Annotated in this window: 61 protein-coding genes and 1 tRNA gene (2 of these 62 running past the window's edge); 32 read left to right on the top strand and 30 right to left on the bottom strand. The window is 58.6% G+C overall.

Features of this window, described 5'->3' with window-relative positions; translation table 11 throughout:
- Both cmk and aroA read right to left on the bottom strand, forming a co-directional pair.
- On the bottom strand, positions 1-77 hold the 5' end (the start) of the coding sequence (cmk, locus tag HFP51_RS06870; RefSeq protein WP_176875030.1) for a (d)CMP kinase. It extends 550 nt beyond the left edge of the window; 77 of the gene's 627 nt are visible here — the first part of the coding sequence; the start codon lies at positions 75-77; the stop codon falls past the left edge of the window.
- Complete coding sequence (gene aroA / locus HFP51_RS06865; RefSeq protein ID WP_176875028.1) at positions 74-1411, bottom strand: 3-phosphoshikimate 1-carboxyvinyltransferase; 1338 nt, start codon at positions 1409-1411, stop codon at positions 74-76. Before aroA ends, cmk begins: the two co-directional genes overlap by 4 nt.
- 157 nt (positions 1412-1568) lie before the next feature.
- Between aroA and HFP51_RS06860 the strand changes: the two genes are divergently transcribed.
- The 4 genes from HFP51_RS06860 (at position 1569) to HFP51_RS06845 (ending at position 3993) form a co-directional block, all read left to right on the top strand.
- Complete coding sequence (locus HFP51_RS06860; protein ID WP_176875027.1) at positions 1569-1928, top strand: TIGR02300 family protein; 360 nt, start codon at positions 1569-1571, stop codon at positions 1926-1928.
- Positions 1929-1989: 61 nt separating this feature from the next.
- Positions 1990-2065 (top strand) — tRNA-Ala (locus HFP51_RS06855).
- Between the two features lie 182 nt (positions 2066-2247).
- Positions 2248-3030, top strand: a complete 783-nt coding sequence (locus HFP51_RS06850) for a glucose 1-dehydrogenase (RefSeq protein ID WP_218135330.1) — start codon at positions 2248-2250, stop codon at positions 3028-3030.
- Between the two features lie 189 nt (positions 3031-3219).
- On the top strand, positions 3220-3993 hold the full coding sequence (locus HFP51_RS06845) for a hypothetical protein (RefSeq protein WP_176875025.1): 774 nt from the start codon (positions 3220-3222) through the stop codon (positions 3991-3993).
- On the opposite strand, the gene HFP51_RS06840 is transcribed toward HFP51_RS06845, so the two are convergent.
- Both HFP51_RS06840 and HFP51_RS06835 read right to left on the bottom strand, forming a co-directional pair.
- Entirely contained in the window at positions 3990-4967 is a 978-nt protein-coding gene (locus HFP51_RS06840) for a nitronate monooxygenase family protein (RefSeq protein WP_176875024.1), read from the bottom strand. The two genes, HFP51_RS06845 and HFP51_RS06840, sit on opposite strands and share 4 nt — an antisense overlap.
- Before the next feature lie 45 nt (positions 4968-5012).
- The gene (locus HFP51_RS06835; protein WP_370462947.1) at positions 5013-5789 is read right to left on the bottom strand and encodes a crotonase/enoyl-CoA hydratase family protein; all 777 of its coding nucleotides are present in this window, start codon (positions 5787-5789) and stop codon (positions 5013-5015) included.
- Positions 5790-5872: 83 nt separating this feature from the next.
- Here HFP51_RS06835 and HFP51_RS06830 point away from each other — a divergent pair, with 83 nt between their 5' ends.
- Together HFP51_RS06830 and HFP51_RS06825 are read left to right on the top strand one after the other, a co-directional pair.
- On the top strand, positions 5873-6733 hold the full coding sequence (locus HFP51_RS06830; protein WP_176875022.1) for a CoA ester lyase: 861 nt from the start codon (positions 5873-5875) through the stop codon (positions 6731-6733).
- 117 nt (positions 6734-6850) lie between these two features.
- Positions 6851-7069 (top strand): hypothetical protein, encoded by a 219-nt coding sequence (locus HFP51_RS06825; protein WP_176875020.1) that lies wholly within the window; start codon positions 6851-6853, stop codon positions 7067-7069.
- Here the strand turns inward: HFP51_RS06825 and HFP51_RS06820 are convergent.
- Entirely contained in the window at positions 7066-8367 is a 1302-nt protein-coding gene (locus tag HFP51_RS06820; protein ID WP_176875018.1) for an MFS transporter, read from the bottom strand. The two genes, HFP51_RS06825 and HFP51_RS06820, sit on opposite strands and share 4 nt — an antisense overlap.
- A gap of 147 nt (positions 8368-8514) precedes the next feature.
- Between HFP51_RS06820 and pgsA the strand changes: the two genes are divergently transcribed.
- Genes pgsA through HFP51_RS06805 form a run of 3 tightly spaced genes read left to right on the top strand, consistent with a single transcriptional unit; the run spans position 8515 to position 9787 of the window.
- Positions 8515-9078, top strand: a complete 564-nt coding sequence (gene pgsA / locus HFP51_RS06815) for a CDP-diacylglycerol--glycerol-3-phosphate 3-phosphatidyltransferase (protein WP_176875016.1) — start codon at positions 8515-8517, stop codon at positions 9076-9078.
- Between the two features lie 5 nt (positions 9079-9083).
- Entirely contained in the window at positions 9084-9341 is a 258-nt protein-coding gene (gene moaD / locus HFP51_RS06810; RefSeq protein WP_176875015.1) for a molybdopterin converting factor subunit 1, read from the top strand.
- Complete coding sequence (locus HFP51_RS06805) at positions 9338-9787, top strand: molybdenum cofactor biosynthesis protein MoaE (protein ID WP_176875013.1); 450 nt, start codon at positions 9338-9340, stop codon at positions 9785-9787. Before moaD ends, HFP51_RS06805 begins: the two co-directional genes overlap by 4 nt.
- Positions 9788-9835: 48 nt before the next feature.
- Here HFP51_RS06805 and HFP51_RS06800 read toward each other — a convergent pair whose 3' ends face one another.
- A complete protein-coding gene (locus HFP51_RS06800; protein ID WP_176875011.1) occupies positions 9836-10738 on the bottom strand; it encodes a LysR substrate-binding domain-containing protein in 903 nt (300 codons plus the stop codon).
- 169 nt (positions 10739-10907) lie between these two features.
- Here HFP51_RS06800 and epsC point away from each other — a divergent pair, with 169 nt between their 5' ends.
- On the top strand, positions 10908-11606 hold the full coding sequence (epsC, locus tag HFP51_RS06795; RefSeq protein ID WP_176875009.1) for a serine O-acetyltransferase EpsC: 699 nt from the start codon (positions 10908-10910) through the stop codon (positions 11604-11606).
- Positions 11606-11965, top strand: a complete 360-nt coding sequence (locus HFP51_RS06790; protein ID WP_176875007.1) for a DUF2794 domain-containing protein — start codon at positions 11606-11608, stop codon at positions 11963-11965. Before epsC ends, HFP51_RS06790 begins: the two co-directional genes overlap by 1 nt.
- A gap of 93 nt (positions 11966-12058) precedes the next feature.
- Here the strand turns inward: HFP51_RS06790 and HFP51_RS06785 are convergent, their stop codons facing one another.
- The 8 genes from HFP51_RS06785 to HFP51_RS06750 form a co-directional block, all read right to left on the bottom strand.
- The gene (locus HFP51_RS06785; RefSeq protein ID WP_176875005.1) at positions 12059-13108 is read right to left on the bottom strand and encodes a hypothetical protein; all 1050 of its coding nucleotides are present in this window, start codon (positions 13106-13108) and stop codon (positions 12059-12061) included.
- A 173-nt stretch (positions 13109-13281) separates the two neighbouring features.
- The gene (locus tag HFP51_RS06780; RefSeq protein WP_176875003.1) at positions 13282-14187 is read right to left on the bottom strand and encodes an SDR family oxidoreductase; all 906 of its coding nucleotides are present in this window, start codon (positions 14185-14187) and stop codon (positions 13282-13284) included.
- A gap of 135 nt (positions 14188-14322) precedes the next feature.
- Entirely contained in the window at positions 14323-15021 is a 699-nt protein-coding gene (gene phoB / locus HFP51_RS06775; RefSeq protein ID WP_176875001.1) for a phosphate regulon transcriptional regulator PhoB, read from the bottom strand.
- Positions 15018-15734 carry a phosphate signaling complex protein PhoU gene (phoU, locus tag HFP51_RS06770; protein ID WP_176874999.1) on the bottom strand — a complete coding sequence of 239 codons (717 nt, stop codon included), beginning with the start codon at positions 15732-15734 and terminating at the stop codon, positions 15018-15020. The genes phoB and phoU overlap by 4 nt, the downstream gene beginning before the upstream one ends.
- Positions 15735-15748: 14 nt before the next feature.
- Positions 15749-16495: a phosphate ABC transporter ATP-binding protein PstB gene (pstB, locus tag HFP51_RS06765; protein ID WP_255454968.1), complete on the bottom strand. Its 747-nt coding sequence runs from the start codon at positions 16493-16495 to the stop codon at positions 15749-15751.
- Between the two features lie 76 nt (positions 16496-16571).
- Positions 16572-17867, bottom strand: a complete 1296-nt coding sequence (pstA, locus tag HFP51_RS06760; RefSeq protein ID WP_176874995.1) for a phosphate ABC transporter permease PstA — start codon at positions 17865-17867, stop codon at positions 16572-16574.
- Positions 17868-19202, bottom strand: coding sequence for a phosphate ABC transporter permease subunit PstC (gene pstC / locus HFP51_RS06755; RefSeq protein ID WP_370462954.1), 1335 nt, complete (start codon positions 19200-19202; stop codon positions 17868-17870). It abuts the gene before it with no gap.
- Between the two features lie 189 nt (positions 19203-19391).
- Complete coding sequence (locus HFP51_RS06750) at positions 19392-20699, bottom strand: ATP-binding protein (RefSeq protein WP_176874991.1); 1308 nt, start codon at positions 20697-20699, stop codon at positions 19392-19394.
- 84 nt (positions 20700-20783) lie between these two features.
- On the opposite strand from HFP51_RS06750, the gene HFP51_RS06745 reads away from it, so the two are divergent.
- The 4 genes from HFP51_RS06745 to HFP51_RS06730 are packed head-to-tail and all read left to right on the top strand — an operon-like array spanning position 20784 to position 23377.
- Positions 20784-21206 carry a hypothetical protein gene (locus HFP51_RS06745; protein WP_255454924.1) on the top strand — a complete coding sequence of 141 codons (423 nt, stop codon included), beginning with the start codon at positions 20784-20786 and terminating at the stop codon, positions 21204-21206.
- A 19-nt stretch (positions 21207-21225) separates the two neighbouring features.
- Positions 21226-21507, top strand: coding sequence for an HPr-rel-A system PqqD family peptide chaperone (locus HFP51_RS06740; protein ID WP_176874989.1), 282 nt, complete (start codon positions 21226-21228; stop codon positions 21505-21507).
- The gene (locus tag HFP51_RS06735) at positions 21504-22364 is read left to right on the top strand and encodes an HprK-related kinase A (RefSeq protein WP_176874987.1); all 861 of its coding nucleotides are present in this window, start codon (positions 21504-21506) and stop codon (positions 22362-22364) included. Before HFP51_RS06740 ends, HFP51_RS06735 begins: the two co-directional genes overlap by 4 nt.
- Positions 22361-23377: a nucleotidyltransferase family protein gene (locus HFP51_RS06730; protein WP_176874985.1), complete on the top strand. Its 1017-nt coding sequence runs from the start codon at positions 22361-22363 to the stop codon at positions 23375-23377. Before HFP51_RS06735 ends, HFP51_RS06730 begins: the two co-directional genes overlap by 4 nt.
- A 25-nt stretch (positions 23378-23402) precedes the next feature.
- On the opposite strand, the gene HFP51_RS06725 is transcribed toward HFP51_RS06730, so the two are convergent.
- On the bottom strand, positions 23403-24074 hold the full coding sequence (locus HFP51_RS06725; RefSeq protein ID WP_176874983.1) for an HAD-IA family hydrolase: 672 nt from the start codon (positions 24072-24074) through the stop codon (positions 23403-23405).
- 81 nt (positions 24075-24155) lie between these two features.
- On the opposite strand from HFP51_RS06725, the gene glmU reads away from it, so the two are divergent.
- Positions 24156-25535 carry a bifunctional UDP-N-acetylglucosamine diphosphorylase/glucosamine-1-phosphate N-acetyltransferase GlmU gene (glmU, locus tag HFP51_RS06720; RefSeq protein ID WP_176874981.1) on the top strand — a complete coding sequence of 460 codons (1380 nt, stop codon included), beginning with the start codon at positions 24156-24158 and terminating at the stop codon, positions 25533-25535.
- A gap of 562 nt (positions 25536-26097) precedes the next feature.
- On the opposite strand, the gene HFP51_RS06715 is transcribed toward glmU, so the two are convergent.
- The 3 genes from HFP51_RS06715 to soxR all read right to left on the bottom strand — a co-directional run bounded on the left by HFP51_RS06715 (position 26098) and on the right by soxR (position 29233).
- Positions 26098-26571 carry a hypothetical protein gene (locus HFP51_RS06715; RefSeq protein WP_176874980.1) on the bottom strand — a complete coding sequence of 158 codons (474 nt, stop codon included), beginning with the start codon at positions 26569-26571 and terminating at the stop codon, positions 26098-26100.
- Positions 26572-26712: 141 nt separating this feature from the next.
- Positions 26713-28713, bottom strand: a complete 2001-nt coding sequence (locus HFP51_RS06710; RefSeq protein ID WP_176874979.1) for an alkyl/aryl-sulfatase — start codon at positions 28711-28713, stop codon at positions 26713-26715.
- Positions 28714-28789: 76 nt separating this feature from the next.
- Positions 28790-29233 carry a redox-sensitive transcriptional activator SoxR gene (soxR, locus tag HFP51_RS06705; protein WP_176874978.1) on the bottom strand — a complete coding sequence of 148 codons (444 nt, stop codon included), beginning with the start codon at positions 29231-29233 and terminating at the stop codon, positions 28790-28792.
- A 142-nt stretch (positions 29234-29375) separates the two neighbouring features.
- On the opposite strand from soxR, the gene HFP51_RS06700 reads away from it, so the two are divergent.
- On the top strand, positions 29376-29756 hold the full coding sequence (locus HFP51_RS06700) for a VOC family protein (RefSeq protein WP_176874977.1): 381 nt from the start codon (positions 29376-29378) through the stop codon (positions 29754-29756).
- Between the two features lie 182 nt (positions 29757-29938).
- Here HFP51_RS06700 and HFP51_RS06695 read toward each other — a convergent pair whose 3' ends face one another.
- Both HFP51_RS06695 and HFP51_RS06690 read right to left on the bottom strand, forming a co-directional pair.
- Positions 29939-30781: a TauD/TfdA family dioxygenase gene (locus HFP51_RS06695; RefSeq protein WP_176874976.1), complete on the bottom strand. Its 843-nt coding sequence runs from the start codon at positions 30779-30781 to the stop codon at positions 29939-29941.
- On the bottom strand, positions 30774-31160 hold the full coding sequence (locus tag HFP51_RS06690; protein WP_176874974.1) for a DUF4345 family protein: 387 nt from the start codon (positions 31158-31160) through the stop codon (positions 30774-30776). Before HFP51_RS06690 ends, HFP51_RS06695 begins: the two co-directional genes overlap by 8 nt.
- A 144-nt stretch (positions 31161-31304) precedes the next feature.
- Here HFP51_RS06690 and glmS point away from each other — a divergent pair, with 144 nt between their 5' ends.
- The 6 genes from glmS (at position 31305) to HFP51_RS06660 (ending at position 38061) form a co-directional block, all read left to right on the top strand.
- Positions 31305-33128: a glutamine--fructose-6-phosphate transaminase (isomerizing) gene (gene glmS, locus HFP51_RS06685; protein WP_176874973.1), complete on the top strand. Its 1824-nt coding sequence runs from the start codon at positions 31305-31307 to the stop codon at positions 33126-33128.
- Positions 33125-33457, top strand: a complete 333-nt coding sequence (locus tag HFP51_RS06680; protein ID WP_176874972.1) for a DUF423 domain-containing protein — start codon at positions 33125-33127, stop codon at positions 33455-33457. Before glmS ends, HFP51_RS06680 begins: the two co-directional genes overlap by 4 nt.
- A gap of 64 nt (positions 33458-33521) precedes the next feature.
- Complete coding sequence (locus HFP51_RS06675; RefSeq protein WP_176874970.1) at positions 33522-34739, top strand: bifunctional alpha/beta hydrolase/OsmC family protein; 1218 nt, start codon at positions 33522-33524, stop codon at positions 34737-34739.
- A gap of 87 nt (positions 34740-34826) precedes the next feature.
- Positions 34827-35762, top strand: a complete 936-nt coding sequence (gene cysD, locus HFP51_RS06670) for a sulfate adenylyltransferase subunit CysD (protein ID WP_176874968.1) — start codon at positions 34827-34829, stop codon at positions 35760-35762.
- Positions 35762-37675, top strand: coding sequence for a sulfate adenylyltransferase subunit CysN (cysN, locus tag HFP51_RS06665; RefSeq protein WP_176874966.1), 1914 nt, complete (start codon positions 35762-35764; stop codon positions 37673-37675). The genes cysD and cysN overlap by 1 nt, the downstream gene beginning before the upstream one ends.
- A gap of 5 nt (positions 37676-37680) precedes the next feature.
- Positions 37681-38061: a GFA family protein gene (locus HFP51_RS06660; RefSeq protein WP_255454923.1), complete on the top strand. Its 381-nt coding sequence runs from the start codon at positions 37681-37683 to the stop codon at positions 38059-38061.
- Positions 38062-38068: 7 nt separating this feature from the next.
- Here HFP51_RS06660 and HFP51_RS06655 read toward each other — a convergent pair whose 3' ends face one another.
- The gene (locus tag HFP51_RS06655) at positions 38069-38539 is read right to left on the bottom strand and encodes a hypothetical protein (protein ID WP_176874964.1); all 471 of its coding nucleotides are present in this window, start codon (positions 38537-38539) and stop codon (positions 38069-38071) included.
- A gap of 150 nt (positions 38540-38689) precedes the next feature.
- Here HFP51_RS06655 and HFP51_RS06650 point away from each other — a divergent pair, with 150 nt between their 5' ends.
- From HFP51_RS06650 to HFP51_RS06625, 6 genes are all read left to right on the top strand, one after another.
- The gene (locus HFP51_RS06650) at positions 38690-40327 is read left to right on the top strand and encodes an MFS transporter (RefSeq protein ID WP_176874962.1); all 1638 of its coding nucleotides are present in this window, start codon (positions 38690-38692) and stop codon (positions 40325-40327) included.
- On the top strand, positions 40317-41363 hold the full coding sequence (gene alr, locus HFP51_RS06645; protein ID WP_176874960.1) for an alanine racemase: 1047 nt from the start codon (positions 40317-40319) through the stop codon (positions 41361-41363). Before HFP51_RS06650 ends, alr begins: the two co-directional genes overlap by 11 nt.
- Positions 41356-42156, top strand: a complete 801-nt coding sequence (locus HFP51_RS06640) for an ABC transporter permease (RefSeq protein ID WP_176874958.1) — start codon at positions 41356-41358, stop codon at positions 42154-42156. Before alr ends, HFP51_RS06640 begins: the two co-directional genes overlap by 8 nt.
- Positions 42156-42914, top strand: coding sequence for an ABC transporter ATP-binding protein (locus tag HFP51_RS06635; RefSeq protein ID WP_176874956.1), 759 nt, complete (start codon positions 42156-42158; stop codon positions 42912-42914). The genes HFP51_RS06640 and HFP51_RS06635 overlap by 1 nt, the downstream gene beginning before the upstream one ends.
- Positions 42915-43068: 154 nt before the next feature.
- A complete protein-coding gene (locus HFP51_RS06630; protein ID WP_176874954.1) occupies positions 43069-43623 on the top strand; it encodes a peroxiredoxin in 555 nt (184 codons plus the stop codon).
- A gap of 144 nt (positions 43624-43767) precedes the next feature.
- Positions 43768-44304: a GNAT family N-acetyltransferase gene (locus HFP51_RS06625; RefSeq protein ID WP_176874952.1), complete on the top strand. Its 537-nt coding sequence runs from the start codon at positions 43768-43770 to the stop codon at positions 44302-44304.
- Here HFP51_RS06625 and kynU read toward each other — a convergent pair.
- The 5 genes from kynU to HFP51_RS06600 form a co-directional block, all read right to left on the bottom strand.
- Complete coding sequence (gene kynU / locus HFP51_RS06620; RefSeq protein ID WP_176874950.1) at positions 44301-45533, bottom strand: kynureninase; 1233 nt, start codon at positions 45531-45533, stop codon at positions 44301-44303. The two genes, HFP51_RS06625 and kynU, sit on opposite strands and share 4 nt — an antisense overlap.
- Positions 45530-46390 (bottom strand): S9 family peptidase, encoded by an 861-nt coding sequence (locus HFP51_RS06615; protein WP_176874948.1) that lies wholly within the window; start codon positions 46388-46390, stop codon positions 45530-45532. Before HFP51_RS06615 ends, kynU begins: the two co-directional genes overlap by 4 nt.
- A gap of 110 nt (positions 46391-46500) precedes the next feature.
- A complete protein-coding gene (locus tag HFP51_RS06610) occupies positions 46501-47319 on the bottom strand; it encodes a hypothetical protein (RefSeq protein WP_176874947.1) in 819 nt (272 codons plus the stop codon).
- A 201-nt stretch (positions 47320-47520) separates the two neighbouring features.
- A complete protein-coding gene (locus HFP51_RS06605; protein WP_176874945.1) occupies positions 47521-48693 on the bottom strand; it encodes an acetyl-CoA C-acetyltransferase in 1173 nt (390 codons plus the stop codon).
- Between the two features lie 47 nt (positions 48694-48740).
- Entirely contained in the window at positions 48741-49700 is a 960-nt protein-coding gene (locus HFP51_RS06600; protein WP_255454922.1) for an alpha/beta fold hydrolase, read from the bottom strand.
- Between the two features lie 125 nt (positions 49701-49825).
- Between HFP51_RS06600 and phaR the strand changes: the two genes are divergently transcribed.
- A complete protein-coding gene (gene phaR / locus HFP51_RS06595) occupies positions 49826-50380 on the top strand; it encodes a polyhydroxyalkanoate synthesis repressor PhaR (RefSeq protein ID WP_176874941.1) in 555 nt (184 codons plus the stop codon).
- A gap of 59 nt (positions 50381-50439) precedes the next feature.
- On the opposite strand, the gene HFP51_RS06590 is transcribed toward phaR, so the two are convergent.
- Positions 50440-52443: a TonB-dependent siderophore receptor gene (locus HFP51_RS06590; protein ID WP_255454921.1), complete on the bottom strand. Its 2004-nt coding sequence runs from the start codon at positions 52441-52443 to the stop codon at positions 50440-50442.
- On the opposite strand from HFP51_RS06590, the gene HFP51_RS14710 reads away from it, so the two are divergent.
- Both HFP51_RS14710 and HFP51_RS06585 read left to right on the top strand, forming a co-directional pair.
- Complete coding sequence (locus tag HFP51_RS14710) at positions 52436-52678, top strand: hypothetical protein (RefSeq protein WP_255454920.1); 243 nt, start codon at positions 52436-52438, stop codon at positions 52676-52678. The two genes, HFP51_RS06590 and HFP51_RS14710, sit on opposite strands and share 8 nt — an antisense overlap.
- Before the next feature lie 60 nt (positions 52679-52738).
- A complete protein-coding gene (locus tag HFP51_RS06585; RefSeq protein WP_176874937.1) occupies positions 52739-52921 on the top strand; it encodes a hypothetical protein in 183 nt (60 codons plus the stop codon).
- Between the two features lie 16 nt (positions 52922-52937).
- Here the strand turns inward: HFP51_RS06585 and HFP51_RS06580 are convergent, their stop codons facing one another.
- The 3 genes from HFP51_RS06580 to atpD form a co-directional block, all read right to left on the bottom strand.
- Entirely contained in the window at positions 52938-54461 is a 1524-nt protein-coding gene (locus HFP51_RS06580) for a CpaF family protein (protein WP_176874936.1), read from the bottom strand.
- A 388-nt stretch (positions 54462-54849) separates the two neighbouring features.
- Positions 54850-55113, bottom strand: coding sequence for an ATP synthase F1 subunit epsilon (locus tag HFP51_RS06575; RefSeq protein WP_176874934.1), 264 nt, complete (start codon positions 55111-55113; stop codon positions 54850-54852).
- 45 nt (positions 55114-55158) lie between these two features.
- Positions 55159-55539, bottom strand: partial view of a F0F1 ATP synthase subunit beta gene (atpD, locus tag HFP51_RS06570; RefSeq protein ID WP_176874932.1) — the 3' end only. 1065 nt of this gene lie beyond the right edge of the window; only the last 381 of its 1446 coding nucleotides appear in the window; the start codon falls outside the window, past its right edge; the stop codon is at positions 55159-55161.

Raw genomic sequence — 55539 nt, 5'->3', positions numbered from 1 at the left:
AGGCCGTAATGCGCCGCCAGCTCACGGGCGATCGTCCCCTTGCCGGATGCGGCGGGTCCGTCGACCGCGATGATCATTGGAGGGTGGCGCCCAAATCTTCGAGCATCGGCGGGAAGCTGGGAAAGCTGGTCGCTATCGGGCGGATATCGTCAATCCGCACGCCATGCTGCGACGCAAGGCCGGCCACTGCAAAGCTCATTGCGATCCGGTGATCGAGTTCAGCGGCAATCACGGGCGTTGCATAGTCTCCGCGTAACTGTTCGCCGCCCGATCCGGTGATTGTCAGCCCATCGTCGCTCTCTTCAACCGGCACGCCCAGCTGGGCGAGACCTTTGGCCATCACCGCGAGGCGATCGGACTCCTTGTGGCGCAGCTCGCTGAGGCCTGTGCAAACCGTTTTCCCCTCGGCCATGGCTGCTGCCACGAACAGGACTGGAAACTCGTCGATCATGCGCGGTGCGATTTCGGGCGGAACTTCAATGCCCTTGAGCGCGCTATGCTGGACATGGATGTCGGCCACCGGTTCGCCGCCGATTTCGCGCTCATTAGCGTAGGAGATGTCGGCACCCATATCGCGCAGCACTTCGATCAGGCCGATGCGCGTCTCATTAACGCCAACATGACGGATCCAGATGTCAGAGCCCGGCACGATCAACGCAGCGACCATCGGGAAGGCAGCAGAGGAGGGGTCTCCGGGAACGCTCATCAGCTGCGGCTGGAGTGCGGCCTCGCCGGTAACGCTGATGATCCGTTCGCCATCGACTTCCTCGACCGTGACCTCGGCGCCAAACCCCTTGAGCATCCGCTCGCTATGGTCCCGGGTGCGTTCCGGCTCGATCACGCGCGATACGCCCGGTGTATTGAGCGCGGCGAGCATGATCGCGGATTTCACCTGGGCTGAGGCGACCGGCAGGCGATATTCGATCGGCACCGCCGGCACCCGCCCATGCACCATCAGCGGCAGGCGGTCTTCCGGCGTCACCGAAAAGCTCGCGCCCATTTTGGAGAGCGGCTCGATCACCCGACCCATGGGCCGACGGGAGAGGGAGGGATCGCCGATAAAGGTCGTGCTAATCGCGTGACTGGCGACCAATCCCATCAACAACCGCGTGCTGGTGCCGGAATTACCCATGTCGAGAGCGGTTTCCGGCTGCAGCAATCCGCCGACCCCGACCCCGTTCACGACCCAATTGCCGTTGGAATCCTGGCCAATCTGCGCGCCCATCGACCAGAGAGCGGCCACCGTCGCGATCACGTCCTCGCTATCCAGCAACCCTTCGATTCGGCTCTCACCGGTGGCCATTGCGGACAGGATCAGGGCGCGATGGCTGATCGATTTGTCGCCGGGAACGCGGGCATGGCCACGCAATGGTCCTTGCGCCATAAAGGTCCGGGGAATCGGTTCTGACATGGTCGTCCTTTTTAGGAGGCTGTGCTGCAGCATCAGCTTCGAAATCGCATTTGAAGGCCTTGGCTTTTGACAGTGGCAATCCCATGTGGCAAGCGCCCGGCGAAGTGCGGCATTTCGCCAGCAGACAATTTTTCTATCCGATGAAAGACACAAGATAATGGTGAAGCCAGAATGGGGATCGAAACGCACCTGCCCGAAATGCGGCCTGCGTTTTTATGACCTCGGCAATGACGATCCGGTAACCTGTATCAACAGCGAGTGCGGAGCGATCTGGGAACCTGAGCCGGTTCTCAAATCAAAGCAGCCGGTGATCTTTGACGACGCCAAGAAAGACGACAAAGACAAGAAGGACGATGCCGATCTTTCCGGCGGCGATGACAATGACAATGAGGATCTCGTTGCCGATGTCGATGAAGATGCCGAGATCAACCCGGACGACGAAGTCGATCTGGGTGGCGACGACGATATTCAGGTCGATACCAGCGCCAGCGACGACGATAAGGAAGACGATAGCTAGGGCGTTTGGCTGACTTGCCAATTTCGGGCGGCGGCGTTACATGCGCCGCTCCCAATATGATGGGGCCGTAGCTCAGCTGGGAGAGCGCTACACTGGCAGTGTAGAGGTCAGGGGTTCGATCCCCCTCGGCTCCACCATTTTCCATATCTACAATCTGAGTTGAATAACCGTGCGATTGGATTGGCTCCAACGAAACGCGACGGTCGGTTTCTCACATCATTCTCGGCGCCCATGTTCTCGGTGCGTTGAAGCACCACTTTGTTGACCGGCACACGGGCGCCCTTAAGAGGATGGTCAACTGAACCACATGGAGTGCGCGATGAACATGAGATCCCTTTTCGATGTCAGCGGCAAGGTCGCTGTCGTTTCCGGCGGTTCGAGCGGTATTGGTGCGATGATGGCGCGTGGGCTGCTGGAGAATGGCGCCAAGGTCTACATCACTGCGCGCAAGGCCGAACGGCTTGAGGCGAAGGCCAAAGAGCTGTCCGAACTGGGAGAATGTATCGCCATTCAGAGCGACATGTCGAAAGTCGAGGGGATTGAAGCTCTTGTTGAGGAAATCGGCAAGCATGAGGACAGGATCGACATTCTGATCAACAATGCCGGCGCCAATTGGAGCGCGCCGCTGGAGGATTTCCCCGAAAAGGGCTGGGACAAGGTCATGGACATCAATATCAAGTCCATATTCTTCGCCACCCAGAAGTTCCTTCCGCTGCTGAAGGCGGGTGGAAATGCCGACGAGCCTGCCCGGGTGATCAACATCGCGTCGATCAACGGGATCAGAAATTCTGGAATGCCCACCTATGCCTATTCCGCGAGCAAATCTGGCGTGATCCATCTGACCGAGCATCTGGCGACAGATCTGGCATCGAGCCGTATCAATGTGAACGCAATCGCACCCGGCTTTTTCCCAAGCGACATGACCAAACAGATCGTCGAGAATGACGAAATGACGAAGTTTGCACTGTCCCAGATTCCCCGCGGAAGAATGGGCAAGCCAGAGGATATTGCCGGAACTGCAATTTTCCTTTGCTCCGAGGCCTCGTCTTGGATGACCGGCCAGACCATTGTGCTGGACGGCGGCATGATTTCAACCGCCTAGGCACGTTTGCTCGATTGCATGAACCGGCTTGACTGATCGGACTGCCTGAACGGCTGAAAAGGCCAGTCTAAACCCCGCTCGGCCGCCGGCGCTGTGATTATCGCTCGAACACCAGCGGCCGTTCGTCGAATCGCGCTTTGTGCTGGAAGATGCCCTGAATACGGTTTTCGCAAGAAAAAGGGGCATCGCATGCACAGACTATTCCAACCGTTTTCACGCGCAGTGGCAGGCTTCGCATTGGCCGGCGCAGCGCTTCTGGCTCAACCGATGAGCGCGGTTCAGGCGCAGGTTCCGGTTGACGGCAGCGTCGGCGCGCGAACCGCATCGGCGCTGGCCGACCGCGGTGAGTTTTTCCTTGGCCTGTTCAATGGCGGTGAGCGGGACGGGTTCATGCGGCTTGGCTGGATAAAGACTGAGGACGGTGTGATCCTCTACGATCGCTCGATGATGCCGAGCGCAGAAGTCTATGAGACGCTTGCCTTCAACCTCACCCCGAGCCTGGAGTTCGATAGGGTCCATCTCCAATTTCATCGGGGCATGTCCTATATGGTTCTCAATCTCGAATTCACCGATGGGCGTGCAACTGGCAGTCGCTTTATCGATGCCGTTGAGGAAACGGAGACGCAGCCAGTAGATTTCAACGTACCTGATGGCACGCTGCCGCGCCCGGTGGCCTTTCTTATGCCGCTGGTGATGGGCGAAGCGGAAGGGACTGCGGAGAGCTTTCACTGGTATGGCCCGCTCGGCAACGCCTTCGCCGATGTGACGGTTACGGCCTATCCCGGTGGCGAGATCAGCACTCCTGCGGGAGATTTTGACACGATCCGCTATGAAATTCGCGGCGGATCGCCAGACAATGACGTCTATGTCACGCGTGGCGACAATCGCCGCGTCGTACGGATCGATGTGGTTGGCCAGGACATGCAATTCCTGGCCGTACCCATGCCGGCAAGCGGAAGCTAAGCCGCGAGAAAACCTTCGAGCCGCTGATTGATGATCGTTTCGGCCTCTTCCATGATGCCGTCGATCAGTTCCTTGCAGGTCGGGACATCATTGATGAGCCCTGCAACCATGCCGCAGCTCCATGCGCCGCGATCCATGGTGCCTTCCATCATGATCTCCGGATAAACACCGGCAACCTGATCGAGAATGTCGGTGATCTGGAGGTCAGCGCCTTTTTCGCGTTCGATCTTCAGAATTTCTTCGACCGCATCATTCTTCAGCACGCGCTCGGTATTGCGGAGCGGGCGCATCACAAGCGCGGTGTCCAGCTCGCTCGCATCGACGATCGCCTGTTTGACATTGTCATGCACCGGCGCTTCTTTGGTTGCGATAAAGCGCGTGCCCATATTGATGCCTTCGGCGCCCATGGCGAGGCTCGCGACCAGGCTGCGCGCATCGGCTTGACCGCCGGATGCGACGAACGGGATTTCCAGTTCATCGGCGGCGCGCGGCAGCAGGATCATGTTTGGGATATCGTCTTCACCCGGATGGCCGCCGCACTCAAAGCCATCAACCGACACGGCATCGCAGCCAATCGACTGGGCCTTCAGGCTGTGGCGCACGCTGGTGCATTTGTGGATGATCTTGATGCCCGCTTCCTGCATCCGCGGCAGATGTTCCTGCGGATTGCGACCAGCGGTTTCGACGGCTTTGATATCATTCTCGATGATTGCGTCGATATACTCGGGGTAGGGCGGGGTGGTGAATGCCGGGAGGAAAGTCAGGTTCACGCCGATCGGCTTGTCCGTCATTTCCTTCGCCTTCTTGATCTCCTTATCGAGATCTTCAGGCGTTTTCTGCGTCAGGCCAGTGATAATACCGAGGCCGCCCGCTTCGGACACCGCAGCGGCGAGCTCAGCAAAGCCGACATAATGCATGCCGCCCTGGATGATCGGATGTTCGATGCCGAACAGTTCGGTGATACGGGTTTTCATTCTTGTCTCTCCTCGGGCGGTCGTTCTGTTTGAATGGCCTGGTTTCTACCGGCCCTTCCATTCGGGTTTGCGTTTCTGGGCAAAGGCCATCGCGCCTTCGCGGGCATCTTCGGATTGGAAAATGCCGCCGATGATTTCCTGCTGCTTGGCCCACATTTCATCGTGCGACCAATCTTCAGTCTTCACGATGACTTCCTTGCTGGCCTTTACCGCGAGCGGGCCATTTTCGGCGATTGTCGCGGCGAGTTCCTTGGCACCATCGAGCGCCGGGCCGTCGACCACGCGATTGACGAGGCCCATCTCCGCGGCGCGCTGGGCCGAAATGAAATCGCCGGTCAGCGCGAGTTCCATCGCATAGCGTTGCGGCATCAGGCGGGGGAGGCGGAGCAGTGCGCCGGCGCCTGCTGCCAGGCCGCGCTTGGCTTCGGGAATGCCGAACTGTGCGTCCTTGTTGGCCACGACGAGATCACAGGCGATGGCGAGTTCCATACCACCGGCGAGTGCATAGCCGTCTACCGCGGCGATCAGCGGTTTGGCAGGCGGATCTTCGACAAAGCCAGCAAAGCCCTTGCCGGCCACAACCGGAAGCTCGCCCTGCAGAAAGGCTTTCAGATCCATGCCCGAACAGAAAGTACCGCCGGCACCGGTGATGATGCCGATGATCAGGCTGTCGTCGCTTTCCAGCGTCTCGATGGCTGCGGCGATACCTTCGGCAACCTCCCGGTTCACCGCATTTTTGGCTTCGGGCCGATTGATCGTGATTGTGAGAACGCCATTTTCGGCATTGGTGGTGACGGCTTCGGACATGATCGCTTCTCCCATGATTCTGTTTTGGCGCACTCTCGCGATACCTTACGTTCACGTCAACCTTGGTTTGTGATGCAGCATGCGGAATAAGGGCGGCTATGACCAAACTCTCTTTCCGACCTCGCCGTTCTTGCCTCTATATGCCAGGTGCCAATGCGCGTGCCCTGGAAAAGTCCAGGACGCTTGCTGCCGATGTCCTGATCTTCGATCTCGAAGATGCGGTGGCGCCTATAGAAAAACCCAATGCCCGAGAGCAGGTGGCGGCGGCGGTGAAGGCCGGAGGTTATGGCGCGCGCGAGACCGTCATTCGCGTCAACGGAGCCGACACCGAATGGGGTGCGGACGATATTGCCATGGTCAAAACCGTGAAGCCCGATGGCGTCTTACTGCCGAAAATATCCGAACCGGGTGATATTGATTTTGGGGTTGCGACCAAAATCCCGATCTGGGCCATGGTCGAAACGCCGCTCGCGATCTTCAATATTGCGGAGATCGCGGCGAGCAAGAAGCTCTCTGCGCTGGTGATGGGCACCAATGATCTTGCCAAGGAGATGCAGGCCAAGCTGCGTCCGCAGCGCTCGGCATTCGAAACGGCATTGTCGCTGACCGTTATGGCTGCGCGGGTGCATGGCAAGATTGTGATCGATGGTGTGTACAATTCGATCAGCGATGAGGCGGGCCTTGCGTCCGAATGCGAACAGGGTCGTGAATTCGGGTTTGACGGAAAGACTGTAATCCATCCCGATCAGCTTGAGGCGGCCAACCGGATATTTGCCCCCTCGCGCAGCGCGCTGGAAGATGCGCAGGCCATAATCGCGGCCTTTGCCGAACCCGAAAATGAGGGGAAGGGGGTCATCGATCTCGATGGCACCATGGTTGAGCGCCTACATCTTGCTGAAGCCGAAGGGCTGGTCGCAATGGCCGAGGCAATTGCTGCGCGCCAAGAGGCTGACAGCTAGAAAAATCGAGTGAAAACAGTGCTGCTGTTGTCCCGATAATGGACAGGAAATTGGCCTGTCCGGGTTAACCCTAATTTGCGGTAAACGAGATCGTAAAGAAAGTGTTAACGCCGGGGAATGGCAACTGCCCCAACCGAATCGCTTCCTGAAACGCTCCCAGAAACGCTCTACGCGTCGCTGACTGCGGATATGATCCGTCGGCCCAGTGAGGCTGAGTTTGCGGCGACGCTGCGGCGCGTGCCGCGATTGCGTCGTCCGATATTTAGCGAGAATGTCCGGCTATTCGCCACGACATGGGCCGGGGGCTTTGTCTTCTTCTTTACGTTCCTGGGCTAGCCGAGCGCAGGCTTAACCTCATCGCAGGCCTTGTGCAGCAGCCAGGCTGTCCAGGAGGATACCAAACACATCGCTGCCACGAGGAATAGCTGCTCAGTAGTCGACACGCCGAGCAAGCTGAGACCGAATGCGGCGAGCGCGCCGAGCACCATGCAGCCTGAATTCACGACATTGTTCGCCGCAATCGTCCGCGCGGTCTGGCTCAGGTCAACGGTTGTGGTGAGGAAGGCGTAGAGCGGCACGACGAACATGCCGCCGGCAATTGCAACGCCCAGCAACACGCCAAGCAGCAGCCAGCTGCCGTCATGCAGGATGAAGCCGACCAGATCGTAGAGCTCACCATTTTCGAGCCCTTCCCAGCTGATCGAGATGAAATAGAGCACCAGCACAAAGGCGCCCATGACGATCACGCTCAGGGGCGCGATCCGGGCGGAGACTTCGCCTTTCAGGATCCGGTTGGAGAGGATCGAGCCGATGGCGATGCCGATCGAGAAAACGCCGAGGAAAAGGCTGGCAACCTTCGGGTCGGCGGTCAGCACATTTTTGACGAGCGGCGGGAATTGGATGATCAGCACCGATCCGATCGTCCAGAAGAAACTGATTGCGATGATCGCCAGGAACAGCCGACGAATATGCATCGTCCCGTTCACCAGCCGGTAGGAGGAGCGGAAGATATTATAGTCGATCGGCTCGACTTCCTTCTGCGGCGGGGCATCCGGCACGAAATGCGCGCTGATGCGGCCAATGATCGCAACAGTAAGCACCCAGATGGCCGCCCAGAAGGCGCCCAGCCAGTCGACAATCACACCGCCGAGGATCGTTCCTCCCAGGATTGCGACATAGGTTCCTGCTTCGACCAGGCCGGTCCCTGCGAGCACTTCTTCTTTTTTGAGATGCTGCGGCAGGATCGCATATTTGATAGGCCCGAAAAATGTCGATTGGGCGCCAAGGGCAAATAATGCTGTCAGCATTAGCGGGATGGACTGCAGAATAAGCCCGGCAGCGCCGGTCAGCGCGATCACGATTTCCAGCGTTTTGACGAAGCGAATGATTTTCGCCTTGTCCATATTGTCGGCTAGTTGACCGGCAATCGCCGAAAGCAGAAAAAATGGCAGGATAAACAAGGCAGTGGAGATCGAACTGAATTGAAACTCGACTGCCGGATCGTCGTAAATTTCGTAGATTACCAGCACGACCATCGCGAACTTGAAGAGATTATCGTTGAACGCGCCCAGTAGCTGGGTGACGAAAAGCGGCGCAAAACGGCGCTTTGTTAAAAGTTCGAGCGATGTTGGCATGCAGTCCTTCGAGAAAAGGGAAGGGGTGCGTTGAGATTGGTTGTCACGCATAGCGAAGCCATTCGGGCACGCCAAGGGCTGTGCTGTGTCGGTCTATGCGGATCGAGGCTTTGTCGGATGGCGAAAAGCGGTTAGGAGGGCGGGACCATGCTGACGCTTCCGAACCTTCTCACTTTGTCACGCATCTTTGCGGTGCCCGTGCTGGTGGCGCTGCTCTGGGATTCTGGGTGGCTCGGCTATAGCTGCGCCTTCGTGCTCTACTGCATCGTCGGCGCGACGGATTATCTCGACGGCTATCTTGCCCGTGCGGCCGGTACGGTGTCGAAGCTCGGCATCTTTCTCGATCCGATTGCCGACAAGATCATGGTGGCAGCGGTCATCGTGATGCTGGTGTTCACGCGCGATATCGATAGCTGGCACGTGATTGCTGCGATCGTCATCCTGTTGCGCGAGATCATTGTTTCGGGCCTGCGCGAGTTTCTGGCGGGGCTCAGTGTCTCGGTGCCGGTCAGTCAGTTGGCCAAGTGGAAAACCGCGTTCCAAATGGTGGCGCTCGGTGCGCTGATATTGGCTGGTGCGGTGAACCGCGGCGGCTGGACGGATTTCGATTGGGTCAACATGGTCGGCCTGGTGTCGCTTTGGACGGCCGCGGCGCTGACGTTGATCACCGGCTGGGATTATTTGCGCGCCGGCCTCAAGCATATGGACTAGCGACCATGGCCATCGACATGCTCTATTTTGCCTGGGTGCGGGAAGCGATCGGATGCAGCGAAGAGAGCGTTGAGCCGCCGGCAAATGTCGATACCGTGGCTGGGCTGATCGACTGGCTTGCCGAACGAGGCGATGGTTATGCGACTGCCTTTGCTGATCGTGATCGGCTTCATATGGCGGTGAACCAGGAGTTTTCCACGCCCGATGCACCGCTGCCTGCCAATTGTGAGGTGGCGGTGTTCCCGCCAGTGACAGGCGGATGAGGCCGTTTGTTTCGGTCCGGCCGGAAGATTTCGATCTCTCGCAAGAATCTGCGCGGCTCGAACAGAATGCGCCCGGTGCAGTTGCGACTTTTGTCGGCCTGGTGCGCGGCGATGGCGGCATCACGGCGCTCGAGCTTGAGCACTATCCGGCGATGACGGTCTCGGCGCTGGAAACGATTGCTCAGCAGGCGAGCGAACGCTGGGCGCTCAACAGCCTCACCATCATTCACCGGGTTGGCCGCTTGCCGGTCGGCAGCCGCATTGTATTTGTCGGGGCTTCGGCGCGCCATCGCGGCGATGCGCTGGATGCGGTGCATTTCGTGATCGACTGGCTCAAGACCGACGCGCCTTTCTGGAAGCGCGAAATCTTTGCCGATGGGCGCACGCAATGGGTCGAATCGCGAAGCGATGATAAGACGGCCCGCGATCGCTGGACCGCGGACTGAGCGCGCAAGAAAGAGCGAGATCTGCCCTTTTGGGCAGGCTCGATTTATCTACGCGGCCGCCTCACGCATTGCGTCAGCCAGCAGGCGGAAATCTTTTTCGCGGGGACTGTTCTTGCGCCACACCAGGGCGATCGTCCGAGACGGGTGATCGGCATCGAGTGGCCGGGCGACAATATGAGTATCGCGCAAGATACCGGCATCGATTGCCATCTCCGGCAGCATCGTGGTGCCAAGGCCATTTTCGACCATCTGGACGAGCGTGTGCAATGAGGTTCCCATCATCCGGGCCTCTGCGCGCAGCTCCGGCCGGTTGCATGCCGCGAGCGCATGATCCTTCAGGCAATGGCCGTCTTCGAGCAGCAGCAATTTGCCTTCATCTATTGTGTCGGGCGAGATCTGCTTTGGCGGGTCAGCGGGTTCGCCTTCGGGAAAGGCCACGAACAGCCGATCATCGAACAACTCCGCATAATCGACTTCGCCACAGCTATAGGGGAGGGCGAGCAATATGCAGTCAATCTGGCCACGCTGCAGGGAATCGCATGCTGCTGGACTGGTCTCTTCGCGCAGGAACAATTTGAGATCCGGCCAGTCCGTTCGAAGCTTGGGCAGAATATGGGGCAGCAGGAACGGAGCGATGGTTGGGATGACGCCCATTCGCATTTCACCGGACAACGGCTTACCGGCGGCCCGAGCCATCTCTGAAAGCTCTTCGGCTTCGCGCAGAACGCGCTGGGCTTTGTCAGCGATGCTGAGGCCGAGCGGTGTAAAGCGAACCACCCGACGCGTGCGTTCGACCAAAGTGATACCGATCAGGGATTCCAGCTCACGAAGACCGGCCGACAGGGTCGATTGGGTAACAAAACAGGCTTCGGCAGCTTTGCCGAAATGGCCATGATCGCGCAGCGCCACAAGATATTGCAGCTGTTTCAAAGTCGGCAGATAAGTCGACATGGCAGGTTCTTCCGTAATCGGTTTTATAGCTTAATACACGGTTATTAATCGATTTCAACATTCAATATTGAGATAGCTGGGCTTTGTGGGCTATTAGTCGGTTGAACTGGTCTTTTTCCGCTTGAACGATTATTACGTTGCGGATTGCCACTGGCGCGGGAGAAGCAAGATGCCCGGCAGATTGATTGCCTATATCGATTCCATACGGTCTCGCGATCCCGCACCGCGATCTCGGGTGGAGGTCTTGCTCTATCCAGGAGTATGGGCCTTTACCTATCATCGCTTCGCGCATTTACTGTTTCGCGGGCGGTTGTTTTTCCTTGCGCGTTTCGTGAACCATTTTTCGCGTTTCCTCACGGCGATCGATATTCATCCCGGCGCGAAGATCGGTCGCCATCTGTTTATTGATCACGGATTCACGGTGATCGGGGAAACCGCGCAGATCGGCGACAATGTCACCATCTATCAGAACGTAACGCTGGGCGGCACAAACCCGGCCGATGGTGTCGCGGGCAAGCGGCATCCGACGATTGAAGATGACGTGATTATCGGGTCGGGCGCACAGATCCTCGGTCCGATCACGGTCGGGCAGGGCGCGCGTATCGGTGCCAATGCCGTGGTGACCAAGGATGTCCAACCCGGCGCGGTTATGGTCGGTATTCCCGCCAAGCCTACGCTGATGGAGGCCGAGGACAAGCCTGAAGGCTTTGTTCCATATGGTACGCCGTGCAGCGATATGTTTGATCCATCGACCCAGCGCCTTGAGCTGATGCGGTGCGAGTTGGAACAGCTCCACAAGCAGCTCGATGCCCTGATTGCCGAGCGTGATGGCGCTGAAGACGAGCCTCAGGAGAGCGATTGCGCCTGATGGGCACAGTTACCCCATTTCCCAAAAGAAGCGGCCAGCATGGTCAATCCAAGCCCAACCAGGTCGGTTTTGAGCGCCCCGAACTCAACCGTATCCTCGATCTCTATGGTCGGATGGTCGCGGCCGGGCACTGGCGGGACTATGCGATGAATTTCGAGAAGGATTTTGCCTCTTTCTCCGCCTTTCGCCGGACGGCAGAACAGCCCGAGTACCGGATCGAGAAACGGCCCTCGCTGCGCAATCGGCAGGGGATGTGGGCATTGCTCAACGAAGCCGGGATGATCCTGAAACGCGGCCATGAACTGGCGCCGGTATTGGCACCGGTTGAACGGCGTTTGCTCAAAATCGTCGGAGACTAGAATCAGAAAAGGGCGGGAGGGTGCGTGTGCATCCTCCCGCCCTTTGCTGTTGACTGGCGTGGCAGAAGCTCCGTTGGGGAGCTCCGCCCGCCCTTAGGCCGTAGCCGTTTCCTTGCCGATTACCGGGAGCCTGTTGGTAATCGCTTCGGGGAGCGGCTTCACAACCAGCCCGCGGGCATTGTGCCAGAAGGCCGAGAGCAGCAGCAGGGCTGAACCAATGACCAGCGCCGCCAGGGCGATGTTGGTTTCAACCGCGCCGAACTGATCGAAGAGGCCATTGAGTGCCCACAGCACATAGACAAGCGACGACACCATCAGTGCCCGGCGATCGATCGCCAGTGCGATCACGGCCATCACGACATAGAGGCCAATGACGAGCACCGCGCCGCCCATGCTGAGCGTACCTTCGAGGACGCCGATTTCCGCGAAGATCGGGTGAACGATCAGCGGGGCTGCCAAGAGGTGGAGCCAGAAGGCGACGTCCGAACGCCGCGTTTCGCGGACCGGATCGCTAATGTCCCAGCGCATCGCCAGGGCAAAGACGCCGAGGCCCGAAATCAGCAGAAGCGGATGCAGGAACGGTTCGATTTCGCCATCGGTGGCAACCGCCATCAGGCCGATAATGGTCGCGACCACCGCTGCAGCGCCAGCCGCAATCGTGATCGGCACGCGGAACCGCCGCCAATGCAAGAAGGCGCCGATTGCGGCGACCACGCCGGCAATCGATATGAAGGTGGCTACCGTTGCTTCATCGCCCGGGCCATATTGGTTTCCATCTCCGATCAATCCGCTGACCACCGTAGCAAAAAGACCGCCGACAAAAGCGAGCAACAGCAGGATCGACGGGAACGCCATGCGGCGGACCTTGGTGAAATATTCAGACAGACCCCATGCCGCTGCGGCAACGCCAAGCGCGCCAACCCAGGGTTGAATCTCTCCGCCCAACCAGGCGATGGCGACCAGCAGCAAGACGCTGGCAATCGCCACAAAGATATCGTTGAACCCGGTGATGAGGCGAAAATGCTCCTCATCGACAAGGGTGGTGGACCGGTCCGCGGCCATGAACCGGCGGAATTTGGCTACATCGGCTTCGTTCAACGCTCCCGCGTCGATCGCCGCCTCTAAATCGCTCTCGCTATACATCGGCATCCTTCCTCATTGTGCCTTGGATGGGGCGGCCCTAGCACAGCTGTATTAGTGATGCAATACGGTGGTACGATCAGCGGTGAACATGACGACCGGAATTTGCGTGCTAAATAGAAAGGGCGCGCCGGTTAATCCGACGCGCCCTTCACTATTCGATTGTTTGGCTTGAGTTAGCCAGCCAGAGCCTGCAGCTTCTTGAACGCCTGTCCGCCCTGTTCCGCGCCGCTCTGCGGTACGAATTCTTCCGCACGATCGATGATTTCGTCCCAGACCGCGGCTACGCCTTCGGCGTTGCGCTGGTCATCGGGAAGGGCAACGCCCTGCGTGTGGGTGACATAGGCGGCATGGAAGAAGCCGCCGCCAGCGCCCACGATCATGTTGGTCGGTGCGTCTTCGGCAACCAGGTAAACCGCCGCCGGAACCACATTTTCTGGCGACAGGGCCTGGAACATTTCCGGCGGCATGATGTCTTCAGTCATGCGCGTGCCAGCGATCGGTGCGATCGTGTTCACCTTGATATTATACTTCGCGCCTTCGATGGCGAGCGTCTTGGTGAAACCGGCAAGGCCGAGCTTGGCCGCGCCATAATTGGCTTGGCCGAAGTTACCGTAGAGACCGGTTGAGGAGGCTGTGTTGAGAATGCGGCCATAGGCCTGTTCGCGCATCGTTTCCCATACGGCCTTGGTGCAGATCGCCGAGCCATTGAGATGCACATCGATGACGAGCTTCCAATCTTCCATCGTCATCTTGGCAAAGCTCTTGTCGCGCAGGATGCCGGCATTGTTGATCAGGACGTGCACGCCGCCCCAGGTTTCTTTGGTCTTGGCGACCATCTCGGCCATATGCTCTTCATCGGTCACGCTGCCGCCATTGGCCATGGCCGTACCGCCAGCTGCTTCGATCTCCGCAACCACTTCGGCTGCAGCATCGGAGGTGCCGGTGCCATCGCGAGCGCCGCCGAGATCGTTGACGACAACTTTGGCGCCGCGCTTGGCGAGATCGAGCGCATAAGCGCGGCCCAATCCGCCGCCGGCTCCGGTGACGATGGCGACTTTATCTTCAAAGGAAATGGACATGATGGAGACTCCATGGATTGGCTGTGAATTCAGTTGACGTGCGCGTTAACCCGCCGCGTTTGCGTTAGCAACGGGCTGGCAAACAGAATTTTCCTGGCTCTGATCTGCCGTATCGGCGAGCCCGGCGGATGCGGGTTATCCTACGCCTTCTGCATCCAGCGCATAGCCCGCTGAACGGACCGTGCGGATGATATCCTGCTTTCCGCCCTTATTCAGGGCCTTGCGCAGTCGCCGGATATGCACATCGACTGTCCGCGGCTCGATATCCGAGTCATGGCCCCAGACAGAATCGAGCAACCGTTCGCGGCTGAATACGCGGCCGGGATGTTCGAGAAAATGTTTGAGCAAGCGGAATTCGGTCGGGCCAAGCGGAATGGTCTCGCCGTCGCGCTTAACCTTATAGCTCACCGTATCCATCGCGATATCGCCATGGTGCAATGGCTCGCCAGCCAGGGCAGGACGCACACGGCGGAGCACCGCGCCAACCCGCGCCACCAGTTCGCGCGGGCTGAACGGCTTGGTCACATAATCATCGGCGCCGGTTTCAAGACCGCGCACGCGATCTTCTTCTTCGCCACGCGCGGTCAGCATGATGATTGGAACATTGGCGGTATCGGGCATGCGCCGCAGGCGGCGGCAGACTTCGATCCCGGAAAGGCCCTCGATCATCCAGTCGAGCAGCACCAGATCCGGCGGGTTTTCGCGAGCCAGGAGCAGCGCTTCTTCGCCATCGACGGTATGCTTCACTTTGAATTCTTCGCGCTCGAAATGCCAGATTAGCAGCTCGGTCAGCGCCATATCATCTTCGACTAGCAGGAGTTTTGCCTTGCTCATTCTTCGATATCCTCGGTGTCGGGCTCGTCACCCTGTCCCGTGTTAGGGTCTTCGAGATAATCGCCGGTGGCGGCGAAATAGACCATTTCCGCAATGTTGGTTGCATGATCACCAACCCGTTCAAGGTTCTTGGCGATAAACAACAGATGCGTGGACTGGGTAATATTGTGCGAATTCTCCATCATGTAGGTAAGGAGGGCGCGGAACAGGCTATCGTAGAAATCATCGACCGCTGAATCGCGTTCGATCACGGTCTTTGCCATCGCCGCATCGCGAGCGGCAAAGGCGTCGAGCACATTATGGATCATCTCTTGAACAATCTGCGCCATCGACGGCAGGATGCTCAGCGGTTCGATATCGCCCCGACGATCAAAGATCGGCACACGCTTGGCGATATTCTTGGCATAATCGCCGATACGCTCGAGAACGGTTGCGATCTTGATCGCGGCGACCGCCTCGCGCAGATCGTCAGCCAGGGGCGCGCGCAGTGCGATAAGGCGCACCGCCAGCCGCTCAATCTCGGCTTCCAGCTCATCGATCCGCGCATCTTCCGCGATTATCCGCGTGGCGGTATCGAGATCGTGGCGGCTTAGGGCATGGATAGCATCGCCGATGGCCGCTTCGACCAGTCCGCCCATTTCGGAAACGAGCGCGCGCAGTTCGCCGATATCGTCGTCAAATGCTTTGACTGTATGTTCTGTGTTCTTGGCCATGATTGCGTTCCGGACTAACCGTAGCGTCCAGTGATATAATCCTTGGTTCGATCTTTGCTTGGATTGGTAAAGAGCTCCGAAGTCTCGCCATATTCAACGAGATTGCCGAGATGGAAAAAGGCCGTGCGCTGCGACACTCGAGCGGCCTGTTGCATGTTATGGGTGACGATCACGATCGCATATTTGCCGCGCAGCTCGTGGATCAGCTCTTCGATCTTCGCCGTGGCGATCGGGTCGAGCGCCGAGCAGGGTTCGTCCATCAGGATGACTTCAGGATCGACCGCAATCGCGCGGGCAATACACAGGCGCTGCTGCTGGCCGCCGGAAAGCGCGGTACCGCTATCGGCGAGCCGGTCTTTCACTTCTTCGAACAGGCCTGCGCGGATCAGCGAGCGTTCGACAATCGCATCGAGATCCGCCTTGGACGAAGCAAGTCCATGAATGCGGGGGCCATAGGCAACATTTTCGTAAATCGATTTCGGGAAAGGATTGGGCTTTTGAAACACCATGCCAACCCGGGCGCGCAACTGCACCACATCCATCGATGCATCGTAGATATCGTTGCCGTCGAGCTCGATCTGACCTGTGGTCCGCGCGATCGGGATCGTGTCGTTCATCCGATTGAGGGTCCGGAGAAAGGTTGATTTGCCGCAGCCGGACGGTCCGATAAAGGCCGTCACATTGTCCATGCCGATATCAATCGACACATTATTGATCGCCTGCTTGTCGCCATAATAGACATCCACATCGCGGGCCGTCATCTTTGGCTCTTCGGGCGCTTCAGCGGCGGTTTCATCCGGAGATTCGGCAGCATTTTCCGTTGCTTCGTTCATAATGTCACCAACGTTGTTCATATTTGTTGCGCAGCCAGATCGCGATACCGTTCATGGCAAGCAGGAAGAGCAGCAATACGATGATTGCGGCTGATGTTTTTTCGACAAAGCCGGGATCGAGTTCGTCCGACCAGAGGAAGATTTGCACCGGCAGGACGGTGGCGGGATTTGTGAATCCATCGGGCGGTGTCGCGACAAAGGCGCGCATACCAATCAGCAGAAGCGGTGCGGTTTCGCCAAGCGCTCGACTCATTCCGATAATCGTGCCGGTGAGGATCCCTGGGAGCGAGAGCGGGAGCACATGATGGGTCAGCACCTGCACCGGCGATGCGCCGACGCCGAGCGCTGCATCGCGGATCGATGGCGGCACCGATTTGATGGCATTGCGCCCGGCAATCACGATCACCGGCATCGTCATCAAGGCGAGCGTGAGACCGCCGACAATCGCGGCGGATCGGGGCAGGTGGAATGTGTTGATGAACACCGCGAGGCCGAGCAGGCCAAAGATGATCGAGGGGACGGCGGCGAGATTGTTGATCGAGACCTCGATCATGTCGGTCCAGCGATTTTGTGGCGCATATTCTTCAAGATAGACCGCCGCGAGCACGCCAATCGGGAAGGCAAGCGCGAGCGTGACGAGCATCGTCAGCAGCGAGCCCTTCAGTGCGCCCCATATTCCGGCAAGCGTTGGATCGCTTGAATCCGCCATAGTCAGGAAGGTCCAGCTCAGTGCGCGCCGCACCTGACCCGCTTCTTCGAGCTCTGCATAGCGATCAATCATTGCCGATCGTTCTTCGCTCTGGCGCGCTCCTGCATCGCCGCGCGCGGCAAAGTCGACCTCGGTGGACGCTGGAAGCCAGAGTGTTTCCTGGCGAGTGAGCAGCGTCGGGTCTTCGGAAACTGCGTTGCGCAGGGAGACCCATGCGCCGCCAGAGAACAGCGCGTCACCGTCTTCGCCATAAGCGGCGATGGCGGCTTGCCGGGCCAATCCCTGAAAATCCGCCTCTGCAAGCAGTTGATCGCGATTTTCGCCGTCCAGCTGGCTTGGTTCGAGGAAGATGTCGGATGATGAAAAATCCACGGGCAAGGCGACTTGCACTTGGGTAAATCCGCGCGCGCCGCTGGACATCATTGTGATGAGCAGAAATGCGAGGAAGCCGGCGGAGAGCAAAACGGCGAACAGACCATAGATGCGGAAGCGCTTTTCAGCGCGGTACCGCGCGCGAATCCGGCGCTGCATGGCGTCAGTCGCCCAGTCGGTTGGGTTCCGGGCTTCGGAAGAGGCGAGAGAGGTGTTCATCTATTCATATGCCTCGCGGAATCGTTTGACGACGCTGAGCGCGATGATGTTGAGCAACAAGGTGACGATGAACAGAACCAGGCCGAGCGCAAAGGCGGCCAAGGTCTTCGAACTGTCGAATTCTTGATCACCTGTAAGCAGCTGAACGATCTGGACGGTTACGGTCGTCACACTCTCGAACGGATTGGCCGTCAGATTGGCGGCAAGCCCGGCGGCCATCACAACGATCATCGTTTCGCCAATCGCGCGACTGACCGCCAGCAATACACCGCCGACAATGCCGGGCAGGGCAGCGGGGATCAGAACGCGCTTGATGGTCTCAGAATTGGTCGCGCCCATCGCCAAGCTGCCGTCGCGCATCGCGCCTGGTACGGCGGCAAGAGAATCATCGGCCATCGAAGAGACGAACGGTATGATCATGACGCCCATCACCACGCCCGCTGCGAGCGCCGATTCTGACGATGCACTGCTGACGCCGAGCACATTGACGGCAAAGTCGCGGACCGCCGGTGCCACGGTCAGCGCGGCAAAATAGCCATAAACCACGGTCGGCACCCCGGCGAGAATTTCCAGCACCGGTTTCATGATCGAGCGAACCCGGGCCGGCGCATATTGGGTAAGATAAACAGCGCTCATCAAGCCCAGCGGAATGGCAACGATCATCGCGATAATGGCGCCGATGAGAATCGTGCCCCAGAAAAGTGGGATCGCGCCGAATGAACCCGGATCGTCGCTAAACGTCGTCGATTGCGGGCTCCAATGGGTGCCGAAGATGAACTCGATCGGCGATATCCGCTCAAAGAATCGCATCGTTTCGAACAATAGAGATGCAACAATCCCGATCGTCGTGAGGATCGCGATCAGTGATGCGATGAGCAGCACCCACATGACCACGCGCTCGACGCGGTTGCGGGCGCGGAAATCTGGACGAACCCTGAGGAACGCGAAGGCTCCACCGGCAAAGGCGAGCAATATTGTCGCGACAATGCCGATGACACCGTAAAAGCCAGAAGCCTCCTGGAATGCCGGTACGAGGGCCTCTGCTTCAGAGTTGAAGGCGGCGCGTAGCGATCCATCGGCCAGCGCTTGGGCTTCGCCTAAAATCGCCGTGCGCTCGATCTCGGAAACCGGCAATTGCTGCGCTGCGCTGGTCGAAAGGACCGCCTGCTCGACAAGCCCCGGCATGACCACGGACCAGACAGCGAGAAAAGCGAGGGCCGGCACGGCCAGCCACAATGCGACATACCAGCCATGATAACCCGGAAGCGAGTGCGGGCGGGTACCGTCAGTCGGGCGCAGATGCGCCGCGCGCATGCGCGCCACAAACCAGGCCATGGCCGCAAAGCCGAGAACCAGAATGAACAAGAAGAAAATCGACACGGCCCTGCTCAATCCCTGCTTCCGACCGGTACATCGATCGGTTCGATACCCCAAACTCCGCTGCCCAAAGGCCTATCTGCGAAGCTCACACAAAATCTGACTTGGTATTGAAACTATTGAAACGAAATTCCGGCCGTCATCTTGTCATTGCGAATCACGCGCGCCGACCAATGAAGGACCACTCGCCTTTGTGACATTCTCGTTACGGGATGATGACAACGCAGACGGTTTTTTCGGTAAATCGACACTAACAATCGTGCCCGCACCCAACTCACTCTCGATATTGAGGCGGCCGCGATGGCGTTCGACGATATGTTTGACGATTGCGAGGCCAAGCCCAGTCCCGCCCAGCGAACGACTTCGGCCCGGATCAATGCGGTAAAAACGTTCGGTCAGGCGCGGGAGATGTTCCGGCGCAATGCCTTCGCCTTTGTCTTCTACCGTCAGCCGGACCAGCGTATCGGAGATTGGCGCATAGCGGACTTCAATCGGGTCTTCCGGCGCGCCATATTTTAGCGCATTGCCGACCAGATTGCTGACCAGCTGGGCAATCTGCACCCGATCGCCAGCGATCCGTACTTCATCGTCATGCGGCTCTATCTCGACACGATCACGTTCGACGCCTTGTGTGGCACAGACCGATTGGCAGGCCTCTTCGATCAGCGGCCCAAGCGCGATGTCTTCTTCCGGTGCACGATATTTCTCCGCTTCAATGCGGGAAAGTGACATGAGATCGCCGATCAGCGTCTGCATTCGGCTGGCCTCGCCCTGCATAATCTCAAGAAAGCGATTGCGCGTCTTCTTGTCCTTGGCGGCACCGTCCTGGAGTGTTTCGATATACCCAAGTAGCGAAGCGAGCGGTGTGCGTAGTTCATGGCTCGCATTGGCAACGAAATCGGCGCGCATCTTCTCGGCGGCATGGGCGCCACTGCGATCGGCAAGACGGACAAAGCGGGCATTGCCTTTCAACTCATGAATGATGAGCTCCCACGGCCGTTCGCGTTGTCCAATGCCGACCAGCTCCATTGCGACGCGCGATTCTTCGGTGCCGGCTTCTCCCGTCAGTCGTTCGGCGGCTGCGGGATGGCGGATGGCCAGCCTGACATCTTCGCCCACAATGTGGGTGCCGAGCAGCTCTTCAGCGGCGGGATTGGCTTTGGTTACGCGGCGACCGACGATCAAGAGGCTCGGATCGTCAATTGCGTTCATCAATTCTTCGAGCGTGGGAAACAGCGATTCATCGGCAATCGGTTCGGGAAGCTGAACCGGTTCAGGGTCAACTTCCTCGATTGCCGGAGCCTGGAACCCAAATAGCACCAAACCCCCCACAATACCGCCAATACAGGCCAATATGACCGGAATCGGTGCGGCACCCAAAGAATTGGCAATCAAGCCAAGGCCAAAGGTGGTTAACAGCGCGACAATTGCGCGAAGAGGCGTTATCTGACCCATGATGTCCTGATACAGCGCTATTGTTACACTCGCCAGTCGGTGCGAGAATGACTAGCATCAGGATGGCAACGCAGGAAGGAACGCATGACCGGTACGAGCGACGATACGCCGCCTGAAACAGGCGAAACTGGTATGACTAAGCCCGGCAGGCGCCAGGTGCTGGCGCTTGGCGCTGCAGCTGCGTCGACGGTTGTCACCGTGCGTCCCGCGCTGGCGCAAACGCAGATTTCGGTCATGGCGTGCGAGATCCCGATTCCTGATCCTGGGCGGATGGGCAATTATATCGCTGCGGACGGTTCGGTTGTTCCACCCGGAACACCGGGCGCCTTTCCGCCGCCGGGCCGCAATTTGATTGGCGAAGAAGTTCGCGATGCCGTGCTGGGTGGTGGTCGAATCCCGGGCTATGGCTATGACCAGAGCCAAGCTTACACCAATTATATTCGCCGCCTGCAGTCCGGCCAGAGCGGCTTTACCTGCTACGCATCGATCCAGATGTCGCGGAGCTAGCGCTCCTTCGAGATCCCTTATGACCGCACCCGTCTATCGCGCCGATCCGCCTGAGGCCCGGCGCCTGGTGGAGCTGGATGGCGTTGCGTTGATCTTTCATCGATCCTCGGGCCTCACCCATATTGTTGCCCCACCAGCGCCGCAGATCCTGGATGCATTGGGCGAAGGCCCGGCGGATTCCGGTGCGTTGCTCAACCGACTCCAGCGCGTTTATGACTTTGCCGATAGCGGTGACCTGGCCGAGGCGCTGGCGGCGCGGATCGATGAACTCGAAGCGGCCGGACTGGTATGGCGGACATGAAGCACAGCTTTTCTGTCACCGTCGGGCAGACGGGCTTCCGGATCGGATCGGATTGGCGCGAGCCGCTAGACCAGATGCGAGCCTTGTATCGCGGCTATCCAAAACCCGAGATCCCTGATTTCACGGTTCGCCTGTTTGCCCAGCGACCCTGGCGCAAGCTGATCCGACCTTCTGTCATGATCGGCGGCGATTATATGCTGCCCGATGCCGCGCCGCTCTCGCTTGCGCATGGCATGCTTGGTGCGGAGATGGGAATGAACCTGCAAATGGCACTCGGCCAGCGGAGATACCTTCTACTTCATGCTTCGGCCGTTGAACGGGATGGCAAGGCGCTGCTGATGACCGGAGAGTCCGGAGCCGGCAAATCGACGCTTTCCGCACTGCTCGGCGAGCGCGGCTGGCGCTTCATGGGCGATGAGTTTGCGCTGCTCGACCTTGAGACGGGCGCGATCCACGCCTTTCCAAGGCTCGTCAGCCTGAAGAATGAGGCGATAGGGCTGTTTGACGGGCAGGTAGATGCAGAACGACTGGGGCCGCTGATGCACGATACGCCCAAGGGTGATATCCGCCATCTGAGGCCGCCCGATAGTGCGATTGCGCAGATGGAGCAGCTAGCGCAACCGGCATTGCTGTTGTTCCCGCGCTTCGGCCATGCGCCGGAGGTCCGCAAAATCGGCGAGGCAGAGGTATTTGCCCGCTTGACCCAGGCCTCGACCAATTATGTCGCGCTGGGGGAGCCAGGCTTTGATGCGCTGGCGAAGCTGGTGAAGACAATCCCGACGCGGGCCGTCGATTATCCCGATACGAATGCAGCGATAGAAAGCGTCGAGCAGCTCTGGGCGGAGCTTGCCATATGATGGATGCGGGCATCCTTACACGCGCGCTTAGCGACCCGTCATCGACCGCCGGACTGGGATCGCAAGGCTGGACAGCGCTGATCACCATGGCCCGTGCCGAGCAGTTGATCGGCACGCTTGCACACCGGCTGGACGGCCTCGATCTGCCAGACTCCGTTGCGCGGTTGTTCGCGGACACGCGCCGATCGGCCGATATCGGCAGGCGCCAGGCGCTTTGGGAAGCGGAGATGGCGCGCCGCGTGCTTGCGCCGCTCGATACGCCCGTCGTGCTGCTCAAGGGTACGGCCTATGTGGCCGCCGGGCTGTCGCCGGGGATCGGACGGTCGATCGGGGATCTCGATATTCTCGTGCGGCGCGATGCGCTGGATGATGTCGAACGCGCCCTCATCGATCGGGGTGGCTGGGAATGGGTGAAAGACGACGAATATGATGATGCCTATTATCGCGATCACATGCATGAGCTGCCACCGCTCATTCACAACGAACGCGATCGGATGATTGATGTCCACCACACTATCCTGCCGCTGACGGCCGGCCCGACGCCCGATCCGCAAGCGATGCTCGATGACGCGGTTCAGCTGGAAAACGGCCTCTACATCCTCTCACCAGCCGACATGATCTGCCACGCCGCAGCCCATTTGTTTGCGGATGGCGATTTGGCCGGTGGGTTGCGCAATCTCTGGGATATCGATCGGTTGCTGCGCGATTTTGGCGAACAGGCGGGTTTTTGGCAGGCGCTTAGCGAGCGGGCGAGCCGGCATGAGCTGGCCAAGCCGGTGGCTCGGGCCGTGCGTCTGGCCGAGGCCGTCTATGGCACACCGGTCGATGGCGATGTCGCTGGGCGGGGCCGGAGAGGCGACGCACTGTATATTCGCCGCTTGCTGGCGCGCGATGACTGGGGCCGCGAGACACGCAAGGGCACTCGCCTTGCTTTCTATGTTCGATCGCATTGGCTGCGGATGCCGCCGCTGATGCTCGCGCGGCATCTTTGGACCAAATGGCGAAAGAGCTAGAGCCTCTCAGTCGCGCGCAGTTGGCCTAGCTGAGTATGCGCAGCGTCTGCACAAGTGCATCATAATGATCGATCACCGCATCGGCGCCGAGCTCCTCGACCGGCTGATGCAGAAATCCGAAGCTGACGACGACGCTCGGGATTCCGGCATTGCGCGCCGCCTCGACGTCATAGATTGAGTCGCCGATAAAAGCCGCGCGCCCGCCGCCGGATCGATTGATCATCTGGAGAATGGGTGCTGCATCTGGCTTGCGCTTGCCGCCGGGCAGAGTGTCGCCACCGATGATCGCCTCAAAGTGTCTTGCAAAACCCGTTTTATCCAAGAGCTTTACGGCCAGGCGTTCATATTTGTTCGTGACAATCGCAAAGCGCACTCCGACGTCGGCCAAATCATCCATCGCCGTGATCAGCCCCGGAAATGGTGGGGATCCCGAGCCCAGATGCGCATCATAATGATCGACCAGTATCGGGAGCAAACGGTCCGCCAGGGCATCGTCTCCAGCGCCAGATGCCCGGAGTCCCATGCGCAGCATATGCTTGGCTCCAAGCCCCACCATTGGCCGCACTTCAGCCTGAGTGAGAGGCGGTATATCGACTGTCGATAGGGCATGGTTCAACGAAAGGGTGAGCTCGTCACTGGTGTCGAGCAAGGTGCCGTCGAGATCAAAGCCGACAATATCGAAAGGGAAGTCTGCCATGCGCTCGCCCATGCCTGTTCAGGCCCGGAATTGATAGGGCTATGGAAATGGAAAGCATTTGCTGGCAGACCGCCCAGCGTAATGAGCGAAACGACCAAGATAGAAACGCCCGGCCCGTTCGCCGCCATCATATTGGCGGCCGGCAAAGGCACGCGCATGAAATCTGCGCGCCACAAAGTGCTGCACCCGATCGCCGGTAAACCAATGCTGGGCCATCTGATGGATTCGCTGAACAGGCTGGAACCTGCCCAGACGGTTGTCGTGCTTGGCGTCGGCCGCGAAGAGGTCGAACCTTTCGTTGCCGAGCGCGGCGCCAACATAGCCTTGCAGGAACAGCAGCTGGGAACTGGTCATGCGGCTATGCAGGCGCGCTCGGCGCTCAAGGATTTCGAAGGTGATGTTCTCGCATGCTTTGGCGATGTGCCGATGGTGTGCGCAGAAACCGTCGCAGCGATGCTGGATCGGCTCCATGCGGACGATTCCCCAGCCTCTGTTGTTCTGGCGTTTCGTCCGGATGATCCACTGGCTTATGGCCGGATCATTGCCGATGGCGAGGGCCGGATCGAAAAGATGGTTGAGTTCAAGGACGCGAGCGAGAGCGAGCGCGCCGTCAATCTCTGCAATAGCGGGCTGATCGTCGCGCGCGCCGGCGATATGTTCGCGCTACTCGATCAGGTCGGCAACGATAATGCGCAGGGCGAATATTATCTACCGGACATGGTTATGGTGGCCCAGAATGATGGGCGGCACAGCGCGGTGATCGAAGCCGATGCCTGGGAAGTTGCGGGCATTAACAGCCGTGCTGAACTCGCAGATGTCGAACGCGACTGGCAGGAACGGAAACGGGCTGCGATCATGGCTGGCGGCGCATCCCTGGTTGATCCGGCTACGGTCTGGTTCAGTCACGATAGCGAGATTGGCCGCGACGTGACCATCGAACCGCAGGTCCGCTTTGGGCCGGGCGTCACAGTTGCCGATGGCGCAACGATCCACGCTTTCTCGCATATCGAGGGCGCATCAATCGGTCCGGGTTGCTCGGTCGGCCCCTATGCACGGCTGCGTCCCGGGGCAGTCATGGAGCAGGGATCCAAGGTCGGCAATTTCGTCGAGATGAAGAAAGCGGTGCTCGGCGAAGGGGCCAAGGCCAGTCACCTGACCTATCTGGGTGACGCGACCGTTGGGCCGGGCGCCAATATTGGTGCCGGTACAATCACCTGTAATTATGATGGTTTCTTCAAATATCAGACCGAGATCGGCGCGGGCGCCTTTATCGGCTCGAACAGCGCGCTGGTCGCGCCCGTGAAGGTTGGCGATGGCGCCATTGTTGGCGCCGGATCGGTCGTCACGAGGGATGTCGAGGCTAATGCGCTGGGCGTTGCCCGCGGCGAGCAGAGCGCAAAACCCGGCTGGGCCAAAAAATTTCGGGATGTGATGACGCGCAAAAAGGCGTCAAAGGACTAGTCTTCACTACAATTGAAACGACGCGGGCCCGACCGGAAGGGAAAGGGATTCTCCCGGTCAGGCACCGCGAACTGTGGGTCGCACTAGGCGGCCATGAGCATAAGGGTGGCTCCGAAGCTGACTGCGGTAGCCGATGCTGCAAGAATATAGGCCATGATAATTCTCCTGAGTTGGGTTGAATGGGTTGGTGGTTAGAAGCTGAGGACCGCGAGCGTGCTGCCAAAACAGGTGAGGGTGGCAGCGGCCGCGAACACTGAAGTCAAAGCGTAATGCATTGTCATTCTCCGTCACTGAGGGGGAAGTCCCTCGTTACGAAGATTGTTCTACGGCGATTGGACAAAGGGAGCTGTGCGCTGCCTCACAGTTTTTGCAGGGGATTATGTGTCGCAGGTCACGCATGGGACCCGATCGACGCCGTCTGGATGTCAGTCGGAGCAAAGGCTTAGATTGCCAAGGCGGGGCAAATTGGGGGCTCGCGCAGCGCGTTAGGCGGATGCAATTTACCCGCCATATCGCGACCGATAGGACGCAATATGGCGGGCAGAATGTCAGTTAGCAGTGGTTATTCGTACCATTGTCCTGTGCCATGGGCTGCGGTCGCCGAATGCCAATGCATTGTTACCGAACCCAGTCGAGGAGCCGCGTCGCCTTCTGCATTGCGAATGCCGCCGACACAGCCCAAAGCGGTATCGGGACCTCGCTCGCCGAGATAGTTGCAGCCATAGGCGATCGCCGTGGCTTCGCTCGCGCCTTCCCGCGTGGCATCGCATGCCAAGGTCAGCGCGAACACGCTTTCCGATGGTGCTTGGTCCATGCCGACACAGCTGATCGTGCCGTTAATGGCGCCGCCATCTGCAAGCGTAGTCACATAGGTGCCTGAGACTGTACCGCCTCGGCCCCAGGTTCCATCGGCGCCAATGCCACCCACCATGTTCACATCACCCCAGGTGACTTCATAGGTGAAGTTTTCGGCCTGTGCCGTACTCGCGCAGAAAAGCGCGGCGGCAAGCATGCCGCCTCCCACAAGATTTTTCATAATTATCTCCCCTTAGTCCCCATAGCCCGGCTTATAGCTCTCGGGCACGCGCCGCTCGAGAAACGCGACGGTCGCTCGGCTCGCCACGCAAGGTTAGCAGATTGTTTCGGTGGAGTCACAATCTACCCAGATTGCAGTCACCTAAGGCGTGGCAGTCGCGAACCAGAAGGTCGGCTGCTCGAGTAAGCCGAGAAATCCCGCGACAGCCGTGCCATCGCCACTGATCTCCAATGCGCCCGATTGCATCAGAGCAGCCGGTGTCGCCGTTCCAAGCAGCATGCCTTCAAAGCTCGGCCGATCGAGCGTGAGTGTAGCGGCTGGTGTTTCGGATCCCTGGTCGCGTGGTACGATCACGCTGCGACCGATCTCGACGCCTATTGTCTCGCCGGTATCCCGGAACACGAAATTCACCGCGAACGGATCCCGATCCAGCCGTTCCGGCGCATAGCGGGAGGCGAGCATGTCGAACATGTCCAAGGTCGGGACGGCGCGGAGGAAGTCCGCATTGCCGAGCCGCGCTCCGCCAGCATCGGGGACGCCGTTACGCAGCTCGCTGGCCGCGCCGAGATAATAGCTGCGCCACGGGCCACTCTCTGCCTGGAAGCCGAGTTGCTCATAGGCTGCGGCAAGCCAGGTCCGCCCTTGCTCGTCTTGCGGAGTGGCGAAGACGAGATGGTTCAGGATTTCCGATGCCCAGCGATAATCGCCGCTATCAAAGGCAGCGATCCCACGATCCAGCGTAGCGTCCCGCCCGCCCATGGCCTCGACATAGCGAGCCGCGGATTCGGCGTGCGGCAGGCGGTTGAATTCGGCCATCACACCGCCCCACCAGCCGAAATAGAATTGATAGACGGCCTTGGCGTTGTGATTGAGCGTCCCATAATAGCCGCGTGTATCAAAGGCATCGCGCGTGAAATCGGGTTCGCTGATCGCCTCGGCTGCCTCGATCATTGTCGCGCCACTATTCGCCCGGCGCAGTGTTTGATCGTGGATGTAGCGATAGATGTCGCGCTGTCCGCTGAGAAAGCTGATGACATTGTCCGTGCCCCAGCTTGGCCAGTGGTGCGAGGCGAGCACCACATCCGACTGCGCACCATAATGGATCAGCACATGATCGATGGCCCGGCTCCAGGCGAGGGAATCGCGCACTCGCGCGCCGCGCATGGTGAGGACATTATGGAGCGTGCCAGTGGCGACTTCGGCTGTGTGCAGCGCGCGGCTTGCTGGCAGGTAAAACATGAACTCGGCCGGTGCTTCGGTTCCGGCGGCGTCGATAAATTCAAACTCCACCCCGTCGATCGTCCGCCGCGTGCCGCGACCCGATATCTCTTCAGTCGGCAGGACCAGGCTGACTGAACCCTGCGGAATGCCGGGGCCAAGGCCGGATCCGATATGAGACTCAGGCGAGGGCGGGATGACCTGCCCGAACATCAAGGTTGCGCGCCGACTCATATGGGGGCCGGCGAGCAGATTTTCGGCGACGGCGGTTTCCGAAAACCCGATCGGCGCCAGCACCGGAACATTCCGTGCTGCAATCTCTTCTTCATCGAGTATTCCGCGCGCACCACCAAAATGGTCGGCATGGGAGTGGGTGTAGAGCATGCCGGTAACCGGTCGTTCGCCCAGCGTTTCCTGGACAAGGGCCAATGCGGCCGCGGCGGTCTCCGTCGTGGTGAGAGGATCGACAATGATCCAGCCGGTCTCGCCCTCGATAATCGTCATGACGGACAGGTCGTAGCCACGGATCTGCCAGATACCCTCGGTGACCTCGAACAGGCCGTGCTCTGCGGTCAGAACCGATTGCCGCCACAAAGACGGGTTGGCCGTATCCGGAGCATCCTCGGACAGAAAGGCTTGGCCGGCAATCGGCCAGACTACCGACCCGTCCTCAGCCAGGATTGCTTCACCCTCGATCTGCGCAATGCGTCCGCGGCGTGCATCGACAAAATCGGATTGGTCGGCGAGCGGAAGGCGTGCGGCAATGGCAGCATTGGCGCGTCGGGTTGCTTCGGTCGCCACACCAGCGGCTGGGGCTTCGCGAAGGGCACCCGTCTCAATGGACGGCGATTGTGCGCTAGACGGGACAGCCGCCAGTGCGAGGCCCATGCCTGCTGAATTCCAAAATGTGCGCGCTACCCTCATGTGCCGGCTCCCTCTGCTTTTTTCTTTCTCTTATGCAGAATGATCCATCGATTGTCATCGGCCTGAGGGGTACGGCTTACGCTTCGATCAGGTGGCGCGGCCCCGGGCCTTTCAACCCAGCCCGATCTTCCGGATTATAGAGCTGGCACTTTTTGAGGCTCAGGCAGCCGCATCCGATACAGCCATCCAACCGGTCTCGCGTCCGCTCCAATTCCGCGATCCGCGCATCGATCGTACCGCGAATTGCCTTGCTGATCCGGGTCCAGTCCCGCTGTGTTGGCGCGCGTCCCTCGGGCAGCAGCTTGAGCTGTTTCGCGATCTCCCCGATCGACAAGCCCAATTGCTGGGCAATCAGCACGAAGGAGAGACGGCGGATATCGGAGCGCAGAAAGCGCCGTTGGCCACCAGCGCTGCGCAGCGGATGTACCAAACCCTTGTCTTCATAGAAGCGGATCGCGGAAACCGAGAGGCCCGTCCGGGCGGCAAGATCACCGATCGTCAGCAGATTTGATTTGGCCATAAGTCTGATCGCTTTTCTTTGTGAATAATTCTCTTGAGCTCAACTTAGGTTGAGGTTGTAGAAAAGACAAATCAAACGAACGAACGGGCGGGTGAAGCGCTGGAACGGCGCGTCATCACCCGGATAAAACAGGAGAAAAGCAATGAAAACTGGACGAATTGAACATGTAAATATCACGGTGACAGACCCGCAACGATCAGCACAGTTGATGGAAGACCTGTTCGGCTGGAAGATCCGTTGGGAAGGCCCCTCAATGTTGGGCGGGCATACGATCCATGTCGGTAGCGAGGAGGATTATCTCGCGCTCTACACCAATGACGATGTCCAGGCTGCGGATCAAAAATTTTCGAAAAGCAGGCCGCTCAATCATGTCGGTGTGGTCGTGGACGACCTTGATGCGGTTGAAGAGCAGGTGGTCGCGGCCGGGCTGACCCCGTTTAGCCATGATGACTACGAACCGGGTCGCCGTTTCTATTTCTTCGACTGGAATGGCATTGAGTTCGAGGTGGTGAGCTATGCCTGAGCAGCACATATCCACTCGCTGGGCCCGCTTCTGCGCGGCCATGGTCAAACATGGTCATGGACGGACTGCGGACATCGCAGTTATCTCTGTGAACCGCCGGCGACAGGCACCCAGCCGTCCTTTGCAAGGAAAGATGTCTCAGCCAACGCAGATGCGGTCGATGCGCTATGCAGAGCCCGGGCTCAGGCCGGCCGGTCTCCATTCACGGTAACCCGGCGCATATGGCGGCGGTGGCCATGATAATCGTTCAAGGCATAGTGCCAGACACAGCGATTGTCCCAAAAGGCCACAGCACCATCGCTCCAGCGGAACCGACAGGTGAAGCGTTCATCCCGGCTATGCTCGAACAGGAAATTGAGCAGCGGTCTACTCTCACGCTTTGTCATATCCTTGAAACGTAGCGTGAAGGCCGGATTGACATAGAGCGCCTTGCGGCCCGTTTCCGGGTGGGTTCGGACAACCGGGTGCTCATATTCGGGCGCATCGTCAGCAACCTGCGCATCCATTGATTTGCGGGCCTGTGCCGAATGGCCGCGCGCGCTATATTCGCGGGATGCTGAGTGGATCGCGACCATTCCGTCCAGCATCGCCTTCATGCCATCCGAGAGCGCTTCATAGGCCGCCACTTGGTTGGCGAAAAGCGTATCGCCACCAAAGGGCGGAACTTCGATTGCATGCAGGATCGAACCGAGCGCAGGCTTTTCGAGAAATGACATGTCCGAATGCCAACCGCCGCCAAAATTCAGTTTTTCCTCAGGCTCCTTGATGATCTCCATGATCTCGGGATGCGCGTCCATGCCGCTGACATAGGGGTGAACATTGAGGCTGCCGAAACGCTGGCCAAAACTTTTATGGGCTTCAGGCGTCAGGTCGTGCTGATCGCGAAAGAAAATCACATGATGTTTCAGGAACGCATCATGGATCGCATCGAAGTCGCTGTTCGACAGGTCACCGGCGAGATTTACGCCGCCAATTTCAGCGCCCAATGCCCCGGCAATCGGTTCGACGCGGACGGCTTCAGGCATGGGCTGACCTCCCGAACACGCGATAGCCGATAACCGAGATGGCAATCATGATCGCTTCGACGACCATCGGTTGAAACGCGGTTGGGGCTTCGCCGTCCAGCGCCAAGCTCACCACCCGTCCGATAATTGCGATCGACATCAAACACATTGGCACGAGAAGCGGCCACCCGCTTTGTTTCCATGCGCTGTAGAGGGCGAATCCACCGGCGGTGAGAAAGAATGCGGGATAGTCCGCGCGAATTGTGGCGAGGCCTTGAATCCCTTGCGGCTCGAGGAAGAAATCTCCTGCCATTTCGGCTGGGTTGAAGAGAAATGAAATACCCAGAAAAATGTTGAATAGCCCGAGCAGTAAGACCAGAATACGAACCAAAATTGCCATGAAAACCTCTCCCGTTTGGCTGAAAATGGCAGGAATCGGGATCGGGTCAAGTCTCGGACCGCCGATGTTTACTTGATGCTCGGACGTTTCGGTCTAAGAGCATTCTCAAGTAAGTGGCGGAAGCCAGTCAAAAAGTAGGGGCCTATGTGCGGAATTATCGGGATACTCGGAACGGCTAATGTAACCGACCGGCTGATCGAAGGCCTGCGTCGGCTCGAATATCGGGGCTATGATTCTGCCGGTGTTGCAACGCTTTCTGATGGCCAGATTGAACGGCGCCGAGCCGAAGGGAAGCTCGACAATCTGGTTTCGGTGCTCGGCCAAGATCCGATCGACGGGATAACCGGTATTGCGCATACCCGGTGGGCGACGCATGGCGCGCCGACGACGGACAACGCGCATCCCCACGCGACGGAAGAAGTTGCGCTCGTCCACAATGGTATCATTGAGAATTTCAAGGAGCTGCGTGAGGAGCTACTCGCGCGCGGGCGCACATTTGAAAGCGAGACCGATACGGAGGTTGTCGCCCATCTGGTCACCGAAGAAATTGAAGCGGGGACAGATCCACGCCAGGCGGTTCGCAATACACTCGATCGCTTGCATGGCGCCTTTGCGCTGGCGATCATGTTCCGCAGTGACCCGGACCTGTTGATCGGTGCCCGTCTTGGCTCGCCGCTGGTCGTCGGCCATGGCGATGGCGAGAGCTTCTTCGGCTCGGATGCCTTGGCCCTTGCGCCTTTCACGCAGAAAATCAGCTATCTCGAAGAAGGCGACATGGTCGTCATCCGGCGTGATGCGACAATGATTTATGACAGTGATGACAAGCTGGTTGCCCGTCCGGTGACCGTGTCGGGTGCGTCTGCTTCGGTCATCGAAAAAGGCAATCATAGCCACTTCATGCGGAAAGAGATTTTCGAGCAACCAATCGTGGTCGCCCAAACGCTGCAAAGCTATTTGCGCCCGTTGGAAGAACAGGTTGCGCTTCCCGACATGGAGTTTGACCTTGCCGGTTTTGATCGAGTCTCGATCGTCGCGTGCGGCACCAGCAGCTATGTCGCGATGATCGGCAAATATTGGATCGAGCAATTTGCCCGGGTTCCGGTCGAAGTCGATGTCGCGTCTGAGTTTAGATATCGTGAGCCGGTTCTCACGGAAGACCAGCTGGCTCTGTTCATTTCCCAATCTGGAGAGACCGCCGATACACTCGCTGCGCTCAAACATTGCAAAGCGGCGGGAATCAAGACGGCCGGTATTATCAATGTGCCGACCAGTTCAATGGCTCGCGAAGTCGATCTGCTGCTATCGACCCATGCCGGGCCTGAAATTGGCGTGGCTTCTACCAAGGCCTTTACCTGTCAGCTTGCCGTGATGGCCGCTTTTGCGACCAATCTTGCGCGCGCCAAAGGCAAGCTCGATCCCGAAGCAGAGCGCGAGATCGTGCAGCATCTGGCAGAAGCGCCGGAAGCCATGAACGAAGCGCTGAACCATGACGATGAGATCGCGGCCATGGCGGGGACAATCGCCGAAGCTCGTGATGTGCTCTATCTGGGTCGCGGTCCCGATTATCCGATGGCTCTGGAAGGTGCACTAAAACTCAAGGAAATCAGCTATATTCATGCCGAAGGCTATGCATCGGGTGAAATGAAACATGGGCCGATCGCGCTGATTGACGACGCGGTACCGCTCATTGTGATTGCTCCGTCCGGGCCGTTATTTGAGAAAACCGTGTCCAATATGCAGGAAGCCCAGGCACGCGGTGCGCAGGTCGTGTTGATTTCGGACGCCGACGGTATCGCGAAGGCCGGTGAGGGGACGATCGCAACCATCGAAATGCCCAAAGTCCATCCGCTCATCGCGCCGCTGGTTTACGCTATTCCGGTCCAGCTGCTCGCCTATCATGTGGCGGTCGCGAAAGGCACGGATGTCGATCAGCCGCGCAACCTTGCCAAGAGCGTGACCGTCGAATGAACCTTGTCCTGCTGTTCGCGACTCTATCAGGAGCGATGGCTGTGGCGGCTGGGGCTTTTGGTGCGCATGGCGCGGAGGGTGACAATGCGGAGTGGCTCAAGACGGGCGCACAGTATCAGCTTGCCCATGCGCTGGCCGCCCTGTTGGCGCTTCAGTTGGAAGCGCGGGGGCCAGCGTGGTTATTCATCATCGGTGGATTTCTGTTCGCCGTCACGCTGTATCTGATGGCGATCGGAGCACCGCGTTGGTTTGGCGCAATCACGCCTGTAGGCGGCGTCTTGATGATTGGTGGATGGCTGTGGTTCGCCTGGCAGGCAATGCGCGGCTAGCCGACGCATTCGTAACCTCGCACGCTGCCGCTCCGAACCAGCGGGGAACAGGAGGATACGCATAATGACCAGCACGACCGAGAAGTTTCAGTTCACCAGCAAGGATGGGCAGACGCTCGACGGACGTCTCGAACTCCCGCGCGGGAAGCCGGGTGCGATGGCGCTGTTTGCGCATTGCTTTACCTGCACAAAGCAAAGCCGTGCGGCGACGCAAGTGTCGGCATCGTTGGCAGAGCAGGGCATTGCCGTATTGCGCTTCGACTTTACAGGCCTGGGTGGCAGCGAGGGCGAATTCGCCAATAGCGGCTTTGCATCCAATGTTGCCGATCTCATCGCCGCGGCCGATGCCCTGCGGGAGCGGTACTCCGCGCCCTCTCTTCTCATTGGCCATAGTCTGGGCGGCGCCGCTGTAATTGCGGTGGCAGAACATATCGCCGAAGTGAAGGCCGTCGCGACAATCGGCGCGCCATTCGACGTTGAGCATGTGCTAGGGCAGCTGGGCGATGATCTCGCCAAGGTTGAGGCCGAAGGCGAGGCTGATGTGCATATTGCCGGCCGCGCCTTTCGGGTCGGCCAGGAATTTGTCGAGCAGATGCGCAACCAACCGCAAGAAGCACGGGTTGCCGACCTCGATGCGGCGCTCCTTGTCATGCATGCACCCAATGATTCCATTGTTGGAATCGATAATGCGAGCCTGCTCTTCCAGGCGGCGAACCACCCGAAAAGCTTTGTTTCTTTGGACGGTTATGACCATTTGCTGACCGAACGTCATGCCGGGCGCTATGTTGCCGGGCTGATTTCAGCTTGGGCAGCGCGCTATGTCGAGACCGACGAGGAGGCTCGCGAAGAGCATCGCAGCGGCGTTGTAACCGTGGAAACGGCAGGCGGAAAATTCACCCAGCGTGTGGAAGCCGGTCCGCACGCATTTCTGGCCGACGAGCCACTCTCCTTTGGTGGCGATGATCTTGGGCCGACACCCTATGATCTGCTGCTCGCCGGATTGGGTGCGTGCACCGCGATGACCATGCAAATGTACGCCGCGCGCAAGAAGTTTCCGTTGCAGAGCGTCAAAGTCGAGCTCGAGCATAGCCGCGAACATGTCGAAGATTGCACCACATGCAACAATGACGAAAACCGGATTGATGTGATTGACCGGGCGATCGAGATTGTCGGCGACCTGAGCGAGGAGCAGCATAGCCGATTGATTGAAATTGCCGATCGCTGCCCTGTCCACCGAACATTGGAAAATCGGATTGATATCCATACCAGTGTGATCGAGTAATCCGCGTCCTGCGGTGAAAGCTGCTCTTTAGCGGCCTCAATCATCCGAGGCTCGCCAAGTGCGTGCTTTGGCCCTAAATGCGGATTCATGACAGCAGATAACCCATCAAACGGCATTACGCCGGAACGGCTTACGCATCTTGAGCGCCTTGAAGCAGAGGCGATCCATATCATGCGTGAGGTCGTCGCCGAGACCGAGAACCCAGTCATGCTATACAGCGTTGGCAAGGACAGTTCGGTCATGCTGCACATCGCGCTCAAGGCCTTTTTCCCGGGGCGCCCACCATTTCCGTTTTTGCACATTGCCTCGGGATGGGATTTTCAGGCCCTGATCGACCATCGCGATCGGACGGCTAAGGAATATGGGCTGGAGCTGATTGTCCATCACAATGACGAGGGCGAGGCCGCGGGCATCAACCCGTTCGACACAGGTTCCGCGCTCTATTCGCAAACCATGCTTACCGACCCGCTCAAACAAGCGCTGACGGAACACGGGTTCGACGCAGCCTTTGGCGGCGGACGACGCGACGAGGAAAAGGCTCGGGCAAAAGAACGCGTTTTCAGTTTCCGCAATCAAAGTCATGGCTGGGATCCGAAAAACCAGCGCCCCGAACTTTGGTCGCTCTATAATGCGCGCAAGAATAAGGGCGAAAGTATCCGGGTCTTCCCGCTGTCCAATTGGACCGAGCTCGACATTTGGCAATATATCCATCTTGAGCAGATCAATATCGTACCGCTTTATTATTCCGCCACACGCCCAACGGTTGAACGCGATGGCTTGTTGCTGATGACAGATGATGATCGGTTCCGCTTCGAAGATGGCGAGGAGCCGGTCGAAAAGTCGATCCGCTTCAGGACGTTGGGTTGCTACCCGCTGACAGGCGCAGTTGAAAGCGACGCCGCTGATCTGCCTTCGATCATCCAGGAAATGCTCTTGGCGACCGGTTCGGAACGGCAGGGACGGTCGATCGACAAAGGGCAGGGCGCTTCGATGGAACAGAAGAAGCGCGAGGGGTATTTCTAATGGCCGATATCGATACCTCCTACCGCCCGGACGCGCTGGCCGCCGAAGATATCAACGCATATTTAGAACAGCATCAGCATAAGTCGCTGTTGCGCTTCATCACCTGTGGTTCTGTCGATGACGGCAAGTCGACGCTGATCGGGCGACTGCTTTACGATTCCAAGATGATCTTTGAGGATCAGCTCGCCGCGCTCGAAGCCGATAGCAAACAGGTTGGGACCCAGGGTCAGGATATCGATTTCGCGTTGCTGGTCGACGGCCTCGCCGCCGAGCGCGAGCAAGGCATCACAATCGACGTCGCCTATCGTTTTTTCGCGACCGACAAGCGGAAATTCATTGTCGCCGATACACCGGGGCACGAGCAATATACGCGCAACATGGTGACCGGCGCGTCGACCGCAGATCTTGCCGTGATCCTGATTGATGCGCGGAAAGGCGTGCTCACCCAAACGCGCCGCCACAGCTATCTCGTTCACCTTCTGGGTATCCGGAATATCGTTCTTGCTGTGAACAAGATGGATCTTGTCGATTACGACCAGGGTGCATTCGACGATATCGTTTCGGATTACCGTGATTTTGCCAAAGAGATTGGCATCGAGGATTTCCTCGCGGTCCCGGTTTCGGGCCTGAAGGGCGACAATATCATCGGCATGAGTGATGCGACCCCTTGGTATCAGGGTCCGGCTCTTCTTGATCATCTGGAAACCGTTGGTCTCGACTATGATCGACGCCGCAAGGCGCCGTTCCGAATGGCAGTCCAATGGGTGAACCGCCCCAATCTCGATTTTCGGGGTTTTTCTGGGATGATTGCCAGTGGCCGGGTGGCACCCGGCGACGCGGTGCGGGTCCTGCCGTCAGGCAAGACTTCCACAGTTGAACGGATCGTCACCATGGATGGCGATCTTGATCACGCAATCGCCGGCCAGTCCGTCACTATCACCCTTGTTGATGAGATCGATTGTTCGCGCGGAGACGTGATTGCGGCTTCCGATTCTCCGCCTGAAACCGCCGACCAGTTTGAAGCGACGGTTGTATGGATGGCCGATGAGCCGATGCTGCCGGGTCGTCCCTATGCAATGAAAATCGGTACCAATTCTCTTCGTGCAACGATTACGGACGAGAAATACCAGGTGAACGTCAATACAATGGCAAAATCGCCCGGTAAGGAGTTGGGATTAAACGGGATTGCTGTCTGCAATATCTCTACCGACACATCGATTCCATTCACCGCATATGATGATAATCCAGACCTTGGCGGCTTTATCTTGATCGACAGGCTGACCAATGCAACCGTTGGTGCAGGAATGATCCATTTCGCCCTGCGGCGATCGCAAAATATTCACTGGCAGGCAATCGACGTGACGCGCGAGGCGCATGCTGAACAAAAAGGTCAGCGGGCCAAATTGCTCTGGTTCACCGGCCTGTCGGGTTCCGGCAAGTCGACGATCGCCAACTTGGTAGAGAAGAAATTGCACACAATGGGGCGTCACAGCTTCCTGCTTGATGGTGATAATGTCCGGCACGGTCTCAATCGTGATCTGGGCTTTACCGATGCCGATCGGGTGGAGAATATCCGTCGCGTTGGCGAAGTAGCGAAACTGATGACCGATGCCGGGCTGATTGTGCTGACAGCCTTTATCAGTCCGTTCCGGGCGGAGCGGCAGATGGTGCGTCAAATGGTACCCGAGGGCGAGTTTGTCGAAGTGTTTGTCGATACGCCGCTCGAAGTTGCCGAAGAGCGCGATGTCAAAGGGCTCTACAAGAAAGCGCGTTCTGGCGAGCTGAAGAACTTTACCGGCATCGACAGTCCTTATGAGGAGCCAAAGCAGGCGGAGATCCGGGTGAACACAGTCGAGATGAGCGCGGAAGAAGCGGCCGAATATATCGTCGAGCAATTGTTCAACGGAGGCTAAGCCACATGGAAGAAGGGATGATCGTTCGCGGCGGTTGCCATTGCGGGGCCGTGCGTTTCGAAGCCTTGATCCGTGAGCCTCGCCCGGAATTGCTCGACTGCAATTGTTCGATGTGCAGCAAGACTGGCTTCCTCCACCTGATCGTTCCGCATGAAGATTTCACATTGATGTCAGGCGAGGAGGCGCTCAGCTCCTATCGTTTCGGGACGGGTCAGGCTGACCATCTGTTTTGCCGCCATTGCGGAATCAAAAGCTATTACCAGCCGCGCAGCCACCCAGAAGCCTGGAGCGTCAACTATAACGCGCTCGATGAGGGGCATGGCTTGGACGTGACGATTCGCAAGTATGACGGGCAGAATTGGGAAGCGGCCAAGGCAAATCTGTAAGCGGCTGCTATTCCGTGTCGGATAGCGCGATCAGGCTGCCATCGTCGGGATTATAGCGCAAAACCGTGATGACATCATCGAAGATTGGCTGTTCGGTCTCTTCGTTCCAGCTGCCACTGTGAACGGTACCCGGGATTGTGATTGTCAGCCCTTCGCCTTCCACAAATACCGCCGTTGCGGCGGCGATATTCACGCTGGAAAACATGTCCCGGCCCATGCACGCCATGTTTTCTCCCTCGCCGGGATAATAATTGATTGCGAAGCCGGCCCCGGCATAGGGGCTATGATTGGTCTGCAGCTGGAACAAGGTGACCATGCCATTCCGAAATTGTCGGGGGCTCTGAAACTGTTCTGAGACGATAACGGTGTCGACGGTAAAGCCTTCGCTTCGGCAATCTGCCAGTGCTGTCGGTTCCGCGACTGTCGGAGCTGAAATGCCAGCGCAAACTGCCAGAGCTGAAATAATGCGCATTTTCATTATGTATCCCCCTGATAGTCCAAGATGAAGAAGCCAGTGGTGATGGTCAAATGTTACGGATAAATATGCAGTCGGGCGGCGTACTGCCCGCTTGCCGTTCCCATCGCTTTCTCGCAATAAGGCCCGCAAACAATAAGAGGGGGAGGCTGCATGGCCAGCACAGCAATGGATGCCGCATCGCATGAGCCGAGCAAGAAAGAGGTTCGTCTCGTTATTGCGGCGTCATCTGCCGGAACCGTGTTCGAATGGTATGATTTCTTTATCTACGGCACGCTGGCTGCGCTGATTGGTCAAGCCTTTTTCCCGGCCGGCAATGAAACATTGCAGTTGCTGCTCGTTTGGGCCGGCTTTGCGGTTGGCTTTGGATTTCGACCGCTTGGCGCGATCCTGTTCGGCTTTCTCGGGGACCGGCTGGGGCGCAAATACACCTTCCTTGTAACCGTTACACTGATGGGCATCGCGACGGCCGGGGTGGGAATGATTCCAACCGCCGCAACGATCGGTATCGCAGCGCCGATCATCGTGATTTTCCTTCGTATCCTGCAAGGCCTTGCGCTTGGCGGCGAATATGGTGGAGCGGCGATCTATGTGGCCGAACATGCGCCGCCTGAGAAGCGCGGCTTCTACACCTCCTTCATTCAAGCGAGCGTTGTCGGCGGTTTCGTGCTCAGCATCGCCGTCGTTCTCGCCTGCCGTTTCCTCATTCCCGAAGAGCAATTTGCTGCCTGGGGCTGGCGCGTGCCGTTCCTGCTGTCGATCATCCTGCTCTTCATTTCACTCTGGATGCGACTCAAACTGTCGGAAAGCCCGGTCTTCCAGGCGATGAAAGAGGCGGGTGAGACGGCAGCCAATCCGTTTACTGAAAGCTTTCGCTATCCGGGCAACAAGAAGCGGATTTTTGTGGCGTTATTCGGCGTGACCGGTGTCCTGACGACGATCTGGTACACGGCCTTCTTCTCTGGCCTTTCTTTCCTCCGGCGCGATATGCGGGTCGATGAACTGACGGTCGAGCTGATCCTGTTCACCGCCGGACTTATTTCCATGATCTTCTATGTGATGGTCGGCAAATGGTCGGATCGGGTCGGGCGGAAAAAGCCGATCATGATCGGGGCTTTGCTCGCGTTGGTCCTTTTGTTTCCGATCTTCTGGGGTATGGGTAGCCTTGCCAATCCGGGTCTGGCGCGCGCGGCCGCTGAAAACCCGGTTGTGGTGAGCGGTCCGGAATGCACGACCGATCCCTTCGCCGAACTGTTTGGCAGCGAGCAGACGGAATGCGGTCGTATCCTCGAAACACTGACATCGAGCGGTGTGCGCTACACGCTCGAACCCGGTGACACGGTGGCAATGACGGTGGGCGGTGAGGATATCGCGATCACCGATGAGTGGTTGGCCGATGGGACTGCGCGCCGCGATGGCGTGCAGGCAGCGCTGACAGAACGCGGATTCGATTTCACTCGCCAGACACCGCCCTTCATCAATATCGTTGGGATATTAGCACTTCTGCTGGTGTCCGCTGGCCTCTCTGCGCTGACATACGGTTCCGTCGCGGCGCTGCTGTCAGAGATGTTCCCACCCAAGATCCGTTACAGCTCAATGTCGATTCCCTATCATATTGGCGCCGGCTATCTTGGCGGTTTCCTGCCCTTGATCGCTGGGATCATCGTCGCGCGAACCGGCGATATCTATTCCGGGCTCTGGTACACCTGGGCGATTGTAGCCTTTGGCGTGGTTGTCGCCTGGTGGGGCCTCCCCTCCGGGCCACCGCGCGATTTTGCCGATGACATCTAACCCGCCGCTTCGCCTTCGCTTGGACGGAAAGGCGCTCAGCGGCAATTGGCGCGCGCTTGATCGCCTGAGCGGTACAGCGGCGTGCGGCGCGGCGGTGAAAGCCAATGGATATGGCCTGGGCGTGCGCGATGTGACCGAGCGATTGATGGCTGCTGGCTGCCGCGATTTCTATGTCGCCACATGGGACGAAGCCGCCGAAATTGCCGATCTGTGCAGCGGTACATCACTCAGCGTGTTCCATGGCGTCCGCAATGAAGACATGGGGTCGGCACTTGAAAGTCCGGCGCGACCCTGTCTCAACTCGGCCGAACAGGTTGCCCGTTGGCGCGAAGCCGCTGGCGGAGCATGCGATGTCATGGTCGATACTGGCATGAATAGGTTGGGCCTAAGCGAAGACGAAGTTCACAGCGGCCTGCTGGATGGCCTCAAGATCGATACGCTGATGAGCCATTTGGCGTGCGCCGATGAACCGGATCATCGGTTGAACGAGCTGCAGTATTCCGCGCTCGCACAGCTCGCAGATCGCACGGATGCCATGCGTTTGAGCCTCGCAAATTCGGCCGGGATTGTGCTTGGCAAGAAATATCATTTCGATCTCACCCGACCCGGCCTGTCGATCTATGGCGGCGTGCAGGTCGAGGAGCTTGCGCCTCATATCGCGCGGGTTGCTTTTCCCGAAGCGCAGGTGATCCAGCGGCGAACGATCGGCGTAGGTAAAAGTGTGGGATACAATGCGACCTTTACCAGCACCGAGCCGATGGAACTCGCCATCCTCAATCTTGGCTATGCGGATGGCTATCTGCACGGATTCTCAGGCACTGGCGTCACCCATTTCGGGGACAAACAATGTCCGGTGATCGGCCGCGTGTCGATGGACTTGATTGCGGTGAACGTTGATCAGGCGCCGGAGGTGCGCGAGGGCGACTGGTTGGCGATCGAATTTGAATTGCCGAAAGCATCTAAACAGTCAGGCCTGTCGCAATATGAGTTGCTTACGACCCTAGGCCGCCGCTATCAGCGCCAGTGGAATGACTAGCCCCGCAGCACCCAATCCTGTGATTCTGTTCTTCGCCACAATCGGGCGGGCAGTGATCGGTGCATTCGCAACCGTCGGTCGTGTCTCGCTCTTTGCGCTCCACACCATCAAGCAGGCGCTGACGCCGCCCTGGTATCCGCTCAAATTGCTCGACCAGATGTTCCAGATCGGCTGGGCGTCCTTACCCGTTGTCGCGCTGACCGCAATTTTCACCGGCGCTGCCCTGGCCCAACAAATCTATACCGGTGGTTCACGCTTCAATGCGCAGTCGACGGTACCGGCGATCGTGGTGATCGCGATGGTCCGGGAGCTGGGGCCAGTGCTCGTCGGGCTAATGGTGGCCGGCCGGGTGTCATCATCGATGGCCGCCGAGATTGGCACGATGCGCGTTACCGAGCAGATTGATGCGATGGTGACGCTCAGAACCGATCCCTATCGCTATCTGATTGCGCCGCGCTTGTTCGCCAGCGTGATCACGCTGCCGATACTAGTCTGTATTGCCAATGTCATCGGGATTTTCGGCGGCTATCTGCTGTCCATCTACAAGCTCGGCTTCAATCCGGCCGGCTATCTGGCGATGACCAACGACATATTGGAAGCGGACGATATCATGATGTCGCTCGTCAAAGCTGCCGTATTCGGCTTCTTCATCGCGCTGTCCGGTTGCTATGCAGGCCTGACGACCCGAGGCGGGGCGGCTGGCGTGGGCCGGGCGACGACCAATGCCGTTGTCGGCGCGTTCATCCTCATCCTGCTCTCCAACCTTATCGTAACACTGACGGCATTCGGCTGATGAGTGAGCAACCCAAGATCGAATTACGGGGCGTCGTCAAAAGCTTCGGCAGCAATCATGTGCTGCGCGATGTGAGCTTTGCGGTGCAGCCAGGTGAATCGATGACGATCATCGGTGGTTCGGGAAGCGGCAAATCGGTCATGCTGAAATGCATCCTTGGGCTGATGGAAGTCGATGCCGGGCAGATATTTGTTGATGGCGAGGATGTGTGCGGCATGAACAGTGCCGAACGCGACCAGGTGCGCACCAAATTCGGCATGCTGTTTCAGGGCGGTGCGCTATTCGATTCGCTTCCGGTTTGGCGCAATGTCACTTTCGCTCTGACCAGCGGACGCAGCCAGCGATCCGGCGAAATGCGCAAGATCGCGCTCGACAACCTCGAACGCGTCGGACTGGGAGAGGATGTACTTGATCTTCGTCCGAATGAACTTTCCGGTGGCATGCAGAAGCGCGTGGCGCTTGCCCGCGCGATTGCGCCGCGGCCGGAGATCATCTTCTTCGACGAACCGACAACAGGGCTCGATCCGATCCGCACCGACGTAATCAACAAGCTGATCGTTGAGCTTGTCCAGGACCTGGGCATTACCGCGCTCACAATCACCCATGACATGGGGTCGGTTGAGAAAATATCTGACCGTGTCGCCATGCTTTACGAGGGCAAGATTATCTGGTCCGGACCGGTGGGTGAGCTGCGCGAAACTGGCGATGAACATGTCGACCAGTTTGTCATGGGCCGGGCGGACGGACCGGTCGTCTAAAAGCGGCGAAATCGATCAATGCAAATCCACTGATCGGAATGGCCACTAACTGTCTATTGCTAAATCCATTGGATAACGGCCGGAGTCCCGCCCATATCGGGCCAGAGATCAAACACGGGGTGCATCCCCATTTCCTATCTTTGGAGGCAAATTAATGCTTGGACGTACTGTTCCAGACGTAACGCTCAAAACACGGGTTCGTGATGAGAGCATCGCTGGCGAAAACCCGTTTCGCTGGCAGGATGTGAAAACTGGTGACCTGTTCGCGGGCAAGCGCTCGGTCGTCTTTTCGCTGCCCGGCGCATTCACGCCGACCTGTTCAAACGAACAATGCCCGGCCTTTGAACGCTATTATGATGACTTCAAGGCGCTCGGCGTCGACGAAGTCTATTGCATCTCGGTCAATGACGCGTTCGTCATGTATAAATGGTCGCTCGATCTGGGTGTCGAGAAGATCAAGATGCTGCCAGACGGTTCCGGCGATTTCACGCGGCGCATGGGTATGCTGATCAACAAGGACCATCTCGGCTTTGGCGATCGCAGCTGGCGTTATGCGATGATCGTCGAAGATGACGAGATTGTTGCCTGGTTCGAAGAGCCGGGGATCAATGACGATGGTTCCGACGAAGATCCCTATACTGAATCGACGCCGGACAATCTGTTGGAGTGGCTGCGCAGCAATCGCGAGACTGTCCAACAGGCCGCCTAACCTCCCGACCCCCTGAATCGCGATCTCCCCCTGAACTGTCGCGATTTGGACCTCAACCCGCACTGGCCATCCCCTCGGCCGGTGCGGGTTTTTTCTTTGGCGATTGCGACGTTCGCGCGATAGGATGAGCACGAAGGGAGCCGCATGCCGAACCACATCACCATCGCACCGCGCATCGAAACGGATCGGCTCATCCTGCGCGAGTTCCAGCTCGATGATTTCGACGCCTATGCGGCGATGAGTGCTGACCCGGTGGTTGCGCGCTTCACCGGCGGCTTGATGGAGGATCGAGCGGTGGCCTGGGAGAAATTCTGCCGATCTCCGGGCTGGTGGTCATTGCTTGGCTACGGCTTGTGGATTGTCGAAGACAAAGACAGCGGCCGCTTTGCCGGCAATGTCGGATTTGGAAATTTCGAGCGCGGTATCGATCCACCGCTCCCCGACATTCCCGAAGGTGCCTGGGTCATGGATCGCTGGTCGCACGGCAAAGGCTATGCTCATGAAGCGATGACGGCCGCGCTTGATTGGTGCGATTCCGAGATTGGCGGCGGCCAGAGCTGCATCATCGATCCGGCCAACGCACCCTCTCTCAAACTTGCGGATAAGCTGGGATTTCGGGAAGTCCGCCGCGCCGATTTCAAAGGCGGGCAGACGATCATTTTCGAACGAGCGACGGCCTAGGTAACGGCGGCTTTCTCCGCAAACCGGGGCTCCCGCCAGATACCGCTATCGAGAATCTCACCCAGAATCTCGACCGCCTGCCAAATGTCTTCATGGCGCAGATAGAGCGGCGTCAGTCCAAAGCGGAGGATATCGGGCGCGCGGAAATCGCCGATCACACCGCGCTCGATCAAGGCCTGGCTGATCGGCCAGCCATCTGGGTGGCGGTACGAAATATGGCTGCCACGATGGTCCGGATCACGCGGTGTAATCAGCTCCAGCCCATGGGCACCGCATCGTTCCTCGATCCGCGTCGCAAAAAGATCAAATAGCGATGCCGATTTGGCCGCAATCGCCTCCATCTCGATCTCGGCAAACAGGTCGATCCCGCTTTCCAGTGCCAACAGGCTGAGCACCGGCGGCGTCCCGCACAGGAACCGCGAAATGCCGGGAGCCGGCTCATAATCGTCGCGAAACTCGAACGGTGCGGCATGGCCCATCCAGCCAGACAGTGGCGACCGGATCGTCTCTTGCAAATCCTCGCGCACGAACAGGAAGGCCGGCGCGCCCGGACCGCCATTGAGATATTTATAGCCGCAGCCAACCGCGAGGTCGGCGCCGCAGTCATTCAGATCCACCGGGATGGCGCCCACGCTATGACTCAGGTCCCACAGCACCAGAGCGCCAGCCTCATGGGCCGCATCCGTGATCCGCCCCATCTCATGGCGTGCGCCGCTCTTGTAATGCACATGGGTCAGCATGATCAGCGCCGTTTCGGGGCCGATCGCATCGATCAGGTCACCCGCCTGTTCGACGTGCAACTGGTGATTGGGCAGGACGTCAGAAACACCGTCGGCGGTATAGAGATCGGTCGGGAAATTGCCCGGCTCGGTCAATATATGCGTGCGATCCGGCCGCAATCGCGTCGCTGCAACGATCAGCTTGAAAAGATTGACGGAAACCGAGTCCGTGACGATCACTTCATGGGGCTGTGCGCCGATCAGCGGCGCGATCTTGGCACCAATCCGTTGCGGTGCGCCGATCCAGTCATTGCTGTTCCAGCTGCGGATCAAGTCCGCGCCCCATTGCCGCTCCACCGCGTCCTGCTGCGCGGCGATCGTGGATGTCGGGAGCGCGCCCAATGAATTTCCATCGAGATAGATCACACCCTCTGGCAGCGTGAACTGATCGCGCACTGACGCTAGCGGATCGGCTGCATCCAGGGTGCGTGCATCTTCGAGTGTACTCATCGGTCCAATGCCTCTTCGATCAGCTCAACCTGCCGGTTCCAGCTGTCCGTCCCGGGGGACACAAGTTCGACATGCCCTTCGTCCGGAATCACGACCAGTTCGATATTGGTCGCATCGCGCGCCAGATTGGCATTGCGATAAGCCTCGGCATATTCAGGCGGGGCGATCCGATCGCGATCCGAATTGACGAGAATCTGGCGCGCCATTGCAGCCGGCATGCGCTGCGGCGATGTGAGCTCGGGCTGGTTGCCCATCATCAACCGCGGAGCTTCGACTCCGCAGGGATGGCCTTCGCGCAATATGCCCGCTTCAAGGTCCGGCAGCCCGCCTTGGCTGATCACCGTGCTGATCGGCAGGCGCACATCTCCGGTCAGGGGTTGACCGGTAAAGGCCGATTGCCGTGCCGCCAGCCACAGCGCCAAATGACCACCGGCGGAATGGCCGATGGCAACAATGGGCTCAACATCAAGATTGTAGCGATCCCAATTCTGCATCAGAGAATCGCCAGCGGCGAGAACATCCTCATAGGTGCCGGGATAGCCGCCACCTTCACGGTCCACGCCGCGATATTCGATATTCCAGACGGCGATGCCGCGGACCCGCAAATCCTCCGCTATCCAGTTCATGATATCGCGCTCGGCAATATCGGTTTGCCAACATCCGCCGTGGATCATCAATACCACGGGATGCGGTCCATCGCCTTCGGGCAGCCACAGCTCGGAAAATTGAAGGTCGCCCTCGCCATAGGCGATCCGAATATCGGTTTGCGGTTGGGTGCGTCCGAACAGATCATCCCAGCTCATGATGTCGCCGGCTTCTGTCGGTGCGGCGGGCGCGGTGGGCGTGGGTTCAGTCATGGTGCAGGCGCTCAATCCGGCAAGGCACATAAAAAGGCGGCCCTGCGCCGTACGAATGGGGTTCTTCATTCGCCGAGGCTAGGGCCGCCTGTTCGTGATTGCAATTCGCCTTAGACGGTCGGGCAACCTGCGAAGTGATCGGTCAACAGTGCTTGCCAACCGGCATCACCGCTATCTTCGGTTTCGACGAGGCGGATCGAGAAATCGTCCATGCCCGGGCGATTGGGGATGCCCCATTGCGCGCCCAGCACATGGCCGGATTGTGCGTCAAGCCACAGCGGCCCGCCATTGTCGCCAAAGGCGCTGCCGGTCACATCGAAGCGCAAGGCAGCGGTGCCTTGATACTCTTCGGCGCGGACGAACTCTGCATTGGCTTCACCGAGATGGCGGACATATTGGCCGTCCTCGGGTTCGGTCCAGATCGTCGGCAGGGCGAATGAGAAGCCTTGGCGGGGGTCATCCAGGCCCATTGTCTGAACCGACAGGGTTGCGAGATCGGCATCATAAAGGTGGAAGATCGGTTCCGTGACGCGCACCTGTTGGCGAACCATCCGGTCCGGCAGGGCAGCTTCGGCGCGCAGCATCGTGGCTGCACCGTCATAGCTGATCGTCGCGAAATTCTCGTGACGGGCTTCCGGCATCAGCCGGCCACCCTGGATCACCGTGGCGTTTCCGGTTTCGGAATCGACCCATGCAGTGACAAAACCGGCATCAACGCAGCGCTCGCTCGATTTGTAGATTTCGAGCCGGTTATACGCAGCGCGATACACATAGACATTTTCTGCGCCGCTACCGTCCTGGTTGCTGCGGACATAGTGATAGATGCGGCCTTCAACCGCTTCGGGTTGGCCGACACCGAAGGCGTCGGTAGCGTAACCGGTGATGGCAGCGACGGCTGCGGCACCGAGAAGAGCAAATTCCTTGAACATTCCTGAACCCCTATTTTTGAGTCACAACGGATTTTTATCCGCTAATGCCCTTTAGATAAGCATGACCCGTGCCAGTTTCAAGAAACCGCACAATAGCAGGGAGTTAATGAATATTCGGTTAGGAAAATATGAGGTGAATCGCGACTATGTGGTGGAAATCACCAATATGTGGCAATTTCCATTTATTTCAGCGCATTAGCACTATCGTTCAATGCACATCGCGATTCCCATGCCGCCACCGATGCACAATGTCGCCAGGCCCTTATGCGCATCGCGGCGTTGCATCTCGTAGATCAATGTCGTCAGGACGCGGGCGCCAGACGCGCCGATCGGATGGCCGATGGCGATGGCGCCGCCATTCACATTCACTTTTTCGGGATCCCAGCCGAGCTCCTTACCCACAGACAGGGCCTGGGCGGCAAAGGCCTCATTGGCTTCGATCAGGTCAAGATCGGCAATCGTCCAACCGGCCTTTTCCAGGGCGCGCTGACTGGCGGGAACCGGACCGATGCCCATGATCGATGGATCGACGCCGGCCGATGCCCAGCTTGCGATCCGACACAGCACGGGCGCGCCGCGTTTCTCGGCTTCCTCTGCTGACATGACGACCAGTGCTGCGGCGCCATCATTGATCCCGCTGGCATTCGCCGCGGTTACCGTGCCGTCCTTTTTGAACGCAGGACGTAGGCCAGCCAGGCCTTCGGTCGTGACGCCTTCGCGGATATACTCATCCTGGTCGACGATCGTTTCACCCTTGCGATGGGCGACGGTCACGGGGGCGATCTCGTCGACGAAGCGACCTTCGCTGCGAGCGGCTTCGGCAAGGTTTTGCGAGCGGGCCGCAAAGCCATCCTGATCTTCCCGGGTTACCTGATATTGTTCGGCAAGGTTTTCGGCGGTGATGCCCATATGATAATCGTTGAAGACATCAGTGAGGCCATCTTTGATCATGGAGTCGACCAGACTCACCGGCCCCATCTTCGTTCCACTGCGCATATTCTGGCAATGAGGCGACAGGGACATGCTTTCCTGTCCGCCGGCAACCACGATGCTCGCATCGCCTGTCGCGACTTGCTGACTGGCAATCGCGACGGCGCGCAGACCCGATCCGCAGACCTGATTGACGCCCCAGGCGGGGACTTCCTTCGGAATGCCAGCGCCCATCGAGGCTTGGCGCGCCGGGTTCTGGCCCTGTGCAGCGGTCAACACCTGGCCGAGCACGACTTCCGACACATCTTCCGGCGCAATGCCGGCCTGTTCCAGCGCGGCTTCGATGGCGACGCGGCCCAGTTCATGGGCGGGCGTGGTGCCAAAGGCACCAAGAAAGCTGCCGACGGGGGTTCGTTTGGCGGCGGTGATGACGATATCGGACATGGCTCGGGCCCTTTCACATGCAAATAGTTCAGGAGTCGCTCGCGAGCTTAGCTATTATGTTGCACCTGCGAAAGCCATTGCCCGAGCGGCTCCCATAATGCGGTCCGTCCGCGTCCGCCGACAACCATGCCGACATGGCCCTGCGACAGTGTGATGACCTCACCGGCCCTGGCGGCAGTGGCTTCGGGAACAATCCGATCGCTGCTCGAGATGATATCGAGCGTGGGGCAGGGGAGCGCGGCGGGGTCGACGATCACACCGCCGACCCGCCATTCCCCTTTACCGGAAACATTGGCCGTGAAGAGATCTTCGATCAGCTCGCGCCCCGCGCCATAGGTTAGCGGCGGGCCGTCATTGGCCCAGTCTTCCAGTGCAACAAAGCCTGTTGCCCGTGCGCTGCCCGGTTCGAGCTTGCCGAACATTTCGAACTTGCTGACGGTGCGTGCCGGATCGAGTTTCCAGAACCCCGTCTGCAGTACCTCCATCGGTAGCGCACCGATGTCGCGCGCGGTCGCCTGCGCATTGTCCCATAGCGCGTTCAGCCCGTCCCGGGCTTCGTCGGGAAAGCCGTCGAACCGCCATGGTGCGGCCATCGTCACGAGTGAAAGCGGCGTGCGCAACGCAGCCGCGGCTGTCGCCATCGTTCCGCCCATGCAATAGCCAACCAGATGTGCGGGCGCGTCCAATGCGTCGATCAGCGGAAGCAGCAATGTCTCGACATGGCCGGCGACCGAAAGCGCGGACTCTTCTGGAGTCGGCGCACCCCAATCGACGAGATAAGGATGGACACCATTATCGCTGAGCCAGCGAAGCAGCGAATTGTCAGTCGCGAGGTCAAGAATCGTGGGCGGGTTGATCAGCGAGGGGACGAAGATCGCGGCCGGGCCAGATCCACCATAATCGAGCAAGCGCGCGCGCCCGGATTGGGCGGCGACGGGCATGGGCGGAGGAGGGTCTGTGCGATCGGCTTGCTGATAGGCTTTCAAACCGGCCAGTGCGGCCGCCATTCGCTCCGGCGATGCTGCGGTTTCGCTGCGCAGCAAATCAAGGAATAGTGGGAGGGGGCGGGGTTTGTGTTGCAGTGCACTATCTCCAGGTGCTAAGTCGGGATTCAACAGTTGGAGACTCATACATGGCGAAATCCGCTTCCAGTTCTGACACGGTCATTATCAAGAAATACGCAAACCGGCGTCTCTATAACACCGAAAGCTCGAGTTACATCACGCTCGATCATCTTGGTGACATGATTCGCGACAAGCGTGACTTTCAGGTGATCGATGCGAAGAGCGGCGAAGATATTACGCGCAGTGTCCTCACCCAGATCATCATGGAAGAGGAAAGCCATGGGCAAAATATGCTCCCGGTGAGCTTTTTGCGCGATCTGATCGGCATGTATGGCAACTCCATGTCGGCGATGGTGCCGCAATATCTCGAAGCCTCGATGGAAGCGTTCCAGCGCAACCAGGCCAAGTTTCGCGATGCGATGGAAGGGGCGCTTGGCTCCGGACCTTTCGGGGAGATCGCGCGGCGCAACATGGAAATGTTCGAAGCGGCCGCCGGTGCGTTCCAGCAGACAATCAAGCCGGGCGCCGAAGCCGAACCGGAAAGCCAGCGTGACGCAGAAGTCGATGCGCTGAAGGAACAGCTGGCCCAGCTTCAGGACCAGATCGAAAAACTCAGCAAATAATTCGCTAACAGCAATCGGGGCCGCGCGCGTTTTTACCGCACGCGGCCCCGTTGCGTTGGTTAGAAGCTCGCCCGGATCGTGAAGCGCGCGTTGAGCGGCTCGCCGGTCGAGATATTGTTATTGTTGTGCCCGGCTGGGAAATAATCCTCGTCGAACAGATTTTCGACATTCACCTGCATCCGGACATCATCGCTAATGTCGTAGAACAGAGCCGCATCGAAGCGGGTGAAGCTCGGCAGGCGCACGCTGTTGTCGATCGACGCGAACTGCGACGATTGATGCGTCACGCCAAAGCCGACACCGAACCGGCGCGTTATGTCCACATGGTTCCACATCGAGAACATATGCTCGGGCACCTGGGCGAGCGTCCGGTTCGCCAGAGCAGCGCCGACCACGCGGCCGCGCTCATCGGCGTCGAGATAGCTATAGCCCGCATTGACGCTCCAACCGGGCAGGATCTCGCCGACCAGCTGCACTTCAAACCCTTCGGTGCGGCTGCCGGTAAGGATCGAGTTGCCGGGATCGTTGGGGTCCGGCGTCGTGCCATTCTCCCGATCAAGCCGGAAGATCGCCGCCGTCAGGCTCAGCGCAGGCTGCAGGTCCCATTTCACGCCGATCTCATAATTGTCGAACTGTTCGGGCGCCAAGTTTTCGGTCGTCGGTGAGAGTGACAGGAATTGATCGCCGGAGCGCGGCAGGAAGGAGCGGGCATAGCTTGCATAGAGCGAGACATTATCCTGCGGCTTGTAAATCAGGCCGATCCGAGGCGACCATTCACTGTCGCTACGGCTGAGAAAACCGTCATTCCCGTCTGCCGCGCCATCATTGATCTCGATCTGGTCGACGACGTCGATCTCGAACCGATCAAAGCGAATTCCAACGACGATGATGAAGTGATCGCCAATCGCGATCTGGTCCTGCGCATAGATCGAAAAGAATTCCGCATCCGAGCTCCGCGCGCGGGTAAAGGCGGGGAAGGAGAAAGCCGGGATCGCCAGCGGATCGCTAAAGCCGATCGTGATCTGATCATCCATGCTCGGTGCGAAGAATATATCGCGCCGGGCATTCCGGGTCTGCTGATCGCCATATTCATAGCCGAGCAACAGCGTATGGCCGAGTGCGCCGGTATTGCCTTCCCAGACAAGATTGCCCTGGATGATCAGATTTTCGCGTTGGGTCGTATCGCGATAGCCGTCCAGGGACGTCGTGTTTGCGACATCGTCAAAGCCGATCGGATAGATATTCTGATAGAGCTTGTTGTAATCTGCATATTGCAGGGTCGAATTATAGGTCAGGCTGTCCGAGAAATCATGTTCGAAGCGCAGGCGCGAGATATGCGCCTGGAGCGTCGTCACATTGGTGCCGGGGGCGCCGAAAAAGGTCTCGACAAAACCCTCGAGCGGTGCACCGCGCAGCGATGGGACACCGCGATCGACCGTGCGATCATCATCGACATATTCATAGGAGCCGATCACGCGTGTGTCCTCGCCAAGTCGGACCGTGGCCGTCGGATTGAGCGCGAACCGATCGCCGCTGTAGAAGTCGCGATGATTGTCGAGGGATTCGTAAAAGGCATTGAGCCGCAGTCCGACGGCTTCGCTCGCAGCAATATTGGCATCGCCGCTGACATAGACCGACCCGAAGGTGTCGACGCCGAATGTACCACCACCGAATGTCTCTCGTACACGGGCCGTCTTCGTAACGCGGTTGATCACACCGCCGCCGCCGCCGCGACCGAATATCAGCGCGTTCGAGCCGCGCAGGATCTCGATGCGCTCGAGATTGTAGAGCGGACGGAAATATTGAACGTCATCGCGCAAGCCGTCGACATAGAAATCGGCCGTGGTGTTCTGGCCGCGGATTGTTATCTGATCGCGATGGCCTTCACCCTGGCCGATTGATGCGCCGGGGGTATAGCGGAGCACATCGCCAATATCGCCGAGCACCTGATCGTCAATCTGTTCGCGAGACAGAATCGACACGCTTTGTGGTACGTCGATCAGCGGCGTTTCCGTCTTCGTGGCGCTGATTGTTGCGCCTTCCAGATACTGGCCCGTGACCACGATTGTAGGGCCGGTGGATACGAGGACACTGGATGCTGGCGCTACTGGAACTCCCTGGGCAATGGCTGCGTTGCTGGCAAAAGCGATTGACGAAATGCCGGCCAGAAGCGAAAGGCCGGAACGCGATACTCGGGAAAACATGTACAATCCAATCTGCACCAGAGGAATCAGGCTGTTGATTGTTTTCGATAATGATAACGATTATCAAAAACAATCAAAAAAGCTGCAAATGTAGGAAAAACATGGTTCAGATTGCGAGTGTGTTTCGCGCGGTGGCGCTTCGGAGTGGGTGTAGATGACGCTTGGTATTGCCGCCGGAATAGCCTTGGCGTTCGCCATAATCGCTGGTTGGATGGATTGGCGACGCAATAATCGCGACCAGCTCGACAAGGTTGGCTGGGTCAATTGGACATTGCTGATGGTGTTGGCCGGAATTGCAGCCGCAATGCTCGGGCTATTGGCGGTAGGCGGTCTTTAACAGTCCCGCACCGGTCCTACAGACAGGCATCCAGGCACGGCTGTTCAAAACCAAAGGCCTTGGCTTTTTCGAGCGTGTACGGACGCAGACCCATTGAGCGATATTCGCCCTCGATCTTCCCGTTATCATCTTCACCGGTATATTCGAACTTGAACAGTTCCTGGGTAACGATGACATCGCCTTCCATGCCGATCACTTCGGTGATGTTGGTTGTGCGACGCGAACCATCGCGCAGACGCTTCACCTGAATGATCAGATCAACCGAGTCGGCAATCTGCTTGGAGATCGCTTCTTTCGGGATCTTGATGTCTCCCATCATGACCATGTTTTCCATACGACCAAGGCATTCGCGCGGGCTGTTGGAGTGAAGCGTACACATGGAGCCATCATGGCCCGTATTCATGGCGGCCAGAAGGTCAAAACATTCCGCGCCACGAATCTCACCCAGGATGATCCGGTCAGGACGCATACGCAGGGCGTTCTTCACAAGGTCACCAATTGAGATTTCACCCTTGCCTTCAAGGTTGGCCGGGCGCGTTTCCAGCGGCAGCCAGTGCGGCTGTTGCAAGCGAAGCTCGGCGGCATCCTCAATCGTCAGCACGCGCTCGCCCGGGTCGATCATTTTCGACATGGCATTGAGCATCGTCGTCTTACCCGAACCCGTACCGCCAGAAATAACCACATTGAAGCGGCTGGCACCGGCGACTTTGAGGAACGTCGACATCTTGCGCGACATCGAACCGAAATCTTTCATCATGTCGATGGTGATCGGCTTGTCCGAGAATTTACGAATGGAGATCGCGGTACCGCGCAATGACAGCGGCGGCACAATCACGTTTACACGAGAACCATCGGCTAGACGAGCATCGGCCAGCGGCGTTGTCTGGTCGACACGACGGCCAACCGAGTTACAAATCCGCTGCGCGATCTGGAGCAGATGCTCTTCATCGCGGAACTTAATCTTGGCGAGTTCCAGCTTACCCTTGCGCTCAATATAGGTCTGTTCCGGACCGTTCACCATGATATCGTTGATATCCGGATCGGAGAGGAGCTCTTCCAACGGTCCAAGACCCAGCAGCTCATCGACGAGCACTTTTTCCAATGCAAATTGTTCGCGGCGGTTTAGCGTGATCTTCAGCTCGGCGAGCACTTCGGAAATGATTGGCCGGAATTCTTCGGCGAGTTCGGTCTTGGTCAGCGTCGCAGCTGCTTCCGGATCGACACGTTCAAGCAAGCGCGGCAGCACCTGTTCCTTGATCTTGTGAACCGATGCTTCGAATCCCTGAACTTCTTCTTCAGCTTCGGCGACCGCATTGGCGCGGTCGTTGAGCTTGGACATAGCGTCGGCGTCGGCGGGAATGGCACTACCATCGTCTTCTTGACCGGGAAGCTCGAGTGAATCGATCGGCGGAAACTGTTCTCCGCCTTCTTCCTTGGTTTCCGTCTCATCAACAGCTGGCGCGGCGCCGCCGCCCTTCATTGGGCGCGCTACGCCGAAGGAAGGCTTCTGGCCACCACCTTTTTTACCAAATGCGCTCATCCCATCCCTCGATACAAAATGCCCCCAAGAAGCGGGCAGGTTCGATATGGTGAATAGATTGAAAACTTTGACAATTAGCTAATGGGCGGCAAAGCGGTAAAACCAGCCGGAAAAGCCCGGAATTCCTCAGAAAACAGGGCAAAAGCGAAGCGAGGACGGCGCCTTCAAGCTTTAGAAATGAATAAGGATCTGGCCGTTTTTATCATTTTTCGGTCGAAAACGGCGTCATTGCGTCGTTTTTCGACCAGAGGCCCAGCCCGTCAGCGCGTTTCCTGCACTACGGCATTGGCAAAATTGGCTTATTTGGACCGCTGATCGCGGCTGATGGGCGATGAAGCCAGCGGATATCGACGCTTCGGGGCCAATTTCTTCCGGGCGCTCAGACGCTCTAGTCTTCGCCGACGACCTTTTCAGCCAGGATCGTCAGGCCTTTTTCATTGACCTCGGCAAATCCGCCTTCGACGCGGATTTTTTCCGGCGTGGCGCCAGCGGTCTTATAGATTGAGATGTTGCCATCGCGAATGGTCGACATCACGGGCGTATGCCGCGCAAGTACGCCGAAATCACCTTCGGTGCCCGGAACCACAACCATATGCACTTCCTCCGAACGGAGGAGCTTTTCCGGTGTGACGAGTTCGAAATTGAGGGCCATTCGCTTTTCTCCGCCCCTCCCGATCAGGGGAGGGGCATATTGGGGTTAGGCAGCTTCGGCTGCGAGCTCTTGAGCGCGCTTGCGGACATCTTCGATGCCACCGACCATGTAGAATGCTGCTTCTGGCAGATCGTCATGCTTGCCTTCGACAACTTCCTTGAACGAGCGGATCGTGTCGTCCAGCTCCACAAAGATGCCCGGCTTGCCGGTGAAGACTTCGGCCACGTGGAACGGCTGGGACAGGAAGCGTTGGATCTTGCGGGCACGCGCCACGATCAGCTTATCTTCTTCCGACAGCTCGTCCATGCCGAGAATGGCGATGATATCCTGGAGCGACTTGTAGCGCTGCAATGTTTCCTGAACGGCGCGGGCCGTTTCATAATGTTCCTGGCCAACAACCCGCGGCTCGAGAACGCGGCTGGTGGA

The sequence above is a fragment of the Parasphingopyxis sp. CP4 genome (assembly GCF_013378055.1).
Lineage (GTDB): Bacteria > Pseudomonadota > Alphaproteobacteria > Sphingomonadales > Sphingomonadaceae > Parasphingopyxis.
This window is presented reverse-complemented; position numbering and strand designations above follow the sequence as displayed.

Coding starts and splice junctions, on each gene's coding strand:
- HFP51_RS06635 (WP_176874956.1), top strand. CDS start 42,156: ATGAGTGAGCAACCCAAGATCGAATTACGGGGCGTCGTCAAAAGCTTC.
- HFP51_RS06745 (WP_255454924.1), top strand. CDS start 20,784: ATGACCGGTACGAGCGACGATACGCCGCCTGAAACAGGCGAAACTGGT.
- HFP51_RS06695 (WP_176874976.1), bottom strand. CDS start 30,781: ATGCCTGAAGCCGTCCGCGTCGAACCGATTGCCGGGGCATTGGGCGCT.
- glmS (WP_176874973.1), top strand. CDS start 31,305: ATGTGCGGAATTATCGGGATACTCGGAACGGCTAATGTAACCGACCGG.
- HFP51_RS06710 (WP_176874979.1), bottom strand. CDS start 28,713: ATGAGGGTAGCGCGCACATTTTGGAATTCAGCAGGCATGGGCCTCGCA.
- HFP51_RS06740 (WP_176874989.1), top strand. CDS start 21,226: ATGACCGCACCCGTCTATCGCGCCGATCCGCCTGAGGCCCGGCGCCTG.
- HFP51_RS06575 (WP_176874934.1), bottom strand. CDS start 55,113: ATGGCCCTCAATTTCGAACTCGTCACACCGGAAAAGCTCCTCCGTTCG.
- phoB (WP_176875001.1), bottom strand. CDS start 15,021: ATGAGCAAGGCAAAACTCCTGCTAGTCGAAGATGATATGGCGCTGACC.
- HFP51_RS06605 (WP_176874945.1), bottom strand. CDS start 48,693: ATGTCCGATATCGTCATCACCGCCGCCAAACGAACCCCCGTCGGCAGC.
- HFP51_RS06715 (WP_176874980.1), bottom strand. CDS start 26,571: ATGAAAAATCTTGTGGGAGGCGGCATGCTTGCCGCCGCGCTTTTCTGC.
- kynU (WP_176874950.1), bottom strand. CDS start 45,533: ATGAGTACACTCGAAGATGCACGCACCCTGGATGCAGCCGATCCGCTA.
- HFP51_RS06830 (WP_176875022.1), top strand. CDS start 5,873: ATGACCAAACTCTCTTTCCGACCTCGCCGTTCTTGCCTCTATATGCCA.
- pstA (WP_176874995.1), bottom strand. CDS start 17,867: ATGAACACCTCTCTCGCCTCTTCCGAAGCCCGGAACCCAACCGACTGG.
- HFP51_RS06690 (WP_176874974.1), bottom strand. CDS start 31,160: ATGGCAATTTTGGTTCGTATTCTGGTCTTACTGCTCGGGCTATTCAAC.
- HFP51_RS06730 (WP_176874985.1), top strand. CDS start 22,361: ATGATGGATGCGGGCATCCTTACACGCGCGCTTAGCGACCCGTCATCG.
- HFP51_RS06655 (WP_176874964.1), bottom strand. CDS start 38,539: ATGAAAATGCGCATTATTTCAGCTCTGGCAGTTTGCGCTGGCATTTCA.
- cysD (WP_176874968.1), top strand. CDS start 34,827: ATGACAGCAGATAACCCATCAAACGGCATTACGCCGGAACGGCTTACG.
- HFP51_RS06675 (WP_176874970.1), top strand. CDS start 33,522: ATGACCAGCACGACCGAGAAGTTTCAGTTCACCAGCAAGGATGGGCAG.
- pstC (WP_370462954.1), bottom strand. CDS start 19,202: ATGGCCTGGTTTGTGGCGCGCATGCGCGCGGCGCATCTGCGCCCGACT.
- HFP51_RS06790 (WP_176875007.1), top strand. CDS start 11,606: ATGGGCACAGTTACCCCATTTCCCAAAAGAAGCGGCCAGCATGGTCAA.
- aroA (WP_176875028.1), bottom strand. CDS start 1,411: ATGTCAGAACCGATTCCCCGGACCTTTATGGCGCAAGGACCATTGCGT.
- HFP51_RS06585 (WP_176874937.1), top strand. CDS start 52,739: ATGACGCTTGGTATTGCCGCCGGAATAGCCTTGGCGTTCGCCATAATC.
- HFP51_RS06650 (WP_176874962.1), top strand. CDS start 38,690: ATGGCCAGCACAGCAATGGATGCCGCATCGCATGAGCCGAGCAAGAAA.
- HFP51_RS06800 (WP_176875011.1), bottom strand. CDS start 10,738: ATGTCGACTTATCTGCCGACTTTGAAACAGCTGCAATATCTTGTGGCG.
- soxR (WP_176874978.1), bottom strand. CDS start 29,233: ATGGCCAAATCAAATCTGCTGACGATCGGTGATCTTGCCGCCCGGACG.
- epsC (WP_176875009.1), top strand. CDS start 10,908: ATGCCCGGCAGATTGATTGCCTATATCGATTCCATACGGTCTCGCGAT.
- pstB (WP_255454968.1), bottom strand. CDS start 16,495: ATGACGGCCCGCGATGTGGATGTCTATTATGGCGACAAGCAGGCGATC.
- HFP51_RS06860 (WP_176875027.1), top strand. CDS start 1,569: ATGGTGAAGCCAGAATGGGGATCGAAACGCACCTGCCCGAAATGCGGC.
- HFP51_RS06735 (WP_176874987.1), top strand. CDS start 21,504: ATGAAGCACAGCTTTTCTGTCACCGTCGGGCAGACGGGCTTCCGGATC.
- HFP51_RS06600 (WP_255454922.1), bottom strand. CDS start 49,700: ATGGCGGCCGCACTGGCCGGTTTGAAAGCCTATCAGCAAGCCGATCGC.
- HFP51_RS06660 (WP_255454923.1), top strand. CDS start 37,681: ATGGAAGAAGGGATGATCGTTCGCGGCGGTTGCCATTGCGGGGCCGTG.
- HFP51_RS06610 (WP_176874947.1), bottom strand. CDS start 47,319: ATGTTCAAGGAATTTGCTCTTCTCGGTGCCGCAGCCGTCGCTGCCATC.
- cysN (WP_176874966.1), top strand. CDS start 35,762: ATGGCCGATATCGATACCTCCTACCGCCCGGACGCGCTGGCCGCCGAA.
- HFP51_RS06835 (WP_370462947.1), bottom strand. CDS start 5,789: ATGGGAGAAGCGATCATGTCCGAAGCCGTCACCACCAATGCCGAAAAT.
- HFP51_RS06850 (WP_218135330.1), top strand. CDS start 2,248: ATGAACATGAGATCCCTTTTCGATGTCAGCGGCAAGGTCGCTGTCGTT.
- HFP51_RS06785 (WP_176875005.1), bottom strand. CDS start 13,108: ATGTATAGCGAGAGCGATTTAGAGGCGGCGATCGACGCGGGAGCGTTG.
- HFP51_RS06805 (WP_176875013.1), top strand. CDS start 9,338: ATGAGGCCGTTTGTTTCGGTCCGGCCGGAAGATTTCGATCTCTCGCAA.
- HFP51_RS06700 (WP_176874977.1), top strand. CDS start 29,376: ATGAAAACTGGACGAATTGAACATGTAAATATCACGGTGACAGACCCG.
- moaD (WP_176875015.1), top strand. CDS start 9,084: ATGGCCATCGACATGCTCTATTTTGCCTGGGTGCGGGAAGCGATCGGA.
- HFP51_RS06680 (WP_176874972.1), top strand. CDS start 33,125: ATGAACCTTGTCCTGCTGTTCGCGACTCTATCAGGAGCGATGGCTGTG.
- HFP51_RS06845 (WP_176875025.1), top strand. CDS start 3,220: ATGCACAGACTATTCCAACCGTTTTCACGCGCAGTGGCAGGCTTCGCA.
- alr (WP_176874960.1), top strand. CDS start 40,317: ATGACATCTAACCCGCCGCTTCGCCTTCGCTTGGACGGAAAGGCGCTC.
- HFP51_RS06750 (WP_176874991.1), bottom strand. CDS start 20,699: ATGGGTCAGATAACGCCTCTTCGCGCAATTGTCGCGCTGTTAACCACC.
- HFP51_RS06820 (WP_176875018.1), bottom strand. CDS start 8,367: ATGCCAACATCGCTCGAACTTTTAACAAAGCGCCGTTTTGCGCCGCTT.
- HFP51_RS06840 (WP_176875024.1), bottom strand. CDS start 4,967: ATGAAAACCCGTATCACCGAACTGTTCGGCATCGAACATCCGATCATC.
- phaR (WP_176874941.1), top strand. CDS start 49,826: ATGGCGAAATCCGCTTCCAGTTCTGACACGGTCATTATCAAGAAATAC.
- HFP51_RS06640 (WP_176874958.1), top strand. CDS start 41,356: ATGACTAGCCCCGCAGCACCCAATCCTGTGATTCTGTTCTTCGCCACA.
- pgsA (WP_176875016.1), top strand. CDS start 8,515: ATGCTGACGCTTCCGAACCTTCTCACTTTGTCACGCATCTTTGCGGTG.
- HFP51_RS06630 (WP_176874954.1), top strand. CDS start 43,069: ATGCTTGGACGTACTGTTCCAGACGTAACGCTCAAAACACGGGTTCGT.
- HFP51_RS06725 (WP_176874983.1), bottom strand. CDS start 24,074: ATGGCAGACTTCCCTTTCGATATTGTCGGCTTTGATCTCGACGGCACC.
- phoU (WP_176874999.1), bottom strand. CDS start 15,734: ATGGCCAAGAACACAGAACATACAGTCAAAGCATTTGACGACGATATC.
- HFP51_RS06825 (WP_176875020.1), top strand. CDS start 6,851: ATGGCAACTGCCCCAACCGAATCGCTTCCTGAAACGCTCCCAGAAACG.
- glmU (WP_176874981.1), top strand. CDS start 24,156: ATGAGCGAAACGACCAAGATAGAAACGCCCGGCCCGTTCGCCGCCATC.
- HFP51_RS06780 (WP_176875003.1), bottom strand. CDS start 14,187: ATGTCCATTTCCTTTGAAGATAAAGTCGCCATCGTCACCGGAGCCGGC.
- HFP51_RS06615 (WP_176874948.1), bottom strand. CDS start 46,390: ATGACTGAACCCACGCCCACCGCGCCCGCCGCACCGACAGAAGCCGGC.
- HFP51_RS06580 (WP_176874936.1), bottom strand. CDS start 54,461: ATGAGCGCATTTGGTAAAAAAGGTGGTGGCCAGAAGCCTTCCTTCGGC.
- HFP51_RS06625 (WP_176874952.1), top strand. CDS start 43,768: ATGCCGAACCACATCACCATCGCACCGCGCATCGAAACGGATCGGCTC.